50 protein-coding genes, 1 tRNA gene and 1 pseudogene (2 of these 52 cut by a window edge) are annotated in these 57,671 nt (G+C 54.7%); 14 read left to right on the top strand and 38 right to left on the bottom strand.

Annotation, left to right across the window (positions count from 1 at the left end; genetic code table 11):
• The 16 genes from HH1059_RS12595 to HH1059_RS12670 all read right to left on the bottom strand — a co-directional run.
• Positions 1-1,032, bottom strand: the 5' portion of a protein-coding gene (locus HH1059_RS12595) for a hypothetical protein (RefSeq protein ID WP_096406651.1). Its footprint begins 459 nt before the window's first position; the window shows 1,032 of its 1,491 coding nt (coding positions 1-1,032); the start codon lies at positions 1,030-1,032; the stop codon falls past the left edge of the window.
• Positions 1,025-2,104, bottom strand: coding sequence for a hypothetical protein (locus HH1059_RS12600; RefSeq protein ID WP_096406654.1), 1,080 nt, complete (start codon positions 2,102-2,104; stop codon positions 1,025-1,027). The genes HH1059_RS12595 and HH1059_RS12600 overlap by 8 nt, the downstream gene beginning before the upstream one ends.
• Before the next feature lie 127 nt (positions 2,105-2,231).
• Positions 2,232-2,882, bottom strand: coding sequence for a hypothetical protein (locus tag HH1059_RS12605; RefSeq protein WP_162549554.1), 651 nt, complete (start codon positions 2,880-2,882; stop codon positions 2,232-2,234).
• Between the two features lie 36 nt (positions 2,883-2,918).
• Positions 2,919-3,530 (bottom strand): hypothetical protein, encoded by a 612-nt coding sequence (locus HH1059_RS12610; protein ID WP_162549555.1) that lies wholly within the window; start codon positions 3,528-3,530, stop codon positions 2,919-2,921.
• Between the two features lie 91 nt (positions 3,531-3,621).
• Positions 3,622-5,373: a hypothetical protein gene (locus tag HH1059_RS12615; RefSeq protein ID WP_096406661.1), complete on the bottom strand. Its 1,752-nt coding sequence runs from the start codon at positions 5,371-5,373 to the stop codon at positions 3,622-3,624.
• Between the two features lie 2 nt (positions 5,374-5,375).
• Positions 5,376-5,972: a hypothetical protein gene (locus HH1059_RS12620; RefSeq protein ID WP_162549556.1), complete on the bottom strand. Its 597-nt coding sequence runs from the start codon at positions 5,970-5,972 to the stop codon at positions 5,376-5,378.
• A 140-nt stretch (positions 5,973-6,112) separates the two neighbouring features.
• Complete coding sequence (locus HH1059_RS12625) at positions 6,113-7,213, bottom strand: PorV/PorQ family protein (protein ID WP_231901961.1); 1,101 nt, start codon at positions 7,211-7,213, stop codon at positions 6,113-6,115.
• Positions 7,210-7,668 (bottom strand): hypothetical protein, encoded by a 459-nt coding sequence (locus tag HH1059_RS12630; RefSeq protein WP_162549558.1) that lies wholly within the window; start codon positions 7,666-7,668, stop codon positions 7,210-7,212. The genes HH1059_RS12625 and HH1059_RS12630 overlap by 4 nt, the downstream gene beginning before the upstream one ends.
• A gap of 57 nt (positions 7,669-7,725) precedes the next feature.
• Positions 7,726-8,292 carry an outer membrane beta-barrel protein gene (locus HH1059_RS12635; RefSeq protein ID WP_096406673.1) on the bottom strand — a complete coding sequence of 189 codons (567 nt, stop codon included), beginning with the start codon at positions 8,290-8,292 and terminating at the stop codon, positions 7,726-7,728.
• A gap of 50 nt (positions 8,293-8,342) precedes the next feature.
• Entirely contained in the window at positions 8,343-9,011 is a 669-nt protein-coding gene (locus HH1059_RS12640; RefSeq protein ID WP_109962904.1) for an outer membrane beta-barrel protein, read from the bottom strand.
• A gap of 703 nt (positions 9,012-9,714) precedes the next feature.
• Positions 9,715-10,503, bottom strand: a complete 789-nt coding sequence (locus HH1059_RS12645; RefSeq protein ID WP_096406678.1) for a phosphoadenylyl-sulfate reductase — start codon at positions 10,501-10,503, stop codon at positions 9,715-9,717.
• A 36-nt stretch (positions 10,504-10,539) separates the two neighbouring features.
• A complete protein-coding gene (gene cysB / locus HH1059_RS12650) occupies positions 10,540-11,511 on the bottom strand; it encodes an HTH-type transcriptional regulator CysB (RefSeq protein WP_096406681.1) in 972 nt (323 codons plus the stop codon).
• The gene (locus tag HH1059_RS12655; RefSeq protein ID WP_096406683.1) at positions 11,460-13,205 is read right to left on the bottom strand and encodes a nitrite/sulfite reductase; all 1,746 of its coding nucleotides are present in this window, start codon (positions 13,203-13,205) and stop codon (positions 11,460-11,462) included. Before HH1059_RS12655 ends, cysB begins: the two co-directional genes overlap by 52 nt.
• Positions 13,206-13,593: 388 nt before the next feature.
• Positions 13,594-16,740: an OmcA/MtrC family decaheme c-type cytochrome gene (locus tag HH1059_RS12660; protein ID WP_096406685.1), complete on the bottom strand. Its 3,147-nt coding sequence runs from the start codon at positions 16,738-16,740 to the stop codon at positions 13,594-13,596.
• A gap of 19 nt (positions 16,741-16,759) precedes the next feature.
• The gene (locus HH1059_RS12665; RefSeq protein ID WP_096406688.1) at positions 16,760-18,823 is read right to left on the bottom strand and encodes an MtrB/PioB family decaheme-associated outer membrane protein; all 2,064 of its coding nucleotides are present in this window, start codon (positions 18,821-18,823) and stop codon (positions 16,760-16,762) included.
• A 31-nt stretch (positions 18,824-18,854) separates the two neighbouring features.
• Positions 18,855-19,841, bottom strand: a complete 987-nt coding sequence (locus tag HH1059_RS12670; RefSeq protein ID WP_162549559.1) for a DmsE family decaheme c-type cytochrome — start codon at positions 19,839-19,841, stop codon at positions 18,855-18,857.
• A gap of 292 nt (positions 19,842-20,133) precedes the next feature.
• Here HH1059_RS12670 and HH1059_RS12675 point away from each other — a divergent pair, with 292 nt between their 5' ends.
• The 4 genes from HH1059_RS12675 to HH1059_RS12690 are packed head-to-tail and all read left to right on the top strand — an operon-like array spanning position 20,134 to position 24,272.
• The gene (locus HH1059_RS12675; protein ID WP_096406694.1) at positions 20,134-21,507 is read left to right on the top strand and encodes a sigma-54-dependent transcriptional regulator; all 1,374 of its coding nucleotides are present in this window, start codon (positions 20,134-20,136) and stop codon (positions 21,505-21,507) included.
• Positions 21,504-23,003 carry a sensor histidine kinase gene (locus tag HH1059_RS12680; protein ID WP_096406696.1) on the top strand — a complete coding sequence of 500 codons (1,500 nt, stop codon included), beginning with the start codon at positions 21,504-21,506 and terminating at the stop codon, positions 23,001-23,003. The genes HH1059_RS12675 and HH1059_RS12680 overlap by 4 nt, the downstream gene beginning before the upstream one ends.
• Positions 22,936-23,523, top strand: coding sequence for a hypothetical protein (locus HH1059_RS12685; protein WP_096406699.1), 588 nt, complete (start codon positions 22,936-22,938; stop codon positions 23,521-23,523). The genes HH1059_RS12680 and HH1059_RS12685 overlap by 68 nt, the downstream gene beginning before the upstream one ends.
• Positions 23,524-23,525: 2 nt before the next feature.
• Positions 23,526-24,272: a hypothetical protein gene (locus tag HH1059_RS12690; RefSeq protein ID WP_096406701.1), complete on the top strand. Its 747-nt coding sequence runs from the start codon at positions 23,526-23,528 to the stop codon at positions 24,270-24,272.
• 149 nt (positions 24,273-24,421) lie between these two features.
• Here HH1059_RS12690 and HH1059_RS12695 read toward each other — a convergent pair whose 3' ends face one another.
• The 4 genes from HH1059_RS12695 to HH1059_RS12710 are packed head-to-tail and all read right to left on the bottom strand — an operon-like array spanning position 24,422 to position 27,886.
• On the bottom strand, positions 24,422-25,267 hold the full coding sequence (locus HH1059_RS12695; protein WP_162549560.1) for a type II secretion system protein N: 846 nt from the start codon (positions 25,265-25,267) through the stop codon (positions 24,422-24,424).
• 5 nt (positions 25,268-25,272) lie between these two features.
• The gene (gspM, locus tag HH1059_RS12700) at positions 25,273-25,803 is read right to left on the bottom strand and encodes a type II secretion system protein GspM (protein ID WP_096406706.1); all 531 of its coding nucleotides are present in this window, start codon (positions 25,801-25,803) and stop codon (positions 25,273-25,275) included.
• Entirely contained in the window at positions 25,800-27,035 is a 1,236-nt protein-coding gene (gene gspL / locus HH1059_RS12705) for a type II secretion system protein GspL (RefSeq protein WP_096406709.1), read from the bottom strand. The genes gspM and gspL overlap by 4 nt, the downstream gene beginning before the upstream one ends.
• 41 nt (positions 27,036-27,076) lie before the next feature.
• A complete protein-coding gene (locus HH1059_RS12710) occupies positions 27,077-27,886 on the bottom strand; it encodes a type II secretion system protein GspK (protein WP_162549561.1) in 810 nt (269 codons plus the stop codon).
• A 132-nt stretch (positions 27,887-28,018) separates the two neighbouring features.
• Between HH1059_RS12710 and HH1059_RS14155 the strand changes: the two genes are divergently transcribed.
• A complete protein-coding gene (locus HH1059_RS14155; protein WP_162549562.1) occupies positions 28,019-28,633 on the top strand; it encodes an outer membrane beta-barrel protein in 615 nt (204 codons plus the stop codon).
• Between the two features lie 48 nt (positions 28,634-28,681).
• Here HH1059_RS14155 and HH1059_RS12720 read toward each other — a convergent pair.
• Both HH1059_RS12720 and HH1059_RS12725 read right to left on the bottom strand, forming a co-directional pair.
• A pseudogene (locus tag HH1059_RS12720) lies at positions 28,682-30,973 on the bottom strand (S8 family peptidase); the annotation flags it as partial.
• Between the two features lie 58 nt (positions 30,974-31,031).
• Positions 31,032-31,532 (bottom strand): hypothetical protein, encoded by a 501-nt coding sequence (locus tag HH1059_RS12725; RefSeq protein ID WP_096406719.1) that lies wholly within the window; start codon positions 31,530-31,532, stop codon positions 31,032-31,034.
• Between HH1059_RS12725 and argS the strand changes: the two genes are divergently transcribed.
• Together argS and HH1059_RS12735 are read left to right on the top strand one after the other, a co-directional pair.
• The gene (argS, locus tag HH1059_RS12730; RefSeq protein ID WP_096406721.1) at positions 31,521-33,287 is read left to right on the top strand and encodes an arginine--tRNA ligase; all 1,767 of its coding nucleotides are present in this window, start codon (positions 31,521-31,523) and stop codon (positions 33,285-33,287) included. The genes HH1059_RS12725 and argS overlap by 12 nt on opposite strands.
• Before the next feature lie 12 nt (positions 33,288-33,299).
• Entirely contained in the window at positions 33,300-33,968 is a 669-nt protein-coding gene (locus HH1059_RS12735; protein WP_096406724.1) for an SPOR domain-containing protein, read from the top strand.
• 72 nt (positions 33,969-34,040) lie between these two features.
• Here the strand turns inward: HH1059_RS12735 and HH1059_RS12740 are convergent, their stop codons facing one another.
• Positions 34,041-34,904, bottom strand: a complete 864-nt coding sequence (locus HH1059_RS12740) for an NAD(P)-dependent oxidoreductase (protein ID WP_096406726.1) — start codon at positions 34,902-34,904, stop codon at positions 34,041-34,043.
• Entirely contained in the window at positions 34,901-36,790 is a 1,890-nt protein-coding gene (gene speA / locus HH1059_RS12745) for a biosynthetic arginine decarboxylase (RefSeq protein WP_096406729.1), read from the bottom strand. Before speA ends, HH1059_RS12740 begins: the two co-directional genes overlap by 4 nt.
• Positions 36,791-36,841: 51 nt before the next feature.
• Here speA and speE point away from each other — a divergent pair, with 51 nt between their 5' ends.
• Positions 36,842-37,681 carry a polyamine aminopropyltransferase gene (gene speE / locus HH1059_RS12750; protein ID WP_096406732.1) on the top strand — a complete coding sequence of 280 codons (840 nt, stop codon included), beginning with the start codon at positions 36,842-36,844 and terminating at the stop codon, positions 37,679-37,681.
• A gap of 247 nt (positions 37,682-37,928) precedes the next feature.
• Here the strand turns inward: speE and HH1059_RS12755 are convergent, their stop codons facing one another.
• From HH1059_RS12755 to HH1059_RS12765, 3 genes are all read right to left on the bottom strand, one after another.
• The gene (locus tag HH1059_RS12755) at positions 37,929-38,678 is read right to left on the bottom strand and encodes a hypothetical protein (RefSeq protein ID WP_096406734.1); all 750 of its coding nucleotides are present in this window, start codon (positions 38,676-38,678) and stop codon (positions 37,929-37,931) included.
• 300 nt (positions 38,679-38,978) lie between these two features.
• Complete coding sequence (amt, locus tag HH1059_RS12760) at positions 38,979-40,235, bottom strand: ammonium transporter (RefSeq protein ID WP_207148146.1); 1,257 nt, start codon at positions 40,233-40,235, stop codon at positions 38,979-38,981.
• Between the two features lie 38 nt (positions 40,236-40,273).
• Positions 40,274-40,612, bottom strand: a complete 339-nt coding sequence (locus HH1059_RS12765; protein WP_096406740.1) for a P-II family nitrogen regulator — start codon at positions 40,610-40,612, stop codon at positions 40,274-40,276.
• Positions 40,613-40,818: 206 nt separating this feature from the next.
• Here HH1059_RS12765 and ubiK point away from each other — a divergent pair, with 206 nt between their 5' ends.
• Together ubiK and HH1059_RS12775 are read left to right on the top strand one after the other, a co-directional pair.
• Positions 40,819-41,094 carry a ubiquinone biosynthesis accessory factor UbiK gene (gene ubiK, locus HH1059_RS12770; RefSeq protein ID WP_096406743.1) on the top strand — a complete coding sequence of 92 codons (276 nt, stop codon included), beginning with the start codon at positions 40,819-40,821 and terminating at the stop codon, positions 41,092-41,094.
• Positions 41,095-41,307: 213 nt separating this feature from the next.
• Positions 41,308-42,831, top strand: coding sequence for a YifB family Mg chelatase-like AAA ATPase (locus HH1059_RS12775; RefSeq protein WP_096406745.1), 1,524 nt, complete (start codon positions 41,308-41,310; stop codon positions 42,829-42,831).
• Here HH1059_RS12775 and trmB read toward each other — a convergent pair.
• The 3 genes from trmB to thiS all read right to left on the bottom strand — a co-directional run bounded on the left by trmB (position 42,828) and on the right by thiS (position 44,684).
• Positions 42,828-43,523 carry a tRNA (guanosine(46)-N7)-methyltransferase TrmB gene (trmB, locus tag HH1059_RS12780; RefSeq protein ID WP_096406749.1) on the bottom strand — a complete coding sequence of 232 codons (696 nt, stop codon included), beginning with the start codon at positions 43,521-43,523 and terminating at the stop codon, positions 42,828-42,830. The genes HH1059_RS12775 and trmB overlap by 4 nt on opposite strands.
• On the bottom strand, positions 43,520-44,317 hold the full coding sequence (locus HH1059_RS12785) for a thiazole synthase (protein WP_096410254.1): 798 nt from the start codon (positions 44,315-44,317) through the stop codon (positions 43,520-43,522). The genes trmB and HH1059_RS12785 overlap by 4 nt, the downstream gene beginning before the upstream one ends.
• Before the next feature lie 112 nt (positions 44,318-44,429).
• Positions 44,430-44,684 (bottom strand): sulfur carrier protein ThiS, encoded by a 255-nt coding sequence (gene thiS / locus HH1059_RS12790; RefSeq protein WP_207148145.1) that lies wholly within the window; start codon positions 44,682-44,684, stop codon positions 44,430-44,432.
• A gap of 326 nt (positions 44,685-45,010) precedes the next feature.
• Between thiS and HH1059_RS12795 the strand changes: the two genes are divergently transcribed.
• A tRNA-Gly gene (locus tag HH1059_RS12795) sits at positions 45,011-45,084 on the top strand.
• Positions 45,085-45,199: 115 nt separating this feature from the next.
• Here HH1059_RS12795 and HH1059_RS12800 read toward each other — a convergent pair.
• On the bottom strand, positions 45,200-45,580 hold the full coding sequence (locus HH1059_RS12800; RefSeq protein ID WP_096406751.1) for a SirB2 family protein: 381 nt from the start codon (positions 45,578-45,580) through the stop codon (positions 45,200-45,202).
• Between the two features lie 255 nt (positions 45,581-45,835).
• On the opposite strand from HH1059_RS12800, the gene HH1059_RS12805 reads away from it, so the two are divergent.
• Both HH1059_RS12805 and gorA read left to right on the top strand, forming a co-directional pair.
• Entirely contained in the window at positions 45,836-46,534 is a 699-nt protein-coding gene (locus HH1059_RS12805) for a TorF family putative porin (RefSeq protein WP_096406754.1), read from the top strand.
• 409 nt (positions 46,535-46,943) lie between these two features.
• Positions 46,944-48,302, top strand: coding sequence for a glutathione-disulfide reductase (gene gorA / locus HH1059_RS12810; RefSeq protein ID WP_096406756.1), 1,359 nt, complete (start codon positions 46,944-46,946; stop codon positions 48,300-48,302).
• A gap of 211 nt (positions 48,303-48,513) precedes the next feature.
• Here the strand turns inward: gorA and HH1059_RS12815 are convergent, their stop codons facing one another.
• From HH1059_RS12815 to HH1059_RS12825, 3 genes are all read right to left on the bottom strand, one after another.
• Complete coding sequence (locus HH1059_RS12815; protein WP_096410256.1) at positions 48,514-49,872, bottom strand: sodium-dependent transporter; 1,359 nt, start codon at positions 49,870-49,872, stop codon at positions 48,514-48,516.
• An 83-nt stretch (positions 49,873-49,955) separates the two neighbouring features.
• On the bottom strand, positions 49,956-50,786 hold the full coding sequence (locus HH1059_RS12820) for an endonuclease/exonuclease/phosphatase family protein (protein ID WP_096406759.1): 831 nt from the start codon (positions 50,784-50,786) through the stop codon (positions 49,956-49,958).
• A gap of 120 nt (positions 50,787-50,906) precedes the next feature.
• Entirely contained in the window at positions 50,907-51,548 is a 642-nt protein-coding gene (locus tag HH1059_RS12825; protein ID WP_096406762.1) for a c-type cytochrome, read from the bottom strand.
• A gap of 159 nt (positions 51,549-51,707) precedes the next feature.
• On the opposite strand from HH1059_RS12825, the gene yihA reads away from it, so the two are divergent.
• Positions 51,708-52,316: a ribosome biogenesis GTP-binding protein YihA/YsxC gene (gene yihA / locus HH1059_RS12830; protein ID WP_096410257.1), complete on the top strand. Its 609-nt coding sequence runs from the start codon at positions 51,708-51,710 to the stop codon at positions 52,314-52,316.
• A 132-nt stretch (positions 52,317-52,448) separates the two neighbouring features.
• Here the strand turns inward: yihA and cydC are convergent, their stop codons facing one another.
• The 4 genes in view from cydC to HH1059_RS12850 are tightly spaced (at most 5 nt apart) and all read right to left on the bottom strand, a layout consistent with a single transcriptional unit that may run on beyond the window.
• Positions 52,449-54,146 carry a thiol reductant ABC exporter subunit CydC gene (gene cydC / locus HH1059_RS12835; RefSeq protein WP_096406764.1) on the bottom strand — a complete coding sequence of 566 codons (1,698 nt, stop codon included), beginning with the start codon at positions 54,144-54,146 and terminating at the stop codon, positions 52,449-52,451.
• Positions 54,139-55,902 carry a thiol reductant ABC exporter subunit CydD gene (cydD, locus tag HH1059_RS12840; protein ID WP_096406767.1) on the bottom strand — a complete coding sequence of 588 codons (1,764 nt, stop codon included), beginning with the start codon at positions 55,900-55,902 and terminating at the stop codon, positions 54,139-54,141. The genes cydC and cydD overlap by 8 nt, the downstream gene beginning before the upstream one ends.
• A complete protein-coding gene (locus tag HH1059_RS12845; protein ID WP_096406769.1) occupies positions 55,903-56,904 on the bottom strand; it encodes a cytochrome d ubiquinol oxidase subunit II in 1,002 nt (333 codons plus the stop codon).
• Between the two features lie 5 nt (positions 56,905-56,909).
• Positions 56,910-57,671, bottom strand: partial view of a cytochrome ubiquinol oxidase subunit I gene (locus HH1059_RS12850; RefSeq protein WP_096406772.1) — the 3' portion only. Its footprint extends 639 nt past the window's final position; only the last 762 of its 1,401 coding nucleotides appear in the window; its start codon lies beyond the right edge, outside the window — the gene reads right to left on this strand; it ends in the stop codon at positions 56,910-56,912.

Consider the following 57,671-nt stretch of genomic DNA (forward strand, 5'->3'; position numbering starts at 1 on the left):
AATCAAAGCCACATATTGAATGTCTTCTGCTAAATCCCCAACCAACCGCTCGAAAGTGTTTTCATTAACTATCAGAAAATTTTCACTTGCAGCTAATTCACCATAATCCACATCAAGCGGAAAATTTATCTGACTGCTAATATATGCATCCTTTTCGGCACCATCGAATCCAGCTCTTACGACGGACAAAGCCCTAGCTGCGAGGAACTCATACAACGACTCCGAAGCCAAAGCGTAGTGCGCATCTCGTGCGGTGCCAATACCTAAATCAAGAATAGCACTAACTCCATCTCGTAGATGATTATCGAAATAGGCAAGCTCTCTGTCCTCATGACAGTCGAGTCCAGATTCACTCGGAGCAATGGGTATAGTATCTGAAGGCAGAATACCCTGCGCCATATCTCTAATCTCTAGATTAAATTTGTTTACACGCGCAGCATCTGCATCTGAGCACGATGAGTACAGCAGTTCTGCCTTTCTATCATGCTGGCGATGGATTTCTATAGGAACTTGAGCATCTCCCAGGACTAAGTAAAGGTCATTATAATTCTCAAAGTAGTCATCAAAACCATCAACCGCCATAATCCAACCAGTGCCGGTATCCCTCAGCTCAGTGAGACGATACTCTTCACCGGCACCTTGCTCTTTACTGCTCTTAATTATCACGTGAGAATGCTTGTCTTTAGCAATTTCGAAATCCAGGCCCAGAACCGCTGTATCTCCAACCCGTACAGTTCCACTTGGCAGGTTTATTGCTGCATCATCGATGATGGCTAATTTTCCAGTAAGATAATTATCGTGCTCTCTTTTAAAGTTTTGAATTTTTTCTTCTAGAGGCTCATCACTTACCGCTAAATTGTTTGGTATTGCCCCATAACGCAGTTGATGGTAGTAATCGTAAAATCCGCTGCCCGTGTGCAACAGCATGAGGAGCATCAGGCCGGCTGATAATGCAAGAGAGAAACCTAAAACTGTTAATGCATTAAGCCGCAGCAGGGATATACCAGCCTTTATGTAGCCGTAGTTAACCATTGTATTGAACAAGCCCACGGTAAAATTTATACGACATGTACCCTAGTGCAAGCATGGCTACAGAGGCATACGTCAGTAACACGATCCATAGGTAATCATAATCTGGTTCAGCATAACGGTGCCATTGCGCAATGGTTTCTCCCCAAAACCCTGTAGCTCCCTTAAACAAAAGCCAACTACCAAGCAGTACGCTTATGAATACTACAGTCAATATCCCAATTGTCCCTACCGCAGTCCTCAATGCTCCAAGGCCATAATGCGCAGATAAAGCCAACAAGGATGACAATTCACGCATAACGTCACTTGATATGATGATCAACGCCGTAAAGATCATAATCCCGAAAAGCACGAAAAACAGCACTGCCGAACTCTCTGTTACAACTAATGCGATCTGCCGCGGAAATGATATATCATCCCGCCATGTTCGCACGCTTATTCCATATTCTGAGTAAGTACTTACTAGCTCAGCACTCACATCTTGATGGAGGGGCCTTATTATGTGCGCGTTAGCCAAGCGCTCGGGAAATAGGTCTTCGGCGATATGATTACTGATAAGCAACCAAGCATGATCATCGACGAGGCCATCCAACGGTTTTATATCAACTTTTACCTCGTTAGCCCCGTATGCTAACGTTACCTTCTCAGCACCGAGCAGGCGATCATGGAGAACGTCATTGACATAAACCGTGGCATTTCTTTCGTTCCGCGAATCAACACCTCGCAACGCGTTGGGCTTGTAGTCACGTGAGTAACTACGCACGCCTGTACGCTGAATCACATAGTTTTGCTCACTCCCTTTAGGTCGGTATGAAAGACCCTCAATTTGAAACTCAAATATCACCCGATCGTGATAATACCCCTGAGGGGGATCTATTTCATCACCAGCTCTAAAGTAATTTTCAGGAAAAAACCCTCTAATCTTCTCAACTATATGTTCGTTATAGGCAACCGTGTGGCTATGAATAAACGCTGATCCACCAAAAAAGAGACAGACAAAAGCAAACAATATCACCTGGTCACTGCGTAAGAAGATATTGCGCGCTACCTCAGCGTAAACTCTAAGCCAGCTCACTACTCAAACACCCAATGTAATCCGGCACCCAATTTCCTCAGCTCCCGCATTTTTTGGTTGACTTAGCACTGCAACCATGCCTATGAAGCCTTCTTTTAGAATTTACCAGCTAATAACACGAACACCCCTAAAGCTCTGCTTGCTCTTCTGACTTTTCTTCCGAATCCGAATCCTCATAACCGAGCAAAACTTTCTTCAATTTAAGCACGATCCACTCGCGCAGCAGTTCTTCCTCAGATTCTGACCCGGCCACACCTAATCGCACTTTTTTGGATAAATGCTCACCTTCTTCACAGCTAAAGACATTCGCCTGCATCTCTAGAACATCAATGAAATCACTTTCTGCATGCTCACTAACGTCACCGAAGGACATTGGGCTATACGCCAATGAAGATACGCCCACACGTTCACAAAGCTCTTGTAAGTACTCCCCGCCTTCGTCGCCTTTGCGCTTATAAAATGTACTTATCTCATCCTTATTAGCCGGGTGCGGGGGGACAATTTCGTGTACAGAAATGATTTCATCGGAGCTATCAACACTACTGTTGTGTTCTGCGACGGCATCGCTCTTGATATCATAAAAGGATGAGCCGAAGTGCAATAAGTCATCCTCAACATCACCGAGCTGATTGTCTTCATTGTACTCGAACGAAAACAACTCTGAAGGAACCAGCAGGAGCGATCTTTCCGCAGCGATGCAGCCACTCCACGCGAGGCCCATAAACAGTACAGCTATCCCCAAACACCTTTTTCGCATCATTAAATCTGTTATACGCATATCTGACTGTTTTTCCTGTGCATTTTTTAATCCCACTTAGAACATATCGTCGCCGTCGCCTGCCTCGCCTCCCTCGCCATTCCCGCCTCCGGAACCACGACCGGCGTGGCTAGCCCCTTCAAGAACCGCTCTTACCGCGCTTGTGGCCTGCTCCTCAATCAGAAGCCGCATCTCTTCCATCTGGAAGGCATCGACAACGTCCCGAGGAATTTGTGCCTCTCTACTGGCTGTAGCCCCAGTACCGGTGTAATATGCGCGGACCAGGAAGCTTAGATCGTCAATCACGTTTTGCCTGAATAGCATCAGCGGCCTGGGCGGTATATCCGTCCAAACGACGATTTCGGCATCGTTATAGTCCAAGAAATCCCTTCGAAAGCCGTCGCCGTGGGCTCTTTCACTTTCGGTGAAGTGCTCAAGCGCAGGGGCATTCAATCTAGCTGGCAATAACCTATACTCGTCTCCTTCAAATTCGAGTACGCCGTCCTCAAAATTGAAATTTTCATCGCGCATCTCTGTAGCAAGCATTGAGCTTGTGTTGCGCAGCAGAGGATAGGTAAACCCTAATACCTCACTTATTATCGCTCCCTCAAGGTCGCCTCTCCTAGCGCCCTCCCCAATCGACTCCTCGTAGCCAGATGCGAAGACCACCTTGGTTTGCTCCTCATCGGCGCTAGCGGCTGCACACCAAACAAGGAGCAAAAGCGCGAGTGCTGCGGGCTTTAATATGGGAGATCTCGACTCATAAACAGCCATCTGCCCCCCCGTCCAACTTTGACCTTATTGCCCTGAAAGACACTTCAGTTCCGTCTACCTGAGGTTCACCGCTGCCCACTATGTCGATATCGGGATACTTATCGTGAACATTTTCAACCAGATCATCGGCTGATAAACCCGAGGTTACCGAAAAGTCGAAAGCGCAGAGATTGCCACTATGCTGGTAATCGATTTGGCTAGCACCCAGTCGCCTCTCTGCGTAGCTTTCGCAAGTATGCTGATTTATGCTTTCATAACTGGAGCTGAATACATATGTAGCATCTTTTAGGGTTTCGCCTGCACGCATCTCTAGGTCACCTGGCGATAAATCCCCCTGGTCAGCGTTGTAGCGGTCCACTAGGGCAAATACCGCCCCTTGCTGAATCTGTCCAGACCCAACCTCTTCGCGCCGCTCGATGCGTGCCGTTGTTCTCGGTGGGCCCTGTTCGGGACCAAATGACCTTATATCGACTTGAACAACATTCCCATCGACGGTCTCATTGATAGCTTCCGCTACCGCGTCTTGCCCCCGCTCCTGGCCATCACAGACAAAGGCTGCCGAGTAAGTGTCAGCCTCGCACTGCTGATAGCCACCAACACTCTCCAACAGTTCTCGTACCTGATGCGCGCGATAGGTTCTTTCCATGCGCTGGATCCGCTCAGTGCAGTCATCATTATACTCCCACTGTTGAATTCGTGGTTTCAAAGCCTCACAGGCTTCATGGTGGGAAATCTCAACCGCGATACCATCTCCACCCGAGTCCATATCAGCGGCTCTCCCACCCTCTAAAAGCGACCTAACGTAGCTTGCAAATTCTGAAGAATCTTTCGATGGGTTGCTGATATACCGCTCACCACTATAAGTGACCCTATATTCACCTCCTGGACGCTTATCGACACCCGCTAGGTGAGTAGCGACGCCTGTAGTCTGCGCATCAACTTTATCCTCAGCAGCTTCAACGATCTGGTCCTCGAAATCTATCCGCTTCTCTCCCTCTGTCCCAATACCCAGCAACTCTAACGACCAACGCCCTGAGCCGGCATTGACCTTGACCGGAAAGCGATCGTTATAAATCTTAAAATGCAACAACTCCCCTTGATCGCCCCCAGCACGCCTGTATACACTTTTATTCACTGGGCACTCCCCTAGGTGGGTTCGCACCGTGGTATTATCACCCTCTTCATGTTTTAGCCTGTACAACCTGTCGGCTATCGGGATGTAGTACATAAATTCCTGAAATTTTTCGCCCGTTAAGTGGCTCAGAATTAGCGCCTCGGTATCGGTAGTAGGTTTGTGTGACGTATAGTTATATATTGGTGATGAGCGTATTTCATCAACTATAATAGAGCTTTGCGCGATCTCATCTTCATTGTATAAGCCAGCGCGCTGCAGAAAGGCCTCATCTTTATCGCTGAGATCATAGTGAAAACTGATCTCCTGCTCGCCATCCTGCTCCAAGTAGCGAAGTCGAATTGGCTCTTCACTATCAACTTGAACGTTTTTATCGTCTGAGTAGAATGGAAGGCGATCGTCTTGGGTAACCCCATATAACTCGGTCTCTAATTCATCACCTTCCTTCAGCAAACGCATTACGCCTACCGTGTCGTTGTCAATAGAAATCAGATACCGCATCTCGTAGTCTTCATTCCAGCTAAATGCATGCGCCGCTGGCATAGCTGCTATGCCCACAATCACCATAGTCAGCACTATAAAAACCGGAACAGACTCGCTTCTCATCTTCACTCTCCTCCAAGCTTGACTCGCGGCGGAACCAGCGCAAAACGCTCTTGTGCTTCAATTCGTCCCTCCTCCCCAACGGCGGCATCCAGCTGCAACTCTTCTTTAGCCACCTCACCTTGACTAATGTCACCCAAATCAGCCACTGCCACTGGATCGCTCGAATCATTGCCAGTCGCGGTTCCAATCTCTACTGATAAACTAGTCAGATCAGCAACCGCTGGAGCCCCATCTGCAGCATGTCGCCCATTAGAAGCCTGAACCCGCAGCTGATCCGTCGCTTCACCATCGCCGTGGGGCTCTTCATTTGAACCACCAATATGTTCGACAACTATTACCGAGCGCGGCGGCATTGCCCGCCTGATAGATTTACCTACCTCGATCGGATCGTAGTCCAACTCCCGAGTCGTTTGGCGTGGCTCCCGACGCGGACCATGAGCTCCTGCTACCATCTGGTAGCAGGTCATGTCGTAGCTAACTTGCGCAGGCTCAGCACCAAGCTCTTCAATCGCGATCTCTAGGCTATCATTAGCCGCCTCGTACTCACCCTCTTCTTTCTTATCAGCAGCTTCCCAGTACGCACTAATGGCCTCACCCATTAGATCATCATTAAACTCACAATCCTCCGCTCCGGCAATACCTGCATGGAATAGCGCACTTCCCGCGTAAAAACACAAACAGCAGCCAGCCAGTTTTACCTGCGCAAAAGCTCCCTTTTTGAGTGCATGACCAAACTGAATCATGGCGAGCGCACCCAATTCATTGATATAGATGATAAGACTTCATCGTAGTCTTCCCCTCCAGCGATGGTATTCTCCCGCGCCTCGAAGGCAAGCTCTAAGCTCAACTCGCCGTGCTCCCGAATAGCATTAAACCCAATGCCGAGTGTCGCCCCATCAGAATCTATCGCGTCCGATGTTGAGCTGTAATAGCCACTCCTAAATGACAGACTACCGCCAGCTAAACCCAATTCTAGGCCTACGCTATTAGTCTCCATGTCATCATATTCTGTAGTAACCGCTTCATAACCCGTTTCTCTGTGCGATGCAGTCAGAGACACTAGGTATCCCGTGCCTTGGTAGTGCATTGCAGCACCATAAGAGACCTCTTCAGGCAGTCCCCATGGCTGTTTTGATACTGGACTGTCCATACTCCCATCTACATCAAATACTTCAGCCTCATCAAATGTCGCCTCGCTGCGATATGATCCACCCAGATCGAAACTAAATGTACGAGTATCTACAATGCGGGCTTTTAGACCTGCCACCCCAAAGAACTCTTCATCAGAATAATCGTCTTCTTCGTCTTCACGCCAGTCTGCTGAACTCTCTAGGTAACCAGCCGATGCTCCGAGGCTTATGAATAGGCCTTCGCCGTGCTCTGCCCTGTCGCTAATATCCCAGCCAAAACCGACCATATAGGCGTCTAACTCTTGAGCGTTTTCATCGCCGTGGGATACCTCCCAAATAGGGGAGTACATAAACCCATAGGACAGTGTTGGAGTTAATGCAGCCATCCCAAGCATGTAGTTATCAACCTTGTCACCTGTTGGGCCAGCTGCCGCCTGCACCGACTGTGAATATTCAAGGCTTGAGACCACCTGTTGTTGGGTTTGTATCTCCCCTTCAGCATCTTCCCAGACAAAATCAGGCCGTACCATCGCCGCAGGATTATAAAGGAGACTAGACACATTCCCTGGTGCCGCGGTGAATGCGCCGCCCATGCTCGTAGCCTTTGTGCCGGGATAACTAATCAAGGGGTCCGCGATGGCATCCCCCACCTTGCATGCCGTAATTACGCAGCCAATCACGAGGGCCTGTCTCACCTTGCTGTCTCTCATTGCGCTACCACCCAATAATAGACTGTCCCATCATCCGGATCTTCCCACTCTTCCTTTACCTCAACGCCTCCGAGCATACGATGGGAACGTTGTTGCACCTCGCTCCTGCGCTCACTTTGATCCCTATCCGAGCTAGCAACAACCTCTTCTTCTCCCTCAACCTGAACAGACCCCTGACGATTGATTTCAGCCTTAGCGCGCATCAGCGCGACTTCTTTGTCCTCATCGGCTTCTGCATAACCGACAGCAGCCCTTTTGCCCTTTACCCCGGGCTCTGTCACCCAGCGGGGCTGTTCTGCACTCGGGTCAGCGGCAGCTTCATCGGCTGCCTCGGCCTCACTTATTTCGGGTTGCCCAACTGGGGAAGCGCAACCGTACTGGCCAATACAGATCGCGCAACCTACAAGATATGCCGTAACTGGCTTCCCCCTAAGAACCGGTGTAATCATTACCACTACCCTCACCTACCAGAATTTATTGGTATGGCTTACACGGCGAGCCTATCAATCGCCTCAGAAGACATAGCGCAAACCAACAGTCGTTGAAATAACCTCTGGAACCTCGTCGTCTTCTTCGCTGTATATCATGTACTCAGCGGATACCCACAAATCCCTCAAAAGGTTCAACCCCACCGCAGCGCCGTAAGACGGACCAAAACTGGGATCAGTTACTAGACCCTCTGCACTGACCTGTACCGCAGCGACTCCAGCCAGCAATTCCGCTGACAGAGCGCGTCCGGATAGACGTGCCCGGTAGTGGATTGCGCTGAGTGTATCGATTTCGGTTTCACTGTCTTCATCAAGCTGGTAACCGATACGTCCTTCCAGTGCGTGGATGCCATCAGCACCGCCAAAATGCCCGCCCCCGCGAACTATAAGCACATCGCCGCTGTCGTCTTTCTCTCCATCTCCCTCACCAAGGCTAATATCTGTCTGTCCATAGTTTAAGTAAATATATGGGACAATCCCGCCCCTGTCATCGTTGTTTGCATAGGCCGCCGTAAAGCCCACAAAAAAAGCCCCAAGCAAAACCGACTTAGATACCAGCCTTGATGCCTCAACGCTCATCAGTGATTTCATGATATGTAATCTCAACTTTCAGACCTTCAAACGCCAGTACTTCTTAATCATCAGAAATACCGAACTACTCCAATACCGGAAGATTGAAGCTCCTGATCAAATGCATTTGCATTGTCCCCCCCCCAAGGATCATCAACCTCAAAGGCTTGAGTCTCGCTAAACATTGTTATTCCGGTGCTATCAGTAAGCGCCACCTGGGCACCAATCGAAAAACGGTAGCCGAAACCACCTCCTGTCTCATCATCTTCGGATCTAAATGATGCTGGTTCCCTTTCGGCACTCGCACTGCCATATATAAGCCCTAAGGTTCCAAATAAATCAAGGCCAGGGAGTATCTCGAAGGTAGCACGAGCACTACCGCCAAAGATTAAAAAATCTAACTCAAGATCTTCCGCATTAAATCCGGGAACGTAGGTCAAGTGCCCCTCGAAGCCTAACGTCCCAAGAAGCCCTATGTTAGTCCTACCTGGATAACCTACTAGAGCGGAAATGCCTGTCTCTGTCTGCCCATGGAACTCCCTTTCAGGTGGATCACTAGCCAACCGTTCAATACCCCCGGCTTCCTCATAGGTGGTTTCTAAGTAGCTCAGCCCCCAATATGAAGATGTCGTTCCGAATACAGCCTTAGCTACGCCTGTTGATAACAAAAAGGGAAGCAACGCCAAAGCTGAAAACAACCTGATAAACAGGCGCGCATGCCGCAAACTTCTTGTATCCATATAACTCGCCCACCCGTTGACTCGTTACAATAGTAGTTACGTAATGCACTGTACGATCAGAATTTTCAAACAGCTAATCTAGTACAGAAGGGGGTGTCAAGGTGAGTTCTTGTGATCACCCGTAACCGCTCAATAAGACGCCCTGTATACAAACAGAGGCCACTAAATGGATGCACCTAGCATCTTCCCAAGTTGTCAACAATTAAAGCCATGGCTGCTACCTAGCCCCCCTGCTTATGTCAGCACTTTTCACTGATAAGCGGCGCTGAGTAACTCGGAAAACTTTATTCACAACTCCCAACATCAGCAAATTAGTCAAATAAAGACGGGGCCTTTCTAGATGCTTTGCGGAGGAACACCGCACACCCGAGGCTACGGCACCTCTAGAATATCCACAATATCAAAGTGAGAATTGAAACCGTCAAGCAGAGAAGAACCACACGCGCGCGGCGTTTTTGCACATGCCATCTGAGTTAACCTCTTGGGAGCTTTACACAATTCGGCTAATCGCTATGGCCAAAGATGCAATGATGGTTAGCGGCTGAAAGGTGTTATTGAAGGACGCTTCCAAAACTCCCCCGAATCCCCCAGAGCCACTTGCGCCCCAATGTGGAGATCTTTGCGTCATCAAGCCTTCTGAGATAGATTAACGGCGTATCGGCGTCCTCCACTCCGGGGCAGCAAAACGGCTAAGTGCGTAGTTTTAGAGGTTCCGAGTAGTATGCAGCCCACACTCTTTATGCTCCGGCGCCTCCCACCACCATCTTCCGGCCCGGGCATCCTCACCGGCAGCTACCGCCCTGGTGCAAGGGGCACAACCGATGCTGCGATAACCCTTATCGTAAAGGGCGTTGTAGGGAATGGCGTTATCATGGATATACTGCCAGATATCCTCCTCTTGCCAAGCAGCCAGCGGGTTGAACTTCATCAGCTGATTAGCTTCATCGAACTCCTCAACCGGCAAGTGCTCGCGGGTAACAGCCTGCTCGCGCCGCATGCCAGTCAGCCAAGCACGCTGCCCGGCCAGAGCCCGGCGTAACGGGGCGACCTTGCGAGCCGCGCAGCAGGCCTGCCGCGCCGCAATGCTGGCATAAAAACCATTTATCCCGTAATGCTCCGTGTACTGCTCCACGTCCCCCGTCTGCGGATAGAAGGTCGCTATGATGGCGCCGTAGCGCTCCCGCACCAGCTGATGGAGTGCATAAGTCTCGCTATTCAGGCGCCCGGTGTCGATCGTGAATACAGTGATCCGTGGAGTATTTCGGTAAATAAGATCGAGCAGCACCATATCCTCGGCACTCAGGCTAGAAGCCATGGATGCGGGCAGATACTCCGCCTCGATCCGTTGCAAGGTAGCCACTGTGCTCTCGATTAACTGTTGCAGATTATTCCTATCTGGTCGCCTGTCGGGCCGTCCATCGGGCTGTTTGTTAGCCCTATTAGTAGTGACTTGTGGATCGCGGCTTAGCGTGTAGACAGCGTTAGCTGACATTCTCCTCTCCTCCATAAAATGTTTCGTTTCGCGCTTCTAAAGCCGGGCCTCCAGCGCGTTATGTAGGCTTTCGCTCTCTTGCGATGTGCGTGCGTTGATCGCCTGATCGACCACCTCAGGGGTTAAGTGCGGGGCAAACAGCTGGATAAATTCATAGATAAAGCTGCGCAGGTGGCTGCCACGCCGAAAGCCGAGATTGGTAGTGCTCGGGGCGAAGAGGTGGCTGGCATCCAAAGCGACCAGACCGTGATCCTGATCAGGGTCAAAAGACATCCGAGCTATTATGCCGACCCCCAGGCCGAGGCTGACGTAGGTCTTGATGACTTCAGCATCGGTGGCTGTAAATACCACCTGCGGCGCTAGCCCTGCGGCCTGGAAGGCTTCATCGAGCCGCGACCGCCCGGTAAAACCGAATAGGTAGGTCACCAGCGGATAGGCGTTAAGATCCTCCAGGGTCAAGGTCTCCTGGTGGGCCAAGGGGTGGTCGTGAGGCACCACCACACTGCGATTCCAGCGATAGCAAGGCATCATCACCAGGTCCTCGAAGTGCTCAATGCCCTCAGTGGCGATAGCCAGATCGACTTGGCCCCGGGCGGCCAGCTCGGCTATCTGCAGCGGGGTCCCTTGGTGCATCTGCAAGGTCACCTCGGGGTAACGCTGGCGAAACTTGCGGATGACCGCCGGCAAGGCGTGTTTGGCCTGGGTCTGGGTAGTGGCAATAGATAAGTGACCGCGCTCCTCGGCGGCGTAATCGGCGGCGATCGCCCGGATATTGCGCTCCTCTTCCAGCAGCCTGATGATCGCCTCGAGCACCTTCTCACCGGCCGGGGTCAATTTGGCTAACGACTTGCCGCTGCGAATGAATAACTCCACCCCCAACTCGTCTTCGAGCATGCGGATCTGCTTGCTGATACCCGACTGTGAGGTGTACAGCGCCTCAGACGCCGCGGAGATATTCAGGTTGTGGCGAACGATTTCGTGGATATAACGTAGCTGTTTGAGTCGCATAATATTTCCCTTTTTGGCTGGGCATGCAGGGCGCTGCGAAACGGTTTGACGCCGACCCGGGCCACTACAGCGGAGAAGCTCTCCGACGGCCGCAGCCGCAGCTCTTGGTAGCGCTCAGCCAGTGCCTCTACCACGTCCGGCACCTGCTCCTGGGGTACCGCTGGACCCAGCAGCTGGCCGAGGCGCAGATCGCCCCGCGGCGACCCGCCAATCACGAACTGGAACCAATCATGGCCATTCTTGCTAACACCGCGGAGCCCGATCTCGCTTATCGCGTGGTGACTGCAGCCGTTCATGCAGCCAGAAATAGCCAGCTGCGTATCGCCAAGCTCTTTGGCCGCTGGCGAGGTACTGAGTCGCTCATGGATAAGCTCGGTGACTGCGCCGGTCGCGGTATTGGCCAGTTCGCATGCACCCTTACCGGGGCATGCCAATGGGCAAGAGGGGGAGCCGGCGATTGGCTCTGCTAGCCCCGCATTGCGCAACTCCTGCCATAAGCCGTAAAGCCTGTTCAGAGGCACATGGGGAATGAGGATGTTTTGCTGCTGCGTGCAGCGCAGCTCCCCACCATTCACCCATTGCGCTAAGCTGGCGAGCTGCTCCAACTCGGCGCTTGTTATATTACCCGCAGCCTGCCCGCGCCCGCGCAAGCAGACAGTGACCGCGCGGCGCTCTTCCCGGCTTTGGGGCTGACTATTCCACAGCAGCCAGCGGCCGAATTCGGCATCTGCCCGCGCCCAGACATCGAGCAAATCCGCAGTCAGTACCTCATACTCACCGGATCGGGGATTTAATCCGGGGAGGCTGGCAACGGCTGCTGCATAGCTTGAGGCATCAATGCTTAGCTCAGCCAGCGCCTGCTCGTCGGCGGCTATTGCTTCAAGTTCCGCCGCAACTGCACTGCGGATATTAGCGATGCCTCGCTCTTCGACAAAGCTCTTAAGCCGAGCGCGCTGTTTGTCGTGGCGCTGACCATCGCGGTCATAGACGCGCAGAATGGCCTCTAGGTAAAGCAGCAACTCGGAGCCTGGAATATCGGCGTAGAGGAGCTTCGCTAAGGCGGGCCGGCGCCCCAAACCGCCCCCTATCCAGATCTCAAAACGGGACTGCTCAGCACTACCTCCGGTAATCCGTAAACCGATATCGTGCGCGCGCAAGGCGCTGCGGTCATCAGCCCGGGTGCTTATCGCTATCTTGAGCTTGCGCGGCAGGTTGGCAAAACCCTGATGGAGGGTAGCCCAGTGGCGCAATAGTTCGCTCCACGGACGAGGATCAGTGACTTCCTCAGCCGCCAGCCCGGCTAGGGGGTCGATAGTTACTGCCCGAATGCACGGCCCGCTGGTTTGCATGGTGTAAAGGCCGCTTGCAGCAAGTTCCCCTATTAGCTGCGGAACTTGCTCTAGCCGGGCTTGGTAGAGCTGAATGTTTTGCCGGGTAGTGAAATGGCCTCTGCCATCGGCAAAGCGCCGTTGCAGGTCTGCTAGATGGCGAAGCTGGGAGGCGGACATCACCCCGTCGGGGATGGCGATGCGTAGCATCGACTCGCCATTTTGGAAGAAGAGTCCGTTGCGCAGCCGCAGTGGCGTAAACTCCGTTTGATCCAGTTCGCCGGAGAGGTAATCACTGATCGCTTGTTGAAAGTGAGCAACGTTTTCGCTGATTAGGCTTCTTTTGGAGGCGTTCAGCACAGACATGGCGGTACCCGCTTTACTGTTGACTAAGGTCAATATAGCGGCTTATGTTTGCGCCGTGAAATAATAAATGGACATGTGCTTATGCCGATATAGAATAACGGCGGTTAAAAAGAGGCTCAAAAACTCCCCCAGAGCCACTTGGCTGCCCCGCTGTGGAGGACGCCGTGAATCCATCCCTGGAGGCTTCATGGCGCCATCCATGGCGCCAAGACCTCCACAGCGGGGCAGCCAAGTGGCTCTGGGGGAGTTTTAGGGGCGCCCAAGCAGCCTGCCGAATCTCAGACAGGTAGCTTGATTTACATAAGCAACAACAAAAGGCCCGCAAGCGCGGGCCCTAATTGATAGTCCTTTTTGTTGTTATAGCGCTTCCTATTGCTGCTCTTTTTGGTTACTCCTCCTCAATTTCGTTATTCAGATTGAAGTTTGAGTAGGCTTGACCGGGCGGAGCCACCCCAGGCGCTACCCCGCCTCGGTACCAGATATGCTCGCCGACAGTAACGCCATCAAATGGCGGTCCCCCGGCTCTGTTTATCACACCGTCATGGCAAGAAGTGCATACCGAAGAGATCGGGCTCATTTTACGGTGAACGCTAAGATCGTCTATCTCTGCGTCACCGATCGTCCCATGATCTCCTCCCCAATCGCCGGTCAAGGCTGTAGAGCCGATAAGGTCGGCCGGTAAGTTTTCCAGCATATAAGTACCGCCGTCGAGGCCCTCCACATGGCAGCTTAAGCAATTACTCACGAAGCCGGGATAGTTGGTGTTGTCGCGGGTAGTTGCACGACCCTTAAAAGATTCCTCCCTATATCCACTTCCGTCGCGACCGGAGGCATGGACAGCGTGAATTAGGCGCTTGAAGTCCATGGCTTCCTCATACTTGCCATCTGTATATACGCTGGGATCCATATCCAATTCCACTACTTCTTCGCGCCCAGGAGGCGGTCCTTGTAACAAGTCCGTTCCAATCGCCGGACGATACGCCACATCCGTCATCTGTGGATTGTGGCAGGTTACGCATACTTGGGGATTATTCGTCCGGTTCTCACCGTGATAGGAAAGCTGCATGTGACAGCTGCGACAGCCCTGAACACCTCCGTGTCCAGCAGACTCATCTCCCAGTAAAGGATCTGAGTTAGCAACGCGATCGAAATCGACAACTTGGCGCCTCCCATCATCATCGGCGAGTAGCTCGCCATTACCGGTAAAGGCAAAGTCTGCCGCGGCGCTGGGCAAACGGACTGTTGATTCATCATCGCTCTCAATCGTCCCTTCTACTACTACTGTCGCTGTGCTCGACTGCGGGGAGTTAAAGTCATCCCAGTCCGTGCGGGTAATCTCCGACCACGGCAGACTGACAGTATAATTACCTCCCTGGTTGCTACCCTCTATTAAATCGACCGTTTCCGTTGGCGCTGCGGGCTGTCGCGCATCACCGCTTGAATGGTTATAGTCCGGTGAACCGTCAGCCATCCACCCGAAAAAGATACTGACATCGCTCAGGTCTAGATCGTCATCGCCAAGTTCCCCAACTTCATCGTCGTGCACCAAGAGGTTGCCCGTATTTCGATCCCTAATGGCAACCTCGGCCTCAAAACCGTCCTCATCGACCTCAGCTCGGTTGATCTCGACTTCGAAACGGTCCGCAATGAGGCTTTGGCGGATTAGCATTAAGTGGGCTCTGTCAATGTCATTATTACCACCATCACCAAGATCACTGGAATCCCAGCCTGCTGGCGTATGACAACCCCCGGCGCAGCTCTCAGATGATTCATCGGTACCGGGGCCATGCGCTGTCAGCCACTCTTCTTTATCATCCAAATCCAGATAACCATCTCCGTAAATCCTATACGCCGGATCACCATCATCATCCTTATGCCAATAGCGATCATCATGGCAGGAATGGCAGGCCTCTATACTCACCACATCGTGCCAATTATCACCTTGCGGGGTTCGTTCAGCTAAAAAGAGCCGCTCCAGGTCATCTGCCCCGTTGCCCGGCCCCAGCTCTGTCGCTAGATCGCTTAGAGCGCTGTAACTCTCCTCGCCCATGTGGCACTTGACGCAATTTGCTACGCCCTCTGAATCGCCAGAACTTGGGCCTTGCGGGAAATTGACGCTCGTCCAGTCCGTAGCCTCATCAGGTATAAATCCATCAACGCCGGCACTAGGCAGATCTGACCCCCTGTGGATCCTGTGTGCTAACTGTTTAAGATCGAGGCTGCGGCCACTAGCTGCGTCCAGGTTCCCCGGGTTATGGCAGGTTACGCACATCTGCACCTCAGAGCGGTTACCTCCATGCGCCGAGATCTGATCATGACAGGAGTTACAGCTCGCTGTGTCGACTATCTCGCGGGCCGCGGGCGCGGTGTGATCTGTATCAGCCGGATCATATTGCTCGGCATCAACTCTGCCATCAGCCATAACATGACTGTAATTGCCCTCATCACCGGCTGGCACGAAGTCGTACCAGACGTTATGGCCCGGATCACCATTAACCTGTAGAGCCAGACGATGGGTTTGTTCTTCCTTATAGGCAACAATCAACTCGTTATCGTCGCTTACAAAGACCCCTGCCGGAAGGGCCGTCCCATCCGGCCACCAGCAGACTGGTTTATCACCATTATTTCCATTTGGATCTATCTGGCTGTCATCGTAATCAGCCTCACTACACTCTATATGATCGCTAAGATCTGGCACCTCAGAGCTGAAGCCCTTTATTTCATACTCTGCATCATCCGAGCCATCCAATGAAACATCAAAATCATGCTCACCCCACTCATTCAAGGTATTATCGTCATCATCTTCAATAACCTCATCATCAATTTCAATAACCACCTCGTTGCCATTGATACTGACATGCTCCCCATCAGCAGGTTGTGGGCGTGGCGGATGGTCAATTAGTGGGTCTCCTAGGTCATCCCGTGGCGATGGGCCAACCTCGTTGAAATAGCTCTGCCAATCGTGGCCATATTGGTTTTCATCATCCTCTCTTACCCTTGGGGCTAGGCGCGCAAAGGTTGCAGAGACAGAGGCATCGCTGGGAAGTGCCTGATTTAACTGCGCTGTAATAGTTATGCCGTCTTCACCATCAACATCTACGTCCACAGTATCGATAGCAAGCCCCTCGACCCCCAAATCAGCCGGTGAGTCGTTGCCCGCCAAACCGACGTTGTGCACCTCCGGGTCGCCTATGTCCTGCCATTCATGTTCGCCGTGGCAATCTATACACGTCTCTCCTAAGGGGTCGAGGTTCTGGATACTGGCCCACTCATTTTGGTGGAAACTCGTCTCAGCATCTTCCGTCCAGGCAGCCTCATGTTCGTCATCCGCCTCATCGCAGCCGGCTAACGACAGCATGGCCAGTCCTATGGCTATGATCAGAGAACTGAGAGGCCTTTGCTTGCTACCGATCGCCCAATCAGCTCTGCCGACATCTCCCGGCGAACTTACTGGCCCCCTAACCCCGCTACTCACGGCTTTCTGGGGAAATGTGCCGTTGCCGATCTGCCAATCGCTTGTGTTTATCATCTTCATCTTTGAGTGCCCTCAACCGTCAGAACCGATAACCGAGCGAAGCGACCATCATGTGCGCGGTGTAGTCGTAGGCTTCACGCCCCATGAGAACCATGTCGTCGTCGAAATCGTCATCCCAGCCCGGCCCGAAACCGCGGCTCCAGTCCTGCTCCTCAAAGCTCTGGCCTAAGTACGCCAAGCGCAGCTGCAGTTGCTCGCTCGCGGCATACTCGCCGTAGAGCTCCAACTGCGTCATGCGGATTTCCAAGGTCGGGAAATCGCCACCATCACTTACTGAGATATCGGTATCCGACTGTAGATAAAAAACCTCTGCGCCCAACTCCAGCCGCTCATCCTCAAGCAGGCTAAGTGTCCCGCCTAAGCCGACGGTCAGGACTTCCTCATCCTGGGTCAGATCGCGCTGAATACCGCCTTGATCACGAACATGATCCTCAAAGACCACAAAGCTGTATCCAGAGATCATCTCATCTGGGAAGTAATCCACGGTTAACGTGTATGCATATCGTTCGTCGGAGAGCATGCCGACTGCAGATTCGTGGTAGTCGTCTTCGGTGGCAGTCAACTCCAGACCTATGGCCAATTCCGGGATAACCGCATAGCTACCTATGGCTCCCGCCTCGATCCGACGCAGATCAGCCAAGTGGTACATGCGCATAGTTGGAACATTCGAGGCAATCCCAGGCTGAGTCGCCTCAAGGCCGTAGTAATTGGCGCCGTAACGGTCCAAGTAACTGGCGTAGATACTGCCGCTAAGTGAATCGGTTACTTGGCTGCGCACACGGGTGTGGACGGTGTGATCCTGCGTGTCATCGTCGGCCAAGTCCCGCTCTGTCTGCTCATATTCGTAACCCAAGAGCAGATTGGTGCGTGCCGGCAGACGGATATCGGCATCCAAATCTGCCGTATGGCGTGTCAATGAGTGTACCCGGGTTCTCTCGTTGCCCTGCAACTCATAGTGCGGAGTGCTATTGTCCCGATCGTCGTAGCGATAACCGCCGCGTATCTGTACCCGCGGGGTAAAGCGATGGGTACCGCGCACACCTATGCGAGTGGTATCTATCTGACCATTTAGTGACTCATCGAGAATACTAAGATTCTGCTGATATTCCGTATCCTCAACAAAATCCTCATCCTGCTCAGCCCGGCCTATATCCACATTCATGTGGAGCGTAGTCTCCGGCTGAAAGGAATAGGCCGCCGAACCGTAGACCCGCTGATAGGTATTATCCGGGGCAAGCGAAAGGGTATGGACATCAGGATCCCCCCAGTCATCCGAATGGGGGTCCTCAACCTCAAAATAGTTGGCCTGATCAGCATCATCACGACGGCCATAAGACCGCACCCCGTCAAGGTGATTGAACCGTGACAAGTGGTAGCCGAAGCGACCTTGTAGCTCCTCTCCAGAGTATGCAGCGCTGATGTCAAATTGATCGGTTCGGTGGTCGACTGGCGCCGGCATTGCGAAGCCCTCTTGGCTGATCCAATCGCCGTAACCACGATAGAGCCGCCCCTCCTTCTCCTCGCGGCTGAAGGAGGCATCGACCTTCCAATCCTCATCCACATGGCGTTGGACGCCAACGCTTAATTGTCTCCGTTCTCTATCAACTTCCCAGTCCCGGGTCCAATCTTCCAGGTCAGCCGTGCTTCCTCCCTCCGGCAATCGCAACCGGTCGCGACCATCTGAACGCAATGGGCTCTGCAAGTCCTCGTCGTAATAGCGAGTCCGCTGGTTATACTCCATAAATACGCCGTAGGTCCCCTGCACCCCATACCGGCCTTCCACCCGCCGCGATCCTATGCCCAAATCCTGACCTTTCAGCTGCATATATCGGGCGTCGTCTTCCCCCTCCCCGCGATAGCGCAAATCGAGTTCAATATGGGGATAAAACCCTTCCTCCTCCGGTCCCGTGTACCGATTTATGTGGTAGTTGTCTTCACTCAGATACCCGGCACCGAACCAGATTTGGGATTCCGCTGGGCCGACAAACACTGATGTCCCTGCTGCTGATCCTGCTTGTGCAGTTGTCTGCAAACACAGCGCAGATATCACCATGGCGCTGCTCATCAGGCGCGTGTTATGCATATTTATTCTCCTTTTCCCCAGCCATCACCGTTTAACGCTGAAACAGTGCGCCGCCCGGGTGATTTGAGCCGTGCACCTCGGAGTGACAGTTCATGCAGCCTTGGCCACGCACCATAAATTGGCCCTGCTGTGGAATGTCATCGCCCGGATCGGCTCCCAGGACGTCCCCCGGGTGCCCCAACGTCACGTGACACGACTGACAGACCTGTGCGGTGCGCGACTCGAGCATGCCGGGATGGACCGAGCCGTGCGGATCGTGGCACTGAGTGCAGTCTTCGCGCACCGGCTGGTGTTCCCACAGAAAGGGGCCGCGGTACTCGGCGTGGCATTGGTAACAGGTCTCGTTGACCTCTCCTTCGCGCAGCTGTGCCGAACCTACTTCACCGTGCGGGTTATGGCAGTCAGAGCACTCAACCTGGCCCTCTCTGACCGGATGGTGATGTGGCCGGTGGAAATCGACGCGCCGCTCCTGATGGCAGTCACTGCATAGCTGCAGCTGGTCTTCGGCCCGCAACAGCCGTTCGTTATCGCTGTGGGCGTTATGGCAATCGATGCAGGCCATATCCTGGAATTCGTGTGCCCCACCGTGCCAGTGCATGCGCTCACCGCCGCTATGGCAGTCGAGGCAGGTTTCGTTAGCCTGGTCGGTAGTTATGTCATCACCGATGTTATAAAAGTGCTCAAAGCCATCGCCGTGACAGGCGTAGCAGAACTGCTCCCCCTCCGCGGCCTGTCCAGCGGGCGAATTCGGATCGGCTTGAACAGCGTGGGCGGTCTCTTCGACCCGCTCAATGTGCTCACGCAGATCTTCCATGCGGCGCTCAGCAACAACCGGTGAGATAGCCCGCACCTCCTCGATTATCTCTTCTACATCTTCTTCGAGCAGCTCTTCTAGTTCATCGGGCTTCTGATCAGCAGCGGCCCCTGCACCTATAGCAACACTCACAATAAGTGCTAGCGAGATAGCCAGCAGAACCGACCAGACAGGTGATGCTGTGCTCGGCGATTTGATTGACAACGGTAGCCCTCCACTCCTGGCGCCATCAGCTGACATTTATCAATTTGATTCCCGTCAGCCTCCAAATAGCAATTCGCGTGCCAAGCACACATCGAGGAATCCTTTTGCACTAAATCAACTGGATGTGCGATTGATTGTATTTGATACAAGTCAATATCGATGGCCAGCTGCTCAATTACCGCTCAGCCCTGGTAAAAATCTGCGCAGTTGTACTCTCAAGCGCTGCCTTGATATTGCTCAAATTCTGCGTGCATAATCCAAATTGGGGTTCCAAAATTGAGGCAGGGGTCCAATGCAGGGTCGTATTCTGGTAATTGATGACCACCGCGAAGTCGTCTACGCCGTCCGCCGCCTCCTGGAAAGCCGCGGCCTAGAAGTGCTTAGTGCCGCCACAACACAACAAGCCCAGGCCCTGCTAGATCAGGCCGATGCCCTGATAATAGACATCCGCCTAGAACAGGAGAGTGGCCTGGAACTATTACGGCAACTCCGTAGCGAGGCATATGAGACGCCGGCGATCATCCTCTCCGCCCACACCTTTCCGGATAATGTCGTTGAAGCTAGTAAGCACGGGGCGCAACAAGTTCTCGCCAAGCCCATCGACGCTGAGGCCTTGATCAACGCAGTACATGAGGCCCTTGCTCAGACGCCGCAGGATACCGACGGGCTCGCTATCGACCACTTTGGTAACGATATACTCGGCTCATCCGCAGCGATGATGGAGGTCTTTAAGCTGCTCGGGGTAGCAGCCAGCAACGACCTCAATGTCTTGATTACCGGCGAGACCGGGGTCGGCAAGGAGATCTCCGCTGAGCTAATCCACCGCCACTCAGCACGCGTTCAAGGCCCGTTCGTCGCCCTCAACTGCACTGCAATGCCGGAAAATCTGCTTGAGGCCGAACTCTTTGGGCATACCGCCGGGGCCTTTACCGGGGCAACCAAAGCCTCTACCGGTAAGATCGAATCGGCAGCAGGGGGAACCCTCTTTCTCGATGAGATTGGCGACATGCCGCAAGCCTTTCAGGCTAAGCTGTTGCGCTTTCTGGAAGATAAGAGTTTTTACCGGTTAGGCGACTCTACCCCACGGCAGGCCGATGTACGGATTATCGCCGCGACCAATCGTGAGTTGATGAGCAATTGGGACAACTCCTTTCGCAGTGACCTCTATTTTCGTCTCGCCCAGATACCCGTCGAGATACCCCCACTGCGTGACCGCCAAGACGACTTACCGGCTTTGATTGATTTCTTCGTCCAAAGCGCCAATCAAGAGATGGGGCTTGAACTGCAGGGAGTCAGCGATAGTGCCCTTGCTCAAGCAGGCGCACACAATTGGCCAGGCAATGTTCGCGAGCTCAAGAACACCGTTTTTCGCGCGGCTGCTAAAAAACAACGCGGTATTATCGAAAGATTTGAGCTGATCGAATCAAATACTGACGCTTCTGCGCCTGATGCCGAGCAACGCCAGACAATAGACCAGCAAATCGATCAGGCTCTGCAAGCCGGTGACCTCGGCCAGTTCCTCCATGATGTCGAGCAGCGGGCCCTGCACCGCGCTTTGCACTTTCACTCCGGTAACAAGAGCCGCGTTGCTGAGGCACTCGGCGTATCGCGCAACACTCTCCGCGCCCGCCTCCAGCAAACCCTAGAGCGCAGCGAGGCCGAATGATGACATGGCGCCCTCGCAGCTTAGCCATTCGGCTCAGTGCCACTTTTCTAGCCCTGACCTTGGCCATTGCGGTGCCGATTACCTTGATCTTCGATCACTTTGCTCAGCACCTAATCAAGGATCGTGTCGAGCAGGTCATTGAGCAATCCCACCAAACCGGCGTCTTAGACTCCGATGACCTCGCCGCCGGCTTCTCCTCAGTAAGGTTCGCTGCAGTCGCCATGGTATCCCTAACCTCTCTGCTAGCAGCCTTCTTCGGGGCCTGGGTTGCCTTTCGCTGGCGCAGCAGCCTGCAAGCGATAGTACAACGTGGCCGGCGGCAAGCAAATCTAGTCCAACCCTCGATTAGGCCACCTGAGAACTGCTCATTCGTTGATCATCAGCCGCGCCAAACCGACGAATTAGCGGAGCTAGAAGATCAGCTTATTCACACTTTGGAGCGGCTGAGTCGCTCGCAGTGGCTGCTTGATAGTGTCGATGACATAGTCATCCTCGCCGATATTAGTGGCTATGTCCGCCACGGCAACGCCGCCATGGGCACAGCCTGCGCCTGCTGCCCGGTGCCAAACTGCAACAGCGTCCATGTCGCCTCAATAATCGGCAACCGGCTTTGGCAGCGCATCCATAGCATCCTGAGTCAGGGCCGCTCAGCGACGATAGAGGATGAAGTCAGAATCGCTGGTCGTGACTTTCCAGCACTTATCTCTTTACGGATGCAGGACGGCCATGCCGTTATTAAGATCACCGATCTGACCGAGTACCGCCGGCTTAAAGAGCACATGGAAAAGTTGCAGGCGCTATCAACCTTGGGGGAGATGTCGACGGAACTAGCTCACGAGATAAAAAACAACATCGTTCCGGTCAAGCTACTCTGCGAGCTCGCCCCCATGAATGAGAGCGATAGAGATTCAGTGCTGCGCTCGCTCGATCACATACACAATCTTGTCCACGATTTCATGGACTTCGGTTCCGGCAAATCGAGTAATAGTAAAGTCCTCGCCCTCAGTAGTGCCCTAGAGAGCTGGACTGAGGTATTGCGCACCAACGCCAAAAGAAAGGGGGTAAGACTCGAGGTCGACGCTCCAGACACTGAGGTTCAGCTACCATCAGGGTTGCGAGTGGTTTATGCCAATCTAGTCCGCAACGCTATCCAGGCTGCACCTGCAGATGGTTATGTTAAAGTTCATGCCTGTTTGGATGATCACGGCACCCTGGAGCTGAGCATTGCTGATAACGGCGAAGGCATACCAGAGCACATTCGCGAGCGGATCTTTGAGCCGTTCGCGACTACTCGCGCCGAAGGTACCGGCCTGGGTCTGGCCCTGGTTGAACGCTACGTCCATGAGGCCGGCGGATACGTTACCTGCGAGTCGCAGCCTCAGCAGGGCAGCACCTTCCGTATCTCCTGGCCACAGGCGGCACGCGCTGATGCTGACAGTGGCGCTGGCAGTTTTAGCAACTCTAATCACCATAGCGCCGGCAAAAGCCGAGGATGAACAACTCGGTTACGGCCTCGTTATCGATGACAGCTGGCGACTCAACTTTGGTTACGGCACCATGAAGGTGCTTGATGGCAGCTCAAGCGGCCGAGCCAACTCCATCTCACTGGCCAACGGCGCCCGGGTGGTGGCAGACAGCGGCGCAACTTGGGATTTTGAAGCCGGCTTGAGCTATGCCAAAACAGATGACCATCCCCTTACCCCAGCGGGTGAGACCATACGCATCGGTCAAGCTGAACTCTTTAGCCAGGCGCGCAGGCTTTTCGGCTCCAGCGGTTGGTTTATGGGCTGGCATATTGGCGTAACTCGGCTAACGTTACGCCCCGACGGCGACGATAATGAACGTGACATGGATACTTCGCTGGGGGTAATCGCCGGCTGGATAAGCCCATGGGGCATCTCTTTGCAACTCGATGCCATCACCACCAGCCCCTCCCCGGATATATCAATTCCCGAACATCTGCGGGTAGAATATGAAACTCTGCAATATCGGGGCACCATAGGGATCCGCTTCTAAGTATGCGCCTTCGTCTCCACTGCACCGCGGTTGCGGTAATCTTTTATGCCCTTTGTGCTCCCACGCTGGCTATTGCATCTGGGAATGAGTCACAGCCGCGCAGCCACAGTTTCGTCCAAGCTGGTCTGGGCAAAGCATTCTTTGACCGCACCTTGGCTGCTTTTCCCGGTGGTGAGAAGCCACAAAACGAGAACGGTGATGATGCGCCAGAGCCCATAACGTATCGTCGTACACTTGGTGTAAACCTGCGCGCCTCGTGGCAAGCCGAACATGGCACCTTTTTCTTTTTCGATTACTTTGGTAGCGAAGGCTGTGTTGACGATTGCTACCGAGATGACTCTGCCGAAGGCACCAGCACCGCCTTGGAGCGTTACTTCTACGGCGCCGGCTTTAATTTGCCTGTGAGTGAGCAGATAGATCTATACGCTACGGCGAGCCGCGAGCGACACACCATTGAGAGGTGCCATGACACGGATGATCGCGACGAGCAGTGCACTACAGATCAACGCCGTGGCTACACCATAGGCGCCGGCGCAACTGCACAAATCAGTGCAACATGGTCGCTTGCTTCGCACTATGAGCGCTATTTCGGACTGAGTGATGATGATGGGTTACAGAAGCTAGGCAATGGCAGATTAACCACCCGCCTGGAAGCAGCACTCGATGACGGCAAACGTAGCCGAGCCTATGTTGAGTATCTTTTTGAGCGCAACCGGTCAGCAAGGATCGGCTTTAGGTTTTATTACTAGACTTTCCGAACTGCAACATTTTTCTGCTTAGCTGCAGCATTGTACTTAAATTTCACGGCGCCCTCCACACCACCGGGGTAGCTAAATCGCGCACAAAAAGGGGGAGGCAGATGAAGGAAGAAGTCAAAGAGATTGCTCAAGGAGGGCCATTATAAGCTCCCTTCAAGTCCGATATGGACACCGTCATCCTGCCTAGGGCCAGCCAATTCTAAGCTGCGGGTAAGAATATCGGCGGCCTCTTCACGGGTGTCCACAATAGCGTCAACTTCATAACTGCCGCTGGCCAGATCGAGCCACCAGTTTCCTGAGAGGACTAGCTCTCCTCCCGTATCCCCCAACTCCCCGGTCACCCTGCCATCGGCATCGGTTACCAAGGTTGTCGTAATACCGCCTAGCCGAGCGTGTTGATCAACCGTTATAGCCGCATCATGCCATGCCAGCCGCCCATCGGCACGGTGTATATCGCCGCTATAGTCCAACTCAAGCTGATCTATTGCAAAACTAAAGGTACCCTCCAGGGCAACCTCTTCACCCCCAAATTCAGCAGCCAAGGCGCCCCAGGGTGAGGCCGGTAAGCGGCCATTCAGATCGAGCACAGTTAGCCCACCGCGATCCAACTCTGCCCTCCCTTCAGCAAAGCCGTCGACCATCGTGCCTTCGATCTCTACTACCAGGCTACCTCGCAACAGGGCGGTCGGCTGTACGCTCCAGCTAACCTGTTCCGCTTGCACCTCGGCTGTACCTAGACCCAGGACGCGTCCGTTCCAGATTGTGCCTTGCAACGAGCCGACTTCAACCTGCTGCGGTATATCAACATAGCGTTTGGCGAACTCCCAGGCTACAGCAGATGGCAGTCCAGCTATTAGAAAGGCCACATAAGCCGATAACCCCAATAGTAGCAACAACCAAAACCGCCACCCCGGCAGCCTCAAGCGCCGGCGCGAGGCTGCCTGACCAGCCCCGCTGCGCAGCCGCGACTTTCCCCCTCTTCGCAACGGCCTCAAGAGCCAACCTCTAGTGTCAGCCGCGCATCCACCAAACCCTCCTCACCGGTTCTCTCAACAGTAAGATCACTTACCACAACGCCTCCCGCGCCTTCCAGATTATCCAGCCACTTAACCAAATCATTAAAAGGCGCCCGATCAAGCCAAACCCTTACGCTAGATTCGCCGTCAGGCTGGACACGACTAACCTGATCATTAAGCCCAGAATGGCGGGCGCTGCGATCTACCAGCCCGAGCAGTGAGCGTCCATCGGTCACCGGCTCAGTAGCACCGGCGCCACCCTCCCCTGCGGCTTTGATTTGCTGCGCAGCATCGCGCATCCACGCCAAATCACGGCGCTGCTCTGTAACCTCCGCTCGGAGCCCTTCGGCTCGCTCGACCAACGGCTCCCAAAACCAGACATAGGGTAAGACGACAAAGGCTATAACCGCCCCACTACCAACTATCCAGCGCTCGCGAGTATTCCGCGCTGACCACCAACGCGAGATTTGATCACGAAGCTCAACTACCAGACTCGCGGGCTTCATGCCGCCTCCTGACGTATCACCAACCTACCCGCTACCCTCCCCTCACGTGCCGATGCCGAGCGGATCTCCACTGCCAAATCACTATCATCTTCCAGGGCCGCGCGCAGCATCTCCAGAGACTCTATATCTGCAGTATTCAACTCGACTTCGAGGGCACCATCGCGCAGACGCAGACTGCGCAAATGTAACCTATCGCTGGCCAAGGCCGGTGCAGCTTGGACCAATAAGCGACTGAGCAAGGCCTCATCATTATCCTGCTCACCACTGCCCTGAATACTGCGCAGGTGTTGCTGCATTTGCACTCGCGGATTGACCACGCGTCCATCGGGGAATGTATCACGGTAGACAGACTCGATTTCATTGCGCAACTCTTCGCGCTCTGCTGCGAGTTGATTCACCTCTACTATCTGCAGCACGACCTGTGCCAGAAGCCAAATCCCGAGCAGTGCTGCGGCCGGTCGCAACGGCCGCCACAACCAACCCCAACGCTCACGCTGTGCATAAGGCCCCTGCATAAGGTTGACTGCCCTGCTTAAGTCAAGCCGTTCGGCTAAGCGGACAAAGAGCGGCCGGTCACTCTCCTGGGCCTTGACTGGAGGCGGCTCAGGCTGCGCGGCAGGCACTGCCTCGAAGCGCTCCAGCAGCCCCTGCGGGGCCTCTATCTCGATCGCCTCCGGCGGCTGCTCAGCAGTTGCTAAAGCCGCTTCCAGGGTGATTGGTGCCGTTGCCGGCTCAAGGGCGAAGCCATCACCGCCCAAGGCCATTACCACTTGATTGCCATCAGCAATGACCTGCCAATGAGGTTCTTTCGCAGCCAAAAGCCCGTTTTCTGGGACTATAGCCGACACATCAAGACCCAACTCAGCTAGTTCCGCTTGCCAGCGTTGCATAGCGGCATGCTCGACAACCGCGGCATGGACACCGCCGTCACTGTCTATTCGACGGATAGCAAAGTGCAGATCTTCGATGTCGCTGGTAAGTTGCTCTTCCAGTGCGTATGGCAAGGCCTGAGCAACCCTCGCACGACTGCGCGTTGGCAGCTTGACCCGGGTAATAAGCACATCAAAGCCGCTAACAACAGCAACACAGCGCCTGTTGCCGGCCAGCTCAGCTACCTGCTCAGAACTAACTACGCCTTGCTGGGCTCCATCTGAGCCCCCGAGAGCGGTTAGCGCATATTCATAGTTGCCATCGGCCTGAGCCGGCAGGCGCAGACAGAAGATCTCAGCCATCTTTCCGCCAGCCTCGCGCGTCTTTAAATCCTATGCGGCAACTAGCCATCACACCCCCTTAACCGCCGCATAACGATATCGCCACTAGGGATATGGATCATGCTGCACTGCTGGTAAAGCCTGTCATCTTGCTCGATCAAGACCTCCAGTTGAGCATAATCACCTAGGCCGTACTCATCAGGATCCATTTCCGCAGGCGGCGGCAAATCATAGGCCTCACGCAACCTCTCCGGCGCCAAAAAGGCGTTAAAGCGGGTTCCCTGAGCCGGCAAGGCAGTTACATACCTCGATAATGCCTGATAAGCCTCTGCTGTCATACCCCTGACCATGACCAGCTCGCCCGCACTTGCCAGACGCCGGTTGCCGGGGCGGTACGGTGGATCCTGACGCGAATACCAATCCTCTTCAACTTCAGGATCAGCCCAGGCCCGTAGAGCATCTATCAGATCCGCAGCGTCTAGTGAGACCTCACCGTATTCGCGATTAAGGGCATCTACTAAGGAGATAAACGCCTGTTCAGTCTCTTCATCCTCTGCGTCTAACAGATTATTGAGGTTTATTCGGCAATGCAGGTCTTCCAAACGCGCCTGCACCCCCGCGCCATCGATCTCAAAGCTCAATGGCTGGGTGCGGCAGTCATCATCGAGTTGCTCTAAGGCCATCTCCTCGTCAACCCCGATCTCAAGTAGCATCTCCGCAGCGAGCGCTTCAAGACTTGCGGCGTGGAGCTGGGCCTGACCAAAGTTCTGGCTGGTTTGGGCGCGACGCATATCCAGCTGGTGGCTGGAAGTCAGCGAAACCGCGGCCACACTTGCCAGAGCAACAACGAGCAGTGCCGTAATTAAAGCCACTCCGCGCTGCTGTGTAGAAGGCCCTTGATGTCTTAACATGCTATATTCGATCTAAATTCTCAAAGATGTCAGCGACTGGCTGGATAAGGGGCCTGGATCATTTTGCCCACCAATAACCTAGCTAAACTGGCCATGGCAATTATACTGCTGTTGATTTTTTTGCTATGGCCGGCCAAGCCGCTATGGGCGTCGGAGCCGGGCAAGACCCAATTCAGGCTCTCAGCCTGGACAGTTTTTAGCCAGATAGATCTTGGCTGGTCTGATGCCAATGGCAATTCCGGCACCTGGAGTGATACAGGCGTCGGAATAGGCGCTGACTTTGCAGTCACCGCTTCAATCTTTGACCAAGCAGGCCTACAGCTAAGGCTATCAGCCTGGATAAGCAATGCCGAAATAAGCTCTGCGGAAGACGGCGCGCGGTTCACAGCCCAAATTCCCTTTGGCGGCGAGGCCGTATCACTTCTCACATACCGTCCCACAGATACGGCCTCTCTTGAAGTAGGCATAGGGGTTGCCGGGGCACGCCTTGAGCTTGAGTCCCATAGCAATCAAATGAGAACCCTCTCATCTTGGACCAATACCTGGGGCATAGCCTACACCGGGGCCATCAACATCGACATCACAGAAAATTGGCGAACAGGCTTGAATCTGCGTGTCATGCATTATGAGTCCCAAACCTGGCAGAACAGTTTCAGATTGGAGCCCGATCACACCTTGATCGACATTGGCCTCGGCTACCGCTGGTAACCGCCGCTCACCTGTTTGGCGAAAGGTATAAAACAGATCCAAAACTCCCCTGACCCAGGCCTTCAGGGTGTCGCTCTCGGCCACCCAAGCGGCGAGCGGTGGGCTGACCCTATAGTAGGCAGACACTAAGGCCCTTCCCAGTCCATGTTGAATTAAGACCGCATCGCGGAACTCACGCAATGATTCCACTTCAGCAGCATAGGGGCTACCGTAGGCAGCTGTCGCGATGAAACAGCGTGAGTCACTGTCCGCGTTATCAAATCCTTCAAAACTCTCCACTAATTCCGCTGTTCCCGAGCCCACCACTGAGACCTGCTTCTCGTTAGACCAGTTTGAGCAGTTCTTCTCACCTTCGCGTTCATTAGTGCAATCCAGACAAGCGCGGACACTATATGAAAAATCACCACGCCCCGGTTTATCCGTATAGGTTTTATGCTCCCTTGCAACTTGCCACAGCTCGGTGCCATCTGCACCGTGACGCCGCAACTCATAGCAGCCTTGCTCGGTCATCGGGTATTCATACCAACGTAAGCTCACACTGTCATTTTTGGCTTCGGCGCTCGCCAACACTGGATCAGGGGGGTAAGCCTGGACATTAGCTACTCGGTACAATGTGCCCGGTTTTTGAGGCTCGTTATCTGCAAAACTGTGCGCGCCAATGGATGCCTCAACCTTAGCAATCTCGGTGAACTCATCCTCATCACTGTAGCGGCGCTTGATGCTGTACCTGTCGGTTGTCGGGCTGCTGCCCAACCAATAAAGTTCGGCCCCACCACTGGCATCATTATCGCTGACGCTAAGATGGCTCGGTGGCACCGCACGCATTTGGGCAAGATTACCTTCCTCAGCTGACCAAGCCGACCAGGCATCCAGGCGACCACCGAGCAAAGTCCGCTCGGCGTAGTCGCGGGCATTCTCCTTGCCACCTTTCAGTTCACCGCCATAGCACTCATGGCCGAGTTCGTCAGCTAACTCTTCATTGCAAGCAACGGTGCCCAAGATCTGTTCGCGTACTTGCAGCATACGCTCCTGGCGCTCCTGATCAGTCTGCGGTTCACCCTGTTCGGCGTTGTGCCTTTGCATGAGCAGCGCAGCAAGACCTGAGACCATCGGTGCTGCCATAGATGTGCCATCAAGGCGTTTATAGCCATCATCCAGATAAGTGCTGTAGATACCCTTGCCCGGGGCAGCTAGATGGGTGGTAAGGCGGCCGTAATTGGTGAAGCTGGTGAGCCTATCCTGCTCCTTAGCGGAGGCGGCCACTGATATTACATTTACCAGCGGCAAAGATGCCGGCAGTGTCATCTCGGAAGGGTTATCGTTGTTGCGTTCGTTATTCCCAGCGGCAGCGACCACCAGCACGCCCTGCTCTCCGGCCGCTGCGATCGCCTCGCACTCAAGCTTACCATCGTGATTGGTCAAGTCGGCGCAATCTGTCGGCAGACGGTCCTGATTTGTCGAGGATACGGTACTAACGTAGCTGGCATTAATGACGTCCACATTATGCTCAAGGACGTAATCCTCAATCGCCCTTATGGCATCAGCTACATTTCCGCTTCCACTACTATCCAGAAACTTCAACGCCATTAGCTGGATAGTTCGGGCCACCCCAGAGACACCGCCATTATGGCCACCGTGGGCGCCGATTATCCCTGCCACATGGGTGCCGTGGCCGTTATCATCATAAGGCTGGCCCGATTTGTCCCCATCACTACCGTCAAAGGTAAAATCCCAGCCAAAATCATCATCACACGGCAGGATGTTGCCGTCATCGTCGGTCTCATAATCATCTGAGCACTCCTCAGCTGAGGGGTTCTGCCAGATGTTATCTTCTAGATCAGGATGGTTACGGTCGATCCCGGTATCCAATACAGCGACGACAATATCACCGGCATCGCCGACGTCATCCGCTGAGCCATCTTCGCCCATTTGCTCCCACACTTGCGGCATACCGATGCGCTCCAGGCCCCACTGCTCATCATGCAACCAATCACTGTCGTTGGCAGCTGTTGAGTAACTACCTTCGCCGTTCTTAGCCGATCCCGCTGCACCAACTCTAAGCACCGTCCGGTTGCGCTCGACGTGTTCGACATGAGGATCATCGATATACTTTTGTCTGATCCGTTCACGGTCGGCGTAGGGCGGCAACACCACCACTTCCCAGCCGTTAGTGCGGCTGCGCATGCGCCGATAGTTGCCGTAAGCTTGATGGGTGGCGCGCTTGACGTTGGCCTGAGTGCCACTAGCAAAACTTACAATAAGCTCGTGAGGATCGGCACCCGAACCGGCATGCTGAGGCGGCGGGCCACCCATAGGTGCCTGCAGAGCTGCAGGCAGCATAACGGCTAGACCAAAGACGACCCGCAGCGCCGGCAGGTGCCGGATGGCAAGACCTGCTTTACTCAGGGAACGAGCACGCAACTGACTCTATCCCTCCTTCAACAAACAGCGCTATCAACCATGGTCTTGTCATCACTGAGCTCGCCGGTCCCTCGGGAGGCCGTGACTCCACAACCAGGCGCTTGTCATCAAAGGCCCGCAGTTGCAGGGTATAGCCCCCGCTAGGGCGCTGCTGATCGAGGGCGGCGATCGCCCGCGCTCCGTCCGGCCAGTCCTGCGGCGGAGACTCACCGACTTGTTGCCAAATTTCCTGCCACTTCTGCTCATCAGAGATAAGCTTACAGGCCGTTTGCTCGGCTTGATGGTTTTGACCGCGCCAAACCTCGCCCGCGCCAAACGGTTCAGCTAGCACCGCCTGGCCATAGCCGAGTACACCGATAAGCAACACGACAAAACAGTGCTGGCATATACTCGCCAAGGATTGGATAATAGGCGGTTTACCCTGCGAACCGGATACCCACCGGCAACCTACCGGAGTCTCTGAATAATGAAGCGACACGTGGCTAATCTCCTCGATCAGGCCCTACAAGCCATGCGCGCTAACGGCGAGTTAGCGCAGGATTTGGAGCTGCCCGAAATCCAGGTTGAGCGCGCCCGTGACCGCGCCCACGGCGACTACGCTGCCAACACGGCGATGTTGCTCGCCAAACGGGCGGGCCGTAACCCCCGCGATCTAGCCGCAACGATTCGCGCGCACCTACCCACATCAGATGTAATCAGCGGTGTCGAGGTAGCTGGCCCCGGCTTTTTGAACTTCACCTTGACCCCTGCCGCTCGTCATGCGGCAGTACGTACCGCGCTAAGCGAGGGTCGCAATTACGGCAAAAGTAATATCGGCCACGGCCATAGCGTCCATATCGAGTTCGTCTCAGCCAACCCCACCGGCCCACTCCACGTCGGCCATGGTCGCGGTGCAGCCTTCGGCGACGCCCTTGCAAGTGTCCTGGAGGCAGGCGGCTACACTGTCCATCGAGAATACTACGTAAACGACGCCGGACGCCAGATGGATATCCTCGCCATCTCCCTGTGGCTACGCTATCTTGAGGCAGCCGGCGAGCTGGTAGCATTCCCCAGTAAAGGCTATCAAGGCGATTATATCAAAAGTCATGCCGCGCAACTGCTAAACGCCGACGGCGAAAAACACGTGCAGCCCTTTGCCAAGCTCAAAGAAGGTTTGCCAGCTGACGGTGATCAACCAAACGGCGATGCAGAGGCATACCTCGACTGCATGATCCATCGTGCCAAGCAATTGCTCGGCGAAAGCTCTTATCAAAGGGTTCTAGACTTCGCTCTAAGCGCCATTTTAGGCGATATAAAAGAGGACCTCGCCGCTTTCGGTGTCACCTATCATAGCTATTTCTCAGAGCGCGAGTTGGCTGATAACGGCCATATTGAGGCGGCTATAGACAAGCTCGCCAATGCTGGGCAGACCTATACCGCTGAGGGGGCGTTGTGGTTTCGTGCTAGCGCCTTTGGTGACGACAAGGACCGGGTACTGCGCCGCGAAAATGGGCTGACCACATATTTTGCTGCCGATATAGCTTACCACCTGAACAAACTAGAACGCGGCTATAACACCCTGATTGATGTCTGGGGGGCCGATCACCACGGCTACGTGCCGCGAGTTAAGGCCTCATTACAAGCCTTGGGTCGCAACCCCAGCGAGCTAGATGTCCGCCTGGTTCAATTCGCAATCCTTTACCGCGGCGGTGAAAAACTGCCCATGTCTACTCGCTCTGGTGAGTTTGTTACCCTGCGCGAACTGCGCGAAGAGGTAGGTAAGGATGCTGCGCGCTTTTTCTACGTCATGCGGCGCAGCGAGCAGCACATGGACTTTGACCTCGATTTAGCCAAGTCGGAGTCGGCCGATAACCCGGTGTATTACTGTCAATACGCCCATGCTCGGGTCTGTAGCGTCTTCCGCCAGCTCTCTGAGCGCAACCTGGAGTTCGACCGGGACCAGGGGCTCACTGCCCTACCCCGGCTCGATACCGAGCACGAAAGTATAGTGCTCGATCTTATTGGCCGTTATCCTGAGATCGTAGAGGCAGCTGCCATTGCGCGTGAACCCCACCAGCTCGCCCAGTATTTGCGGGAGCTCGCGGCATCACTTCATACCTATTACAACGCGGTGCCGTTTATAGTAGAGGATAGTGAGCTACGCAATGCGCGTCTCGCTTTAATCGAGGCAACCCGCCAGATATTGGCCAATGGCCTTGGAATACTTGGCGTTGACGCCCCAGAGCGAATGTAAACGACAAAGATCATGGCCCAACAACGTAAAAAACCGACAACACGCAGCACAAAATCCAATGCCAAGGGGTCGGGTGCGAGCGGTGGCCCGGGTGCCAGCCGACGCAATGACAAGCCCGCGCCCCCGGGCTGGATGTGGCTGCTTGGGGGGACCGTCATTGGAGGCTTGGCCTTTTCCGCGCTGCAGTTTATTCAAGATGGCGAGGACGACCCTGAGATACTTCAGCCGAGCACCGAGCAGGTAGCGGCTAGAAGCCGCTCTGAGCGGGAAGAAGAGAGGGATGAGGAAGCGGGTCCCGAGCAGGAGGAGCGCTCCTATGAGTTTTACGATATCCTGATGCAGGACGAGGTCGCAATTCCGGAGGACGATCCGCCTCCTGCTGAGCGCCGCCGCACGGCTCACGAGGAAGAGGATGTCAAGCGTGCCCCCACCCTTGAGGAAGGCTACAGCTACCTGTTACAGGCGGGCTCCTTTCGCAACAAGGATGACGCCGAGCACATGCGCGCTTCGCTTGCCCTTGTCGGGCTGCCAGCCCAAATCCACACGGTTGAGTTAGATGATGGCCAGAACTGGCATAGAGTCAGGGTCGGCCCGATTGATAAGCACGATGAGATAGAGAAGGCCCGCAAGCGCATGGAGGACAACAACATCGAGCCGCTACTCCTGCGTACTGAGGGGTAGTTCTATAAGAGACTCACCGCGCCTTCTTGCCTGCTGACTCTAGATAAGAAGGCTGCTGGAGCGCTTTTGCAACTAACCTATTTCCTCTTGCCGCAACCTAAAGAGCGCAGAGATGTCTTCATCGCCATATCCCCGCTCGATCAGATTGTCATAATCGCTTATGGCGCGCTCTACAAGCTCTATGCCCTTACCTTGCTGCGCCAACTCAGCCCGGACTATATCTAGATCCTTGCGGTGCAGGGCCAGCTTAAAACCCGGGGGGAAAATGGCGCGGGCGATATTCGGGCCGCGCTGAACTAGTTGCCAGTTATTGCCTGCTCCGCCACTGAGCACCTCAATCACCTGATCGAGCTCTAAGTCCTGTGCCTTGCCGTACGCTAGGCCCGCCGCAACCCCCTGCATAATCCCGGCAACCATGATCTGATTGACCGCTTTAGTAGCCTGTCCCGCGCCTACTGGCCCCATATGATGAGCTGCAGTACAGATTGGGTCGAGTAGCGGCTGGATGCGCTCCAGGACTCGCTCATCGCCTCCCACCATCATCACCATAGAGCCTTGCCTGGCCCCCTCCGGCCCCCCAGAGACCGGGGCATCGAGAAACTCAGCCCCGGCCGAGCGCACCCTCTGCGCCGCTTCTCGCGCAGTATCAGGAGCAACAGTGGAGGTGTCTACCACAACCGAACCGGGCGAGAGGCCTTCACTTAGATCATCAATCACACCGAGCAGGTCGTTATCGGCACTGACACTGATAAACACCACATCAGCAGCTGCTGCCACCTGGGCCGGAGAACCGACAGCCGCGACATTGTATTCAGCGCTGAAGGCATCAGCCTTTTCCTGCGTCCGATTCCATACAGCACTCAGCAGACTGGAATTAGCCAGGTTGGCGGCTATCCCATTACCCATTGCCCCTAATCCAATAACTCCTGCTTTCATGGACTGCTTCCCCCTTCTAGGTAAGTGCCACCCAGCAAACCTGCTTCCAAATCGGCTATGCAGGCGCGGCGTGAGGCCTCATCAAGCTCAGAGCCGGCGACACGCCGCCGGTAGGCGCCGCTTAACTCACGCTCATCGAAGCCGACCGAACGCAAAACGGCGCTTACACTGTCACCTCTACTGACCACAGTAAAGTGGTAGCCATGCTCATCGACCTCGACATTGACCGAGTCGGTCTGTCCGAACAGATTATGCCGGTCACCGAGGATCTCCTGATAGGCACCGATCATAAACACACCCAACCACAGCGGCTCACCCGGTTCAGGCGCAGGAAGGGCCAAGGTGTTCTCTATCCCATCGCCATCGACATAGAGCGAGACGGTTCCGTCCGAGTCACAGGTCAAATCCTGCACGACTCCGCGGCGCGCTACCGGTTGATTCAGGCCTGCTAACGGCACTATCGGAAATATCTGCTCTATCCCCCATACATCGGGTATAGACTGAAAGACAGAAAAATTGGCGAATAGTTTGTCAGCAAGACGCTGGTTGAGTTCATCCGCAGCCTCGCGCTGATGGGGGCGCGAAGGGTTGAGCCGGGGCAGTAGCAGCTTAGCCACCGATTCGTAACAGCGCTCGCAGTAAGCGCGTTCTACCAAGCTTAATATACCGTGCAAATAAAGGCTCTGTGCCTCTTCAAGGTAGTATCGGGCATCATGATATATTTCCGTGGCGGGGCGCTCGGCGTGCTCGCACAAACAGCGATAGAGCTCCCTGACCACACTAGGGGCAGTCTGGGCCGGGGGATCCAAGTCATCTTCCGCCGGCACGGCGTCGGTATCAATTACCTGGGTAATCAGCACCGCGTGATGAGCCGTCATGGCCCTACCGCTTTCGGTAATCAACGTCGGATGCGGCAGATCGTTTTCGGCACAAACCTTCTGTAAGGCATTAACCACATTGTGGGCATACTCCTCGATACTGTAATTAATCGAGCAAAACGAGCGGGACCGAGTGCCCTCGTAATCGACCCCCAGCCCACCACCAACATCGACTTTGGTAACCGGTACGCCGAGCTTGTGCAACTCAGCATAAAAGCGGGCACCTTCTCCCATGCCCTGACGGATATCATGGACATTGGCGATCTGCGAACCGAAATGAAAGTGCAGCAATTCAAGGCAGTTGAGCAAACCGCCGTCGCCCAGTTCATCTACAACCGCTAATGCATCAGCAACCGTCAGACCGAACTTAGAGCGCTCACCCCCGGTGTTCTGCCACTTTCCTGCCCCGATCGACGCCAGCCGAATCCTGATCCCTAAACAGGGCGTAATACCCAAACGCTTGGCTTCGCGCATCACCAAACGCGCTTCAGAGCGCTTCTCCAGCACCAGGTGAACCCGCAGCCCGAGTTGTAACCCACGCAGCGCAATGCGCACATACTCCGGGTCTTTGTAGCCATTGCAGATTATGGTTCCGCCCGCGGGGGCCATAGCTATAACGGCGAGCAGTTCGGGCTTACTGCCAGCCTCCAGGCCGACCCGGCCATCAGCGACGATCTCCTCAATCACAGAGCGCTGCTGATTGACCTTTATGGGATACACCGGCTGGTAATCGCCCGCATAACCGACCGCCTGCATCGCCGTGCTAAAGGCCGTACATAGGGTATCAACACGATCGCGCAGGATGGCCGGAAATCTAACCAATACGGGCGCCGCAAGCCCTTGGCGCGGCAATTCCTTAACGATTTGGCGTAGCTCTACCGCTGGCCCTGAATCACGCTGCGGGCGAACGCGCAGTCGCCCCGCAGCGGAGATATCAAAATACCCCTCACTCCACAGCGGCACATTGTAAAGTTGACCTGCTGGAACATCTGCCGAGTCAATTTGCATCCCGGAATGGTAACATTAGTAGTGATAAACTTTGGAAAAATTGGAGGCATGATGGGCGACGGCTGGTTTAGAGAAGCAGTCGAGAGTGAAGGTGTAGCATTCTCTCTAGCTATAGAACAGAAGCTGCACGATGAAACAAGCGACTTTCAGCACATTGAGGTATATCAGACCAGCCACTGGGGCAGGCTACTAGTCCTGGATGGCTGCGTTATGCTTACCGAGCGGGACGAGTTCTTCTACCACGAGATGATGTCCCACCCAGCGCTTTTCGCCCATCGCGAACCGCGAAAGGTGGCAATCATAGGCGGCGGAGACTGCGGCATCCTCCGTGAGGTTCTGCGCCACTCCAATGTTGAGCAAGCCGTGCAAGTGGAGATTGATGAGCGGGTCACGCGTGTATGCGAGCAGTACTTACCGCAGCTATGCAGCGCCAATAATGACCCGCGCGCCACGCTACTCTTCAGCGACGGGGTGGAGTGGATACGCAGCATTGAAGAAGAGTCGCTCGACCTGATCATTGTCGACAGCACAGATCCAGTTGGGCCGGCTGCAGGCCTTTTCACCGCGGAATTTCTCAGCGCTGCGCGCCGGGCAGTGGCTCCCGGGGGCATTGTTGTACAACAGAGCGAGTCACCACTGCTCCACCGCGATACGGTTATAGCGCCGCTGCACCAAGCGGCTACAGAGGCCGGATTTGATGGCATCCACACTATTACCTTCCCGGTTCCCGGCTATCCATCCGGCTGGTGGTCAGCAACCCTAATGGCCAACGGCGGTGACCCGCGCAACTTCCGGGCTGAAGATTCTGCTGATAAGGATTTCCCAACCCAGTATTACAACGCCGACATTCACCGCGCAGCCCTAGCAACACCAGAGCTCTTGAAGTTTTGAGGCGCATCGGCGTAGCCACACAGCCGATAGCGATCATCTGACGGCCGCCAATGCAGCAGCAGTAAGCCGGGTAAGGGCCCGCAGCGGCTGCTGCATTGGGGCCAACAGATGGTGGCACCATTGGGCTTTTGAGGTAGCAATTCGCAGCGGCTGCCACAGTGGCAACGGCATGGCTTAAAGCTCTCAGCCGCTCACCCAGAAGCCGCTCTACACAAATAAAAAGCGGTCATACGTCTTAATGCCCCACTCACAGCCGCCAGTTTAGATTCACGCCTGCCGAGAGGTCCGGACTATCATCGTATATGCCGATCCCCATGTACGGGCGAACATTAGCTTGCCCAAACTGCAGTGATGCCCCGAAGAGCATATCCATATGGTTGTCACCGGTCGGGTTTTCGTCACCGACAAATTCGAGGTTTAGACTAACACCCTCTTCGATATGGTGGGCATAGCCAAAGCCCCAGTTTAGATAGTTTTTTACTGACACGTCTCTATTTTCCTTAATCGTATAACCGACCTCGCCGTAAACAAGGTTATCGCCAAGAGCCCGCTGCATGGGTAGATTGACAAAGAAGTCAATCCCATCATTTGGGTAGGGCTTTATTTCGTCATCACCATTTAGCGTAGTACCGAACTCCAACGCCATGTTTTCGGTCAGTTCCAGCTTACCGTATGCAGTCAGGCCTTCGTGGCCTGAATCATCCGGGGCATCTTCGTCCTGTTCGTAGTTGCGCACAAAGGTAAAGTAGACCCCGTACTCAAACTGATCTGTCAGACCATGGCGTACCCCTACCGGCCCTACTAAGAGATTATCGTATTCATCTCCATCGTCTTCCCGGGCGAGCTGGTAAGCCATGCCAGCGAAGATATCAGTTTGGTGAGAACCAATAACTGTTGCTGGACTAAGCAGCAGTGGCCGCTGATCTGCTTGTGCAGCCGCTTGTCCTGCAAACGTTAGGCCAACACCTAGCAGCGCTCCAATAACCTTCCGGGACATGTTATTTTCCTTTCAATCAAAGCTTTAGCTAATCATACCACGTCAGCTCAACGAGTCGAGGATACCCGGCCTGAACCATTTGGCTGCCCTAGGGCGGTGATCTTGACTCCATGAAACCGCCCTGGATGAATACATGGCCTCCTCCATAACGAGGCAGCTAAATGTCTCAGGGTGTCTAGATATGCATAAAAAAACGGGCGCCGAAGCGCCCGCAAGCTTTCCTCTAAGGAGGAGTATGGCTACGCAAAACTCTAATATTCAGTCTGTAGTGCCTAACCTTTTGTTATATTGCTACACCACCTACTTGGAGCGCCCGGTCGTAAAATCGGGGTAGGCCTCCATACCACACTCACCGACATCAAGCCCTCTCTGTTCATCTTCTTCACTAGCACGTATGCCCATTGTGAAGCGCAGGATGGTCCACACGAGCAGACTGCTTAGGAAGACGAAGCCGAAGATCGCAGCAATCCCAGCCAGCTGACCGGTCACTGTTGCATCTTCATTCGACAGCAGCACTGCCAGGATGCCCCAGATACCTGCCGTACCGTGTGCTGAAATAGCGCCTACCGGATCATCAATGCGCAGCTTATCGAGAGCAACTATAGAGAAGACCACTAGGACACCGCCAACACCACCGATCGTGGCTGCCAGCAACGGCGAGGGCGTATCTGGACCAGCGGTTATTGATACCAGCCCGGCTATAGCGCCGTTCAGTGCCATAGTCAGGTCGGCCTTACCAAACAAGGCCCGGGCCAGGATCAAGGCAGCCACTACGCCACCAGCTGCGGCAAGGTTGGTGTTCATGAAAACTGTCGCCACAGCATTAGCGGCATCGGCCGACGAGACCGAGAGTTCAGAGCCGCCATTAAAGCCGAACCAGCCCAGCCAGAGGATCAGCGTTCCAAGCGCCGCCAGGGGCATGTTAGCTCCAGGTATCGCCCGCACTTGGCCACCAGGGCCATATTTGCCCTTGCGGGCACCTAAGACAATAACGCCGGCAAGTGCCGCTGCAGCACCGGCCATGTGGACTATCCCAGAGCCGGCGAAATCGGCATAGCCTAACTCATCAAGGAAGCCGCCACCCCAGCTCCACATGCCTTGAATGGGGTATATAAAGCCTGTCAGCACCACTGCAAAGATGAAGAAAGACCAGAGCTTCATCCGTTCTGCGACGGCACCAGAGACGATCGACATTGCGGTAGCAACAAAGACTACCTGGAAAAAGAAATCAGAGAAGTACGAGAAATCGGCCTCTCCTGCCCGGGCCATTTCAGCTGTAACTGGCTCGGTTGCTGGCAGCAGAAACTGGATGGTCGGCAAAAATCCGAGGATGCCACCGTCACTTTCATACATTATGTTCCAGCCGATAAGCATGTACATGATAACGGCTATCGAATAAAGACCGACATTCTTGGTAAGAATCTCGGTAGTATTCTTCGCCCTTACCATGCCCGCTTCGAGCATCGTAAATCCTGCCGCCATCCACATTACCAAAGCGCCGGATAACAGGAGGTAAAACGTATCCAGCGCATATGCCATTTCCATTACATCTTCCATCGGACTAATCCTCCGCTAAGCGTTATATGGCGACCCAGTTAGAGTGCATCATTGCCGGTGTCACCCGTCCGGATACGCACAGCCTGCTCGACGTTGAAGACAAAAATCTTACCGTCACCAATCTTGCCGCTATTTGCGGCATTGGTAATGGCATCGCAGGCGCGGTCGACTAAGCCGTCCTCTACCGCAACCTCCAGTTTCATCTTGGGCAAGAAATCGACTACGTATTCAGCCCCACGATAAAGCTCCGTGTGCCCCTTCTGCCTGCCGAAACCCTTAACCTCAGTGACAGTAATCCCCTGCACGCCAATGGCTGAGAGGGCCTCACGGACATCGTCGAGCTTGAAAGGCTTGATAATCGCCGTTACTAATTTCATGATTGACGTCCTCATTGCACGTTATGCGGAACCTCAGCGAGAAATAATCGCTGCGATCATCAGGGGATCTGCATAAGGCATGCCAGGCCGGAAAATTACGCCAACATCACCCCTGGGGGTCGATTCACGGCTCGAAATGCCCCACAATGGATGAAAATGCATTCTCCGCTGCACCAAATCGGTGCGAATCGATGAGGGTTAAGGCAATGCTCGACAACAAAACTATCGATGATCTAGCACAAAAACTGACCGCCAGCCTGCCGGCGGGAGTAAGGGAGTTTCACGAGGAGGTAGAGAAAAATGTCCGTGCCTCTCTCCAGTCTGGGTTCTCACGCCTGGACCTAGTCACCCGGGAGGAGTTCGACGCCCAAGCTAAAGTACTTGCTCGGACTAGAACGCAGCTTGACGAGCTAAGCCGCCGGGTAGCAGAGCTGGAAGCCAAACAGTCAGAGGGGAAATCTTCTCAAGACGGGCAAAACTAGCTGGACATCTAGGAGCCTACCACCTATAGTCCAGGCAACGGCAAGGAAAGCCAAACGCCCTATAGGGAAGATACAATCCCCTTCAGGGGGCTAGGACTGCCTTCATGAGCCACCTGCGATAACCATGCGCAGATCTGTGCGTATGGTATCGCGCTTGGTGCGACTCCATGAAGGCAAACACATAATGTATTTGATGCGGCCAAGGAGGGCCTGATGACTCTTGCCATTGCATGGGCGCGCGCAGCAGTTGGGATTACTGCTCCAGAAGTTCGAGTAGAAGTACATATAGCCATGGGATTACCATCCCTGGCACTAGTTGGCCTGCCCCGAACCGAAGTGCGCGAATCGCGGGCCCGGGTATATAGCGCAATAACCAACAGCGGTTTCCTATTCCCATCCGGGCGCATCACAGTCAATATGGCCCCAGCCGATCTGCCGAAAGGCGGAGGCAGATTCGATCTCGCCATCGCCATGGGCATCCTCGCTGCATCGGGCCAAGTCAACGGGGACATCGAGCATCTTGAATTCGTTGGTGAGCTTACCCTCGGCGGCGAGATACGTTCAGTAGGTGCCGTACTTACTGCCGCTTACGCCGCTCGCGAGGCAGCACGGGAAATAGTCGTCCCCGTCGCTGATAGTCAAGAAGCGGCGCTTGTCCACCCCTTTGGCACATACCCCGCTACCAGGCTTTGTGACATCCTAGAGCACTTGTCTGGACGAGCCGCATTAGCCCCCGTAGGGCCCTGCCTAACTCTCAGCCCAGCACCGCTCAATTTGCCTGATCTCGCCGCAATTCGGGGTCAGTCAGCCCCTCGCCGGGCACTTGAAATTGCTGCAGCCGGCGGGCTCAATCTCCTTCTCAGCGGCCCCCCAGGCACCGGCAAGAGCATGCTAGCAGAAAGGCTGCCGAGCCTGTTGCCGGACCTGAGCGAAGAACATGCTCTCGAGGCAGCTGCGGTGCGCTCGGTCAGCGGTGAGGGGCTCGACATCTCCTCATGGCGCCGACCTCAAATGCGCGCTCCACATCACAGCCTGTCAACACCCGCTCTGATAGGTGGCGGAGCACATCCACCAGCGCCTGGTGAGGTCTCCTTGGCTCATCGCGGAGTACTGTTTCTGGATGAACTCCCTGAACTGCCCCGAACCGCACTTGAGGCACTAAGGGAGCCTCTTGAAGTGCGTCGAGTCACTCTATCCCGCTCTAAAGGATCGGTTACTTATCCCGCAGCATTTCAGCTGATCGCAGCAATGAACCCGTGCCCATGCGGTCATTACGGCGATCCGACTCGCCAATGTCGCTGCTCGCCAGAGCAGGTTCAGCGCTATCGGAACAAGCTCTCCGGCCCGCTGCTAGATCGCTTTGATATTGCAGTAGAGGTACCGCGACTAGCACCTCACGAGCTGATTCAGACCCCAGTCGCCGAATCAAGCTCCAGCGTAGCAAGCCGCGTAGCCACGGCCCGTGAGCTTGCAATAGAGCGCTGCGGCGGGATCGTCGCCGATCTTGACGGTGAGCAGCTCAACCACTACTGCTATCTTGCAAAAGATGCGTCAGAGCTTCTCGAGCAGGCAACCGATGCCTTAGGCTTATCGCCGCGTGGCTTGAACCGCCTGCTCAGGGTAGCGAGAACGATAGCAGATCTTGCCGGTGGCCAAGACATAGACGCCGCCCATCTCGCCGAGGCCATAAACCTAAGGCGTGGGCTTGATAGTGGTCAGTGGTCGACTTGTAGCTAGGCACCATTGAGCCGATAGATAAGATCATAAACCGTGTGGCCGCGCTGGAGTCCGCGCCGTTCAAACTTGGTCTGCGGTCGCGGAGGTGGGTACGGCAAATACTGCCCTGGGCCGGCGGTATTGGTATATCGTCCGTCTGCCTCAACAACCTCAACCATCCATTGCGCGTAATCCGCCCAATCAGTCGCCAGATGTAGCAAAGCTCCCCTCTGCAGCCGACTAGCGAGCAGTTCGAGGAAATTTGGCTGGATGAGCCTGCGCTTGTGGTGGCGTTTCTTGGGCCACGGATCAGGGAAGAATATATTTACTGCGCTTAGACTACGCTCGGGTATATGATTGGTCAGCAAATCCACGGCGTCCATGCTAATCAAGCGCAAATTACTTAGCTGCATCTGTTCGGCGTACTGCAAACAGTGGCCCAACCCCGGTCGATGCACCTCAACGCCGATATAGTCACGCTGCGGGTCGTTGGCGGCCATCTCAACCAGGGCTGCCCCATCACCAAATCCTATATCCAGCACGCGGGGAGCCGCCCGGCCAAAGACCTGATCCAGCTCCACAACTCCTCGTGGCTCTAACCCATACACCGTCCATAGCCTCTCCAGCGCTCGAGCCTGACCGGGAGTCAGGCGTCCTTCACGGCGCACAAAAGAGCGCAGCTGCTTGCTGAATTCCGTAACCTGAGCAGTCACTCGTAAAAGGTTCCAGTCTCAGGCGATGATGCTGAGGCGTAGCGTTTTTTCGGAATCCGTCCGGCTAAATAGGCCTCTCGCCCAGCCTCAACCCCTTTGCGCATAGCCGAGGCCATCAATACAGGGTCTTGTGCCCCGGCGATCGCAGTATTGAGCAGGACGGCATCGCAGCCAAGTTCCATAGCTACAGCAACGTCAGATGCTGTGCCCACACCGGCGTCGACGAGTACCGGCACGCTAAGGCTCTCAACAATCTCAATGATATTGTAGCGGTTCTGAATGCCCAGTCCGGATCCGATCGGTGCAGCTAAGGGCATAACCGCGACACATCCGATCTCCTCGAGCCGACGGGCCACAATCGGGTCATCACTGGTATAGGCCATCACCTCGAAGCCCTCGCTGACCAGCGTCTCAGCCGCCTCTAAGGTTCCTGTCACATCAGGGTAGAGAGTCTTCTCATCGCCTATGACCTCAAGTTTGACTAGGTTGCCCCCGTCAAGCAGTTCCCGGGCTAGGCGGCACGTGCGCACGGCATCTTTGACATTAAAGCACCCGGCGGTATTGGGCAGTACCGTGTACTGATCCGGCGGAACTGCATCGAGTAGATTCGGTTCGTTAGGATCCTGCCCTATATTGCTGCGCCTGAGGGCGATGGTTACTATCTCGGCACCGCTCGCCTTGATGGCATCGCGAGTCTGGTCGATATCACGATACTTACCTGTACCAACAAGCAGCCTAGAATTGTATTGTCGTCCGGCAATTACTAGGGGATCGCTTGAGAGTCCGCTGGTCATTTCGCTTGCAGGCATATGAGGGCTGGCTCCTAGAGTAGATATTGATGGATGGATTATAAGATATACCAGTCAGATCAATGAGGATCGTGCTGAGTTCCTTGCATCGAACCATTCAACCACCACCGATTGCCTGAATAACCTCAATGCGATCACCTTCCTCAAGAACAACCGTATCGAGATGGCTGCGTGGGACTATCTCCTCGTTGCGCTCGACCGCAAAACGCTCTCCGTTTACCAAACCGAGTTGCGTGATTATATCGGCACAAGTCGCCCCCTCAGGCATAGGTTGCAGTTCGCCGTTTACCTGCACGTTGATCGCACCAGCTTGGCTCGTTAAATCAGTTTGCTGAGCAGTAGTTTGGGTCATATCCACCTCTGTATTTACCGTGTCGCACGTTGCTACAACCGTCTGCCAAGTAATTGGAGACTTAAGGGAACCTCTAAAAACTCCGCCGGCGCCACCATCCGCCCCGGTGTGGAGGACGCCGTGAATCCATCCCTGGAGGCTTCATGGCGCCATCCCTGGCGCCAAGACCTCCACACCGGGGCGGATGGTGGCGCCGGCGGAGTTTTTAGAGGCCACCTTAAGAGGTCAACTCCGGTGTGATGGCTTAATGTGCAGATAATCTTGCACAGCACCGGCTACAAGATTAACATTGGATGCGAGATGAAGTCGTGCGTCTCAGACATTAAGCGGGTGTAGTTCAATGGTAGAACTCCAGCTTCCCACGCTGGCGGTGTGGGTTCGATTCCCATCACCCGCTCCAAATTAATTTAACGCCTTCACCAAGGCTACCCTCGGCCTGTCCCGCGAACCGCTGATGGGGATGCTACCAACCCCCTCCCGGGGGACGGAGCAGTGCCCCATATCCGCGCAGCACTTCACAGGAATAACAGAGGTTGGCGGGTAATGCTTACCAGCAGCACATAGCCAAATACCAATATGGCGCCCAGATAGGCCTTGGCTCTGATATTTCGTCCCCTCTCACCACTGCCTAAGGCTATAGCCCCCAGCACTATGTAGCCAACCAACCCAATGACCTTGGCCGTAAGCCAATGATCGACAAAGGGGTACTGTTGGACTACAAACATTAGCGCCAGTGCACTAACTAGGAGCACTGTGTCTACCGCAGAGGGGATGGCACGCAACGCCCGGTGGTAGAACCACTCAGACCCATTAAACATCAGAAAACCGCGGGCTACGAACAGCCCGATACTCAGATACGCGGCAAGGGCATGGAAGATATAAAGCGTCGAGTGCATGGTTAGTTCCTTATCTTGTTATTAGCTATCCGGGGAGCCTTTATTCCAAATTCTGCCCGCCCAGCCCCGTCGTCGACCATACTTGCCTGATATTTATAAATGCAAGAACGCTATCTGCACCATGATGGTGCCTAAAACGGCGCTGGCAAGCGGCATGATTCGTGCAGACCTTTAGTCAGGCCTGATAGGTATATTGCTTGATCTGTTCGGCCCTATTCAATCCAGGAACCATGACAATTTAAAGGTGTAGCAATCATGAAAAGATCACTCCCCCTGTTGACCGCAAGCGGCATCTTCCTCGGCCTTTCTCAATCTGCCAGCGCTGGCGAGGAACTCGGAGCCGGCTTTACGCTTAGCTCAAACGTTGCAATTACCACAAACTACGTTTTCCGTGGTGCCACTGAGAGCGATGAGGAGCCCTCAGTCCAAGGTGGTTTCGATTTCACACACGAGTCGGGGGCCTACCTTGGCACATGGGCTGCGAGTGTCGCCGGATATGGTGGCGGCGAGGTGGAGCTGGATTATTTCGCCGGTTACGGCTTTGACGTCACTGACACCATATGGGCCGATGTTGGCATCTACTACTACGGCTATCCAGACGCTGACGGTGACCCCGACACAATCGAACTCTATGCCGGTTTAGGGACTGCATTTGGAGATATTGAGGGTGACTTCTACATCCACTTCTCGGACGACTACTTCGATCTTAATGAGTCAGTCTATCTAGAGACCAACTGGACTATGCCGATCGCCCACGGATTTTACGGCATGGCCCACCTCGGTTATCTAAACCTGCTTGACGCTGATGATGAAGTGGAAGACGATGCCTATGACATACTAATTGGGGCCGGATACGAGTATGGCTCTCTCGATCTTAGTTTATCATTTACCTACACGGATGATGGTGATGATGATGAAGATTTTGTTTTCTTTACCATCGCTCGAGACTTCTAAGGCCTAGGTTAAAGCTTCAAACTGCATCTCTTAAGGTTCGGCTCCCGCCACCAGCATTTGAATCAAACCGGGAGCCGAGCCAATCTCCATCCAGCAGCTATAGAGTCCTTCTCGCCAACGATTTATTGAATGGCCTGGCATGATCAATCACTCCCCTCTACACCAGATCAACCTCTAGCGCTAAAGATAGAATTCTTTTAAAATCCTCCAATTAGTGCCCACGCGGAGGAGCAGTCAAACCTGACTGCTCGGCTTTATTCACGCTCTCTGCCCGGCTAAGGCAAGTGATTTACTAAAGGGAGCTGTTGGGGAACCCTAAATCTCCCCGGGGCAGCTAATGGCACCGGGTAAGTTCTTAGAGACGCCCTATTGAGCTGGATTCAAACCAAAGCCTAGTTGATTGGACGAAATGACTGAGAAATACGATCTTATTGTTGTTGGCGCCGGCAGCGGTGGTATCGCCACGGCCCGACGAGCGGCCTCTTACGGGGCCAAGGTGGCAGTGGTAGAGAAACAACACCTCGGCGGCACTTGCGTCAACGTCGGCTGTGTGCCCAAGAAGGTGATGTGGTATGCCAGCGCAACGGCTGCATCCATTGAACACGCCGATGATTTTGGCTTCACCATCGACAAGAGCGGTTTCGACTGGAGCACGCTGCGACAAAGACGAGACGCCTACGTCGAACGCCTCAATTCTATATATGCCACCAATCTAGAAAAGTCTGGTATCGAGCTTTTTACCGGCCACGCTCGGCTAAGCAGTCCTACCAGCGTCGATGTAGGTGATAGGCAGTTACATGCTCGCCACATTCTACTTGCCCCCGGTTCACGCCCACGCAAGCCAGCCATACCCGGCGCTGAGCTCGGCATCGACTCAGATGAATTCTTCCAACTAAGCCACCAACCAAAGCGGGCCGCGGTAGTTGGAGCCGGATATATTGCAGTAGAACTCGCCGGTTTGCTCCAGCACTTAGGAACCGATACCACTTTAGTAGTCCGGCGTGACACCCCTCTCCGCGGATTCGATCCGCTGATGCGTGACAGCCTAATAGAGTCCATGGCCATCGATGGACCAATGCTTCGTAACAACTTCACAACCGCCTCATGCGAGCAAAGGGGCGAGAGTCTGAGCTTGATTGGCGAAGATGGAAAACATCTGGACGGTTTCGATACCGTTATCTGGGCAATCGGGCGCGACTCAGCAACAGATGATCTCGGGCTTGAGAATGTAGGCATTACAGTAGATGAAGAAGGCTCTATCCCTGTTGACCCCTATCAACAAACCTGTGTTGAGAATATCTTCGCTCTTGGCGATGTTACCAATAACGGTTTTCCGTTAACTCCGGTCGCTATTGCTGCCGGCAGACGCCTCGCTGACCGGCTTTACGGCGGCTTTACCAACCGTCACCTCGAATATCGTGACATCCCAACCGTAGTCTTCAGCCATCCACCTCTGGGCACGGTAGGCCTTACCGAACCTGAAGCAGAACAAGAGTTCGGAGCTGATCAGGTTCGTTGCTACCAAACCCGTTTTGTACCCATGAACTACGCCCTTACCGCACCAGAAAACAAACGACGCAGCGCGATGAAATTGGTGACAGTAGGACCAGAAGAACGGATTGTTGGTATCCACATATTCGGCGAGGGCGCCGATGAGATGCTGCAGGGCTTTGCGGTCGCACTGCGGATGGGGGCGACCAAGAGCGATTTTGATAACACTGTGGCTATCCACCCAACCAGTGCAGAAGAGTTAGTAACACTGACCTAAGGGGGCAATCGCCAAGATAGCCCTTAGGAAACTCTCTACCGTTCCTCCGTGGGTTTAGTTGCCGCTTAGCGGCCTTAGTATGGAGGGCGCCGTGATTCCATCCTTGGAGTCTCCCCTTGGAGCCTTCATGGCAACCGCCCTAGCGCCAAGTCTTCCGCCCAGAGGCAGCTGGGCCCATGGCGGGTTTTTAGAGGGGCCACCATGCCGTGAATCAAGGATTCAGCAAGGTGTTAGCAAAGACCACCACTATTGCAACTGGAACCACGTAGCGGACTAGCAGCAGCCACAGCCTATACCAACGCTGATCGCTAAAGGCGAGCTCTTTTTCGCTGAACGCCCGCGGCATCACCCAGCCGGCAAACAGTGCGATCAACAAACCGCCTAGGGGGAGCATGATGCTGGTCGATAAATATTCGGTGAGCTGCATGAAGTTAAGGCCGAACAGCTCGTAGCCAGCCCACACATTGAACGAGAGCAATGCGCCAATGCCGACAAACCAGGCCGCACCTGCCACCGTAGCCGTAGCCGCAGGGCGTCGCCAGCCGCGAGATTCAACCAAGTAGGCGGTAGCCGGTTCCATGATAGAGATGGCTGACGTCAAGGCAGCAAATGAGAGTAGCAGGAAGAATGCCGTCCCGAATAGCAGCCCGCCGGGCATCTGACCGAAACCGTATGACAGGGTAACGAAGACCAGTCCTGGGCCTTGCTGCATATCGAGCCCGGCAACCAAGATAATTGGGAATATGGCCAATCCGGCGATCATGGCAATCAAGGTATCGGCGCCGGCTATCATGGCGCTGTTTCCGGGGATCGAATATTTACTGGACAGATAAGATCCGTAGGCCATGATCGCGCCCAGACCCAAGCTGAGGGTGAAAAAGGCCTGACCCATGGCAACTAGGATGGCCTCACCACTCAAGGCTCCGAAATCCGGAGTAAACATAAACTCTAGGGCGCCAGCGAAGTCACCAGCCCCCATACCGTAGCCGACCATCACCAGCAGCAGGAAAAACAGCACTGGCATCAATACCCTAACCGCCTTTTCCAGGCCGTGTTCAACCCCTCTAACTACGATAAACGCGGTTAAGGCCATGAATAGGGTGTGCCAGCCCAGCAGCTGCCATGGCGAAGCCTGCAGATCATCGAAAAAGCCTTCAACAACCGCTGTCTCCGCGCCGGAAAAGTTCCCTGCCGCGGTAAACGGCACATAGGCAAGTGACCACCCACCTACCACAGAGTAGAATGAGAGCACCAAGAAGCCCGCGACCACCCCGAGCCAGCCGAGGATCTGCCAGGCCTGACTGGCACCATAGCGCGCCGGTAAAGTACGCATGGTGTTGATAGGGCTCTGCCTGCCCGAGCGCCCCAAGAGGATCTCGGCAATCATCACCGGCAGACCGATCAGAACAATGCAGCCGAGATAGACGAGGATAAAGGCCGCCCCACCGTACTCGCCAACCACGTATGGGAAGCGCCAAATATTGCCAAGGCCGACTGCTGAACCAGTTGCCGCAAGGATAAATGCCCAGCGCGACCCCCACTCACCATGGATCGATGATTGACTCGACAAGCTCATCGGCACTCGCCCTCATTATTTGCTCGACTGCAAAAGGCTAATACAGTGGCGCTCTCACGAGAACCCCTTGCGGCAACTCACGCAGCCATATTTACCGCGCCGGGCAGCCCTAACTCCATAGCAATCGGTAAATGGTCCGACAAGGGGAAGTCGAGCACCCGTGCACGCTCTACCGTCAATGTCTCACTCACTAGTATATGGTCGATATTGCGCTTAGGTCGCCAGCTAGGAAATGTCTGCAAGCCATGTATCGGCTCACTCAACCTGGTTCGACGACCCAAGCGGACAAGCTCGCGACTTTTCGACTGGCAATTAAAGTCACCCATGACAATTACATGACGATGGCAATTGACTAAATCAGCGATATAGTCCAGCTGTCGCATACGTGCCCGCCTGCCCAAGGCCATATGCAGCTGAAAGACGTTAAGCGCTTCACTACCTGACCCAAATCGAATCTGCAATGCACCTCGCCCAGGTATGACTCCTGGCAGCCGGTGTTCGCGAATTTCCGCCGGTCTATACCGACACAACAGGCCATTGCTCTGCTGAGCAATTTGACCCATGTTGCGATTGGTCTGGATGTACCAGTAAGGGAAGTCGGCCTTATAGGCAAGGTATTCAACCTGGTTCATGAAACCAGTACGGAAGCTACCACCGTCAACCTCCTGTAGGCCGACAACATCATACGGAGCAATCCACTCGCCGATACGATCAAGATTAGTCTGGCGGCGCTGGTCAGGCAGTACGTGCTTCCAGCCTCGGGTGACATAGTGATGGTAGCGTGATGTTTCGATGCCGCCCTGGATGTTGTAACTGAGCAGCCGAATGCTATCCGGTGATTGCGCCGAGTGGGTTGGCTTGAGGGTAGCGTAGGCACCCTCAGGTAACCGATGGGAGAGGTTTGTCATCTACCAGCCGCTGCCGCTTGAGTGGGGGCCATTGTTGGTCCCCACCACCCGCGTACGTATTTGCCCATTTGCCCAGCGGGCATCACCGGCTGATGCCCGCAAGCAAATAGATCTTTTAACTTAGTCGTCCCGATCGGGACCGAGGCTGCTCATAAAGGCAGCCACTGCCTCTATGTCTTCTTCAGACATGCGGCTCGCAATGTCGCGCATCTCGCTGTTGCGATCGCTGTCTCGGTCACCGCTCTTGTATCCCTTCATGGCGTCAATCATGTACTGCTGTTCCTGCCCGGCTACTCGCGGGTAAAGTGCTCCCTCTACCCCCTTGCCTTGCGGACCGTGACAGCCGGTGCATGATGCCACATTACTTTCCCGGATGCCGCCGAAGTAGATCCTTTCGCCCCGCTCGGCTAGTTCCTCATCCACATCCTGCGCCGGCGGCGGATCCTGCTTGACAAAGAAGGCAGCGAGATTCTCTATATCTTCATCCGACAACCCTACGGACTCGGGCGTCATCAGTCCCTGCGGATCGTAGCGTTCTTCGTCCCTGAACATCTCCAAATGGTAGCGGACATAATCGGCATGCTGCCCAGCTATGCTAGGCCACTCCGCCACATCACTGACTCCGGTTGCACCGTGGCATGCCACGCAGGAGTCTTCGTTAAGCTGCTCAGCAGCCTCAAGGTCAACTTCACTGGCTCCTGCTGCACCTGCTGCCAGGGCAAAGGCAGTAACCGCTGTAACTATCTGGATTCGATGGTACATAGTCTTCGTTCTGCTCCGCTGAAGGAGTGGGCTCACTCTCGTGCGTCCGCGGACGCGAAACGGCAAATACTTATATCAACACTTACCGCAAGCGTCAATTTTATTGGCAAAATAGTGGCCAAATTCACTAATCAACAAGCTTATATGGACAATCAGATCATCAGCAAACTTTATCGTGGCGCTCGTTTTCGCCTTAGCGCTCCTACTCCCGACGACCTCTGTCCTGATACGGGAGCTGAGGTCGCTTTTGCCGGTCGCTCCAATGTCGGTAAATCAAGCGTTATCAACACTCTAACCGGCCAACGCAAGCTCGCCAGAACCAGCGGCACCCCCGGCAGGACACAGGCGATTAACGTCTTCGATCTCGATGAACAGCGTCGTCTCGTCGATCTGCCGGGATATGGATACGCTAAAGTGCCCGCGTCAGTCAAGCGGCGCTGGGAACAAGCACTGCCAGCTTATTTCCAATACAGGCGCTCCCTATGCGGGGTAGTCATCATAATGGACATCCGCCATGCGCCTACCGATCTGGACATGCAGATGATTGACTGGTCCCGCAGTGCACATATCAGGGTTCACGGCCTGTTAACCAAGTCCGACAAACTAAAACATGGTGCTGCTAAGGCCCGCCAGGAGGAGACTATACGCGAGCTTTCCAGGAACAATCTAACCATAACCAGCATACAGCGTTTTTCCGCCCCGAAGGGGGAAGGGGTTGATGAACTGGCCAAAACACTAGATGGCTGGCTCGAATTAGGGAACTTTTAGCGCGTCTTATGGTCGCACCATATGAGAGGCGTAGTTACCCGGCGCTTTCAACCCGTTCATACCCCCCCCATGATCGGGTTGTCGCTTGGCCCCGGCTTGTCCCCCCAGCAGGTCCGGGGCCCTTTCTTTTGCTCAGATATCGCCGAACGCCACCCGCCGCTGATGAGCCGGCGCCGCCGCAGGATCGTGGCTTACTATCACCACTGTGCGCTGGCTAAGCCAAGGCTCTATCCGCCGCCTGACCTCATCGGCCGTGGCGACATCCAGCCCCCTAAAAGGCTCATCGAGTAACACGACTTGGGCATCGGTTAACAGCACACGCGCCAGTGCCAATCGCCGCGCCTCACCTCCGGAAAAGCGAGAACCAGCCTCGCCGACCCACTCATCAAGGCCATCAGCTGTATTGGCCACCACCTCGTCAACCCCTGCCATATTCAATGCACGCCAGAGTTGCTGCTCATCGGCATAGGGTGCTGCGATGCGCAAATTGGCGGCTACCGTATCGGCAAACAGCTCAGAACTTTGCGCCAGGTAGGTTATGCAGCCAAACCGTTTCTCCTCAGGCCATTCGTCGACTGCTTCATCGCCCAGCCACACGCGACCCGCCTCAGGCTCGACAAAGCCGGCTACAAGATTCAACAAGGTTGACTTCCCACTCCCCGAGGGACCGAAAATGGCTACGCACTCCCCCGCTTCGATTCGCAAATCAGCCCCTTCCAGGACGGGTTCAGCATAAGGGGAATGGCGAAATGTTACGCCCTCCAAAGCAATCGACAGGGGGCCATCAGGTTGCTGCAGCTTTGATTGTTTTGAATCTTGCAGCGTTCTATTAGCACCTGGCTCTACCTCTCCAGCGCTACCTGTTCCCTGGTTACGAGCATCATACTCAAGCAGTCGTCGCGCTGCGGCCCGGGTCCGTCCAAGCTGTTGCCAAGCGCCTGGCAATGCGCTCAGGGCCTCACCCGCGCCCAATGCTGCCAGGGCTGCTAGAGCCAGCAGTGGACCACTGATCTCCCCCGCTTGGTACTGTTGCACCCCTACTAAGAGGGCAACAAACAGAGCACTATGACCCAACAAACCGGTAGCGGCATCGCCCAGGCCACTCAAGCGCAGCGCGCGCGCCCGTGCATCGCCCAGCCCTTCTGCTGCACCCATCAAATGGCGTTCATGGCGCTCAACGGCTCCACAGGCACGTAGTTCAGCAAGCCCTTGAACCGCATCAAGGCCAGCCCCTCTAAGAGCTGGCAGGTGGCGGTCAATCTGCTCACCATGTGGTGATCCGAGCCGCCAAGCGGCTAGTGGCAAAATCACCCCACCGAACAGCAGCACTGCCCCTACTGCCCAGCCTACGAGCCCTGTCAACCAGACCAACACAACTACGGTTATCAGAGATGTCACTGCAGCCGCCAGGCTTGGGCCCATGATGCGTAGATAGAGGCTATCCAGCGCCTCGACATCCGCAGTCATGCGGTTGAGCATCTCGCTGCGCCGCATACGCCCAAGTTGCGGCAAAGGTAGCGGGGCCATGGCTCGAAACAGTTGGCCACGCAAACGAGCTAAGGCCCGCAGCACAGCATCGTGGTGAACTAGGCGTTCAAAGTAACGTGACACAGTACGTGCAATAGCAAAAAAGCGTATTCCCGCACTAGGCCGATATACCTCAAGTGACAGCCCGGCCAGTCCAGCTAGCGCAGCTGCAGTAATAAGCCACCCTGACAAGCCCAGTAGCCCGATTGCAGATAGCAGGCTGATTATCAGCAGCAGCGTTCCGAGCGCCAAGCGACCTCTCTCGGCTCGCAGGTCACGAATGAAAGGTAATAACTCACGCACGACGGTCCTCCACCAAGCGCCCCTGCTCTATCACTAGCTGCCGCTCACCCGAGCGTTGAGCAGCAGCATCGTGGGCAACCATAACGATGCTTCGCTTGCCATCGGCTAACCGCTCCAATGCCTTGAGAACCCGCTGAGCGCTATCCGGATCGAGTCCCGCGGTAGGCTCATCAAGCAGCAATAAGGGTGCCCCGGCCAGCAGCGCTCGCGCTAAGGCTAAACGACTTGCCTGTCCCCCAGACAAACCGTGCCCCTCTTCGCCAAGAGGGGTCGCCATTCCCTCCGGCATGCTTCGTACCACTTCGGCCAAATCGGCATATTCCAAAGCTGCCCAGAGGGTCCGCTCCTGTGCCTGTGGGGCAGCCAGGGTTAAATTTTCTCGCACACTGCCATGGAAGAGCCACGGCCTTTGGCCTACCCAGGCAACTCCTGCCGCACCGGGAGGGAGCTGACCATCAATCCTGACCGCACCTTGGTCAGGCTCTAGGAATCCTGCTGCAAGATGCAGTAATGTCGATTTACCCGCCCCGCTTGGGCCGCTGATAACTACCTTTTCGCCTGCCGAAATCTTTAAGTCTAGGTCTTGCAATCCCGCTGATGTGCCGCCCCTGTGGAAACGCACCGAAACCCTATCGAAGCTCAGTGCAACCGGCTGTGGCTGCGGCAAGCCACTATCCGGGTCATGCTCAAGCGGTTTGAGATACTGACTGCGCGGGGCATCTTCTGCGAGAACATTTGCGGGTAAGGGCTCGGCGAGTAGCTGCGTTATTTGCTCAGCCGCGCCGATCGCGGTCGCCCGATCATGGTAATGGACTGCAAAACGGCGCAGGGGCTGAAACACCTCCGGTGCTAATATCAGAATCGCCAAGCCGCTCAGGAGCCCCAATTCCGGACCCGGGCCAAAATCGAGAAACCCAAGCAAGGAAAAACCGATGTAGATGGCAACCAGGGCTATCGAGACCGCGCTGATCAGTTCTAGTGCTGCAGAAGAGAGAAAGGCTACTTTGAGTACTCCCATGCTGCGCGCTCGATACTCCTCCGCCGCCTGCTCAACATCAGCAGCTGCCCGCTCGGTTGCACGAAAGATCCGCAATGTTCCCAGTCCCCGCAAGCGATCGAGAAAATGGGCGCTAATACGACTGATGCTCTGCTGCTGCTCCTGTGACCTGCGCTCTGCCTTCATCCCTATGAGTGCCATAAACAACGGCACCAACGGTGCTGCCAGCAGCAGTAGCAGTCCAGCGATAACATCAAGAACAAAAACTACGGCTATCAGCCCCAAGGGGATAATGGTGGCCAGCACCATTTGCGGTAGGTAGTTGGCGTAATAGCCCTCCAAGGCCTCGACTTGCTCAACCAGGGCGCTTGCTACCTGGCCACTGTGATATCCCTGCAAGCGAGCCGGCCCAAGCGCTGCGATATGCCGGTAGAGGCGCCGGCGCACAGCAGCTGTTATAGTTTTCGCGCTCCAAGCCCCTGCTGCAGCCCTAGCCCATGTGCACACCGCGCGCAACACAAAGACCGCGCCTAGACCGGCAAAAGCCGGGAGCATGTCTTCTAATGGCTGCTTGGTGATCAGGGCAGCATTGGCTATCCAAGCAATCAGCAGGGCTTGTGCAACTATCAGTACAGCATCCACTAGCCCCATCCCAATGCTTATGGCGAAAGCACCGCGTGCTCCCTTAGCCTGAGCATTGAGCCACCGGGCTGGACTAACATCATTACTCTCGCTGTGTTGTTGCTCCAGATCACTCATTCAGTGGTATCCACCACTATGTTGAACTTTGCCGCGAAATACCCAATAGGTCCACGCGGTATAGCCCAAGACTATCGGCAACATGAACAAAATGCCAAGCAATAGGAAAAGTTGTGACTCCGGCGCAGAGGCCGCCTCACGGAACGTTATTTGCGGCGGGACGGCATATGGGAGCTTGCTGGCCAGGATCCCAGCATAGGCAGATAGAAACAGTCCTATTGCGCTGAAAAAGGGCATAAAATCGCTGCGCTTTACTACACCCCACATAACAAGAACGGTGGACACAAGGCCAATAAACGGCATGACCCAAAGTCGCTGCCACTCTTCAAGCCAGCGTTCCATTACCGTGGGCTGCGTCAGGGGGGTCCATATACTAACCACAAACAAGCAGACTGCTGTTGCTCCCAAAATCCAGGGAGTCGCCCCATAAAGCCATTTCTGCGTCTCTCCTTCGGTCTTCATAATGCCCCACGTCGCTCCCAGCAGGGCGTAGCCGATGACTAGCGATAGCGCCGTAAACAGGGTAAACGGAGTGAACCAGTCGAAAGCCCCACCAACATAAGTAAAGCCCTCGACCTCAAAGCCCTGGACATAAGCGCCTACAACAAAGCCCTGCGCTGCAGCCGCGACCGTTGAGCCTCCGGCAAAGGCTATGTTCCACCAATGCCGATAGCGCTGCGACTTGAACCGAAACTCGAAGGCAACGCCACGGAAAATCAGACCGGCAAGCATCAGGAATACGCCGATATACAGAGCTGGCAGAAAGATCGAGTAGATAGCCGGAAATGCCGCTAGTAGCCCTGCCCCACCTAAGACCAGCCAGGTTTCGTTGCCATCCCATACGGGTGCCACGGAACGCATCATATGATCACGGGCTTGCTCGTTAGGCAGCAGTGGGTAGAGGATGCCCACCCCCAGATCGAAGCCGTCCAAAACCACATACATTATGACTGCCAAGCCGACCAGCCCTACCCAGATCAAGGTAATGTCGATCAGTTCCATGGTCTTTACCTCTGCTCATTTTCCTCAAAAGGAATATTTACTAGCGACATCGGCCTTGAGGGGGCCACCTCAGTGGACGCATATTTATCTACACTTTCTGGGCCCTTAACCACTATGCGCGAGAGGTAGTAAATGCCAGCCGAAAAGATAATCGCATAAACGGCGACATAACCGATTAGCGTAGCGAGCACCATGCCGCCGGTAAGGGACGGCGTGACGCCCTCCGCCAAGGTCATGTGCTGATACACCAGCCACGGATAGCGGCCGGTCTCGGTTACGAACCAACCGGCAAGCACGGCAATAAACGGCGCCGGGATCATCCACTGCAAAACCCTCTGCAATCCCCGACTTACGAAGAGTCGCCCGCGGATACGCAACCACAAACTCCAGACCGCTATGGCGATCATTATTACTCCAATAGCCAACATCACCCTGAAAGACCAAAAGACCACTCCTACCGGTGGCCTCTCATCTGCGCTGACCTCCTTTAGTCCGGGGACTTCGCCATGCCAATCATGGGTTAGGATAAAGCTCGCCGCGTTAGGAATACCTACACTGAAGCGATTTTCCTCGGCCTCGGAGTCCGGCCAAGCAAAAAGGTAGAAGGGGGCGCCCTCACGCGTCTCCCAGTTACCTTCCATCGCTGCGACTTTGATCGGCTGTTGCTCAAAAGTGTTCAGGCCGTGCAAGTCGCCGACGAATGCTTGTGCCGGAGCAGTAAATAGGATCATCCACAGCGCCATTGATAGAGCTCTGCGGTTAGCTTC

The organism is Halorhodospira halochloris (assembly GCF_002356555.2).
Taxonomy (GTDB): domain Bacteria; phylum Pseudomonadota; class Gammaproteobacteria; order Nitrococcales; family Halorhodospiraceae; genus Halorhodospira; species Halorhodospira halochloris.

Excerpts from the sequence above, each read along its gene's own strand:
- HH1059_RS12605 (WP_162549554.1), bottom strand. The coding sequence starts at position 2,882 with ATGCGTATAACAGATTTAATGATGCGAAAAAGGTGTTTGGGGATAGCT.
- HH1059_RS12615 (WP_096406661.1), bottom strand. The coding sequence starts at position 5,373 with ATGAGAAGCGAGTCTGTTCCGGTTTTTATAGTGCTGACTATGGTGATT.
- HH1059_RS12620 (WP_162549556.1), bottom strand. The coding sequence starts at position 5,972 with ATGGGTGAGGCCATTAGTGCGTACTGGGAAGCTGCTGATAAGAAAGAA.
- HH1059_RS12625 (WP_231901961.1), bottom strand. The coding sequence starts at position 7,213 with ATGAGAGACAGCAAGGTGAGACAGGCCCTCGTGATTGGCTGCGTAATT.
- HH1059_RS12635 (WP_096406673.1), bottom strand. The coding sequence starts at position 8,292 with ATGAAATCACTGATGAGCGTTGAGGCATCAAGGCTGGTATCTAAGTCG.
- HH1059_RS12640 (WP_109962904.1), bottom strand. The coding sequence starts at position 9,011 with ATGGATACAAGAAGTTTGCGGCATGCGCGCCTGTTTATCAGGTTGTTT.
- HH1059_RS12645 (WP_096406678.1), bottom strand. The coding sequence starts at position 10,503 with ATGTCAGCTAACGCTGTCTACACGCTAAGCCGCGATCCACAAGTCACT.
- cysB (WP_096406681.1), bottom strand. The coding sequence starts at position 11,511 with ATGCGACTCAAACAGCTACGTTATATCCACGAAATCGTTCGCCACAAC.
- HH1059_RS12655 (WP_096406683.1), bottom strand. The coding sequence starts at position 13,205 with ATGTCTGTGCTGAACGCCTCCAAAAGAAGCCTAATCAGCGAAAACGTT.
- HH1059_RS12660 (WP_096406685.1), bottom strand. The coding sequence starts at position 16,740 with ATGAAGATGATAAACACAAGCGATTGGCAGATCGGCAACGGCACATTT.
- HH1059_RS12665 (WP_096406688.1), bottom strand. The coding sequence starts at position 18,823 with ATGCATAACACGCGCCTGATGAGCAGCGCCATGGTGATATCTGCGCTG.
- HH1059_RS12675 (WP_096406694.1), top strand. The coding sequence starts at position 20,134 with ATGCAGGGTCGTATTCTGGTAATTGATGACCACCGCGAAGTCGTCTAC.
- HH1059_RS12680 (WP_096406696.1), top strand. The coding sequence starts at position 21,504 with ATGATGACATGGCGCCCTCGCAGCTTAGCCATTCGGCTCAGTGCCACT.
- HH1059_RS12685 (WP_096406699.1), top strand. The coding sequence starts at position 22,936 with ATGCTGACAGTGGCGCTGGCAGTTTTAGCAACTCTAATCACCATAGCG.
- HH1059_RS12690 (WP_096406701.1), top strand. The coding sequence starts at position 23,526 with ATGCGCCTTCGTCTCCACTGCACCGCGGTTGCGGTAATCTTTTATGCC.
- gspM (WP_096406706.1), bottom strand. The coding sequence starts at position 25,803 with ATGAAGCCCGCGAGTCTGGTAGTTGAGCTTCGTGATCAAATCTCGCGT.
- gspL (WP_096406709.1), bottom strand. The coding sequence starts at position 27,035 with ATGGCTGAGATCTTCTGTCTGCGCCTGCCGGCTCAGGCCGATGGCAAC.
- HH1059_RS14155 (WP_162549562.1), top strand. The coding sequence starts at position 28,019 with ATGGCAATTATACTGCTGTTGATTTTTTTGCTATGGCCGGCCAAGCCG.
- argS (WP_096406721.1), top strand. The coding sequence starts at position 31,521 with ATGAAGCGACACGTGGCTAATCTCCTCGATCAGGCCCTACAAGCCATG.
- HH1059_RS12735 (WP_096406724.1), top strand. The coding sequence starts at position 33,300 with ATGGCCCAACAACGTAAAAAACCGACAACACGCAGCACAAAATCCAAT.
- HH1059_RS12740 (WP_096406726.1), bottom strand. The coding sequence starts at position 34,904 with ATGAAAGCAGGAGTTATTGGATTAGGGGCAATGGGTAATGGGATAGCC.
- speA (WP_096406729.1), bottom strand. The coding sequence starts at position 36,790 with ATGCAAATTGACTCGGCAGATGTTCCAGCAGGTCAACTTTACAATGTG.
- speE (WP_096406732.1), top strand. The coding sequence starts at position 36,842 with ATGGGCGACGGCTGGTTTAGAGAAGCAGTCGAGAGTGAAGGTGTAGCA.
- HH1059_RS12755 (WP_096406734.1), bottom strand. The coding sequence starts at position 38,678 with ATGTCCCGGAAGGTTATTGGAGCGCTGCTAGGTGTTGGCCTAACGTTT.
- amt (WP_207148146.1), bottom strand. The coding sequence starts at position 40,235 with ATGGAAGATGTAATGGAAATGGCATATGCGCTGGATACGTTTTACCTC.
- HH1059_RS12765 (WP_096406740.1), bottom strand. The coding sequence starts at position 40,612 with ATGAAATTAGTAACGGCGATTATCAAGCCTTTCAAGCTCGACGATGTC.
- ubiK (WP_096406743.1), top strand. The coding sequence starts at position 40,819 with ATGCTCGACAACAAAACTATCGATGATCTAGCACAAAAACTGACCGCC.
- HH1059_RS12775 (WP_096406745.1), top strand. The coding sequence starts at position 41,308 with ATGACTCTTGCCATTGCATGGGCGCGCGCAGCAGTTGGGATTACTGCT.
- HH1059_RS12785 (WP_096410254.1), bottom strand. The coding sequence starts at position 44,317 with ATGACCAGCGGACTCTCAAGCGATCCCCTAGTAATTGCCGGACGACAA.
- thiS (WP_207148145.1), bottom strand. The coding sequence starts at position 44,684 with ATGACCCAAACTACTGCTCAGCAAACTGATTTAACGAGCCAAGCTGGT.
- HH1059_RS12800 (WP_096406751.1), bottom strand. The coding sequence starts at position 45,580 with ATGCACTCGACGCTTTATATCTTCCATGCCCTTGCCGCGTATCTGAGT.
- HH1059_RS12805 (WP_096406754.1), top strand. The coding sequence starts at position 45,836 with ATGAAAAGATCACTCCCCCTGTTGACCGCAAGCGGCATCTTCCTCGGC.
- gorA (WP_096406756.1), top strand. The coding sequence starts at position 46,944 with ATGACTGAGAAATACGATCTTATTGTTGTTGGCGCCGGCAGCGGTGGT.
- HH1059_RS12820 (WP_096406759.1), bottom strand. The coding sequence starts at position 50,786 with ATGACAAACCTCTCCCATCGGTTACCTGAGGGTGCCTACGCTACCCTC.
- HH1059_RS12825 (WP_096406762.1), bottom strand. The coding sequence starts at position 51,548 with ATGTACCATCGAATCCAGATAGTTACAGCGGTTACTGCCTTTGCCCTG.
- cydD (WP_096406767.1), bottom strand. The coding sequence starts at position 55,902 with ATGAGTGATCTGGAGCAACAACACAGCGAGAGTAATGATGTTAGTCCA.
- HH1059_RS12845 (WP_096406769.1), bottom strand. The coding sequence starts at position 56,904 with ATGGAACTGATCGACATTACCTTGATCTGGGTAGGGCTGGTCGGCTTG.